Genomic DNA, 56,332 nt, shown 5'->3' with positions numbered 1-56,332 from the left:
TGGTGTTCAGAATACACAAGGGCTGATGGCCAAAAAAATGCTGTAAGTTACGCCGCTACACCACGCCAGGCGGTGCAGGGTGCCGAGCTGGTGTTTTGCTGTGTGGGCAACGACGACGACCTGCGCAGTGTGGTGTTGGGCCCAGACGGTGCGTTTGCCGGCATGCAAGCCGGTGCGGTGCTGGTGGACCACACCACCGCCTCGGCCAATGTGGCGCGTGAGTTGTATGCCCGCGCCAAAGAACTGGGTCTGAACTTTGTTGATGCGCCGGTTTCCGGTGGCCAGGCCGGTGCCCAGAACGGTGTGCTCACCGTGATGTGTGGTGGTGACAAGGCAGCGTTTGAGGCCGCCCAGCCGGTGGCGATGGCTTTCTCCAGAGCCTTCACCTATCTGGGTGACAGCGGCGCGGGCCAACTCGCCAAAATGGTCAACCAGATTTGTATTGCCGGGCTGGTGCAAGGCCTGGCCGAGGCGGTGGCTTTTGGTGACAAGGCCGGGCTCGACATGAACCAAGTGCTCGACGTGATTGGCAAGGGCGCCGCACAAAGCTGGCAACTCGACAACCGTGGCAAAACCATGGTGGCCGATCAGTTTGACTTTGGTTTTGCGGTGGACTGGATGCGCAAGGACTTAGGTCTGGTGCTCGACGAAGCCCGGCGCAACGGCGCCAAGTTGCCGGTGACCGCGCTGGTGGACCAGTTTTACGCCGATGTGCAGGCCATGGGTGGGCGTCGCTGGGACACCTCCAGCCTGATCAAGCGTTTGAAATAGGTTCCCCCCTGAGCCGCGCCTGGCGGCGCGTCATCCCCCAAAGGGGGACAACACCTGCGGCCCGGCAGAGCCGGTTCCGCGGTGTTACTGGCTTGGGCTGTGGCTGTCGGAGCCGATCAGGCCACTCGCCGTTTATTTGGCCGTTGACTTGGACTCGGGTGCGGGTTGTGGCAACAGGTTTCGCAACTCGTCTTCACTGATGATCTCGAACACCCGCACCACTTTTTGCACACCACTGGTCGAGCGCGCGATGTCGGTGGCGCGGTCTGCTTCACGCTGGGTGACGCGGCCCATCAGGTACACCGTGCCGCGCTCCGTCACCACCTTGTAGGCATTGGCAAACAGGTCTTTGGCATCCACAAAACCGGCCTTGACCCGGCCGGTGACTAGCACATCGGAGGAGCGCTGCGTCAGCGTGGAGGTCCCTAACACAACCAGCTCGTTGACCACAGATTGCACGTTGTCCACCCGGGCCACCACCTGTTCCACCAACTGGCGGTCTTGCGCTGAGGGCACTTCACCGGTCAGCAACACACGCCGGTTGTAGCTGGTGGCATTCACATGCACGCGATCACCCAGGTTGTCTCGGATGCGGCTGGCGGCGCGCAGCTCAATGCCTTCGTCCTCCAGTTGGGCGCCCGAGGTGCGCCGATCGGTGGCCACAAAGCCGGTCATCACCGCGCCGCCCATGATCACCGGGAAACAGGCTGTCAAGCCCGTGCTCAGGCCAATGGCAAGCGCCATGACGCTGACAAGTCGTCGTGAGGGGTAGTTCATAAGGGGTTTTCTGTATCGCCGAGTAACAGCTCATCCACCGCGTCACATAGGCAGTGCAGCGTCAGCAGGTGAACCTCCTGGACACGTGCCGTGCGTTCGTGCGGCACACAAATATGCACATCGGTGTCGCGTAAAGCACGGTTGAGCTTGCCGCCACCACGACCACTCAGGCCAATCACCACCATGTCGCGCTCGTGGGCGGCTTCCACCGCCTTGAGCACATTCTCCGAATTGCCGCTGGTGGTGATGGCAATCAGCACATCACCGGCCTGGCCCAGGGCACGCACCTGGCGTGAGAAAACGACGTCGAAGCCATAGTCGTTGCCGACGGCCGTCAGGATCGAGCTGTCGGTGGTCAGGGCGATGGCGGCCAGTTCGGGGCGTTCGCGCTCAAAACGGCCGACAAACTCGGCGGCGAAGTGCTGCGCGTCGGCGGCCGAGCCACCGTTGCCACAGGCCAGCACCTTGCCCCCGCTGGTGACACAGGCCAGCAAGGCTTGCACCGCGTTGGCAATGGGTTGACTCAAAACCGGCGCGGCCTGGTATTTCAGGTCGGCACTTTCGATGAAATGTTGTTGGATTCGTTGCTCTAGCATGGGTGGCATGATACCCGGACCGGACTGAATCACGCCTTAAAACCTTGGCAAAAACGGGTTATCACAAAGTCTTACACCCGCCGTCCTGTCTAGGCCGCGTCAAACGCGCCCTGAATCCACACCACCTCGCCCGATTGCACCGTCACCACATCAAAACGGCAGGGTGGCAGGCGTGCTAGTCGCATCAGGTAGTGGCGTGCCGCCAGCACAATCCGGCCTTGTTTGACCGCGCTGACACTGGCGGCGGCACCGCCATGGCTGGCACTGCGGCGCTGGCGCACCTCGACAAACACGCAGGTGCCGTCGGGCGCACGCATGATCAGGTCGATCTCGCCGCCACCGCGTCCCGGGGTTCGATAATTGCGCTGTAACAGCACCAAGCCAGCGCGCTGCAAATGCTGCAGCGCCAGCGCCTCGGCGGCGTCGCCCGCCTGCTTGGTGGTGCGGGGTTTGAGCTGCCCTTTTGTCGAAAGAAGTCCCATGTTGAATTCTCCCCCCTTGTCCCGGCTAAGCAGCACCTTTGTCAACGCTCTGCAGGCAGCGCGTGACGCCGCCGCTGGCCAGAATTATCTGCCTGGTGCCTTGTATGTGGTGGCCACACCGATTGGCAACCTGGCCGACGTCACCTTGCGCGCCTTGCACCTTCTGCAACTGGCCGACGTGGTGGCCTGTGAGGACACGCGCCACACCCAGGCGCTGCTGCGCGCCTATGGCATCGACAAAACGCCGGCGCAACTGCTGGCGGTGCATCAGCACAACGAGGCGCAAGCGGTGCAAACGGTGCTGGAGCGGTTGCAGCAGGGCCAGCGGGTGGCCTATGTCAGCGACGCAGGTACCCCTGCCATCAGCGATCCTGGCGCCAGGCTGGTGGCCGGGGTGCGTGAGGCGGGTCTCTGTGTGGTGCCGCTGCCCGGCGCCAGCAGTGTGATCACGCTGCTGAGTGCGGCCGGTGTGTTGGCCGACAGCAGCGGGCACAGCGGTTTTGTGTTCGCCGGTTTTTTGCCCGCCAAAGCCACGGAACGCACGACCGCTGTGCTGGCGCTGTCGGCGGAATCACGTGCGGTGGTGCTGCTGGAGGCGCCACACCGCATCGAGGCCCTGGCCATTGCCCTGGCCGTGCTGGGTGAACGGCCACTGACCGTGGGGCGTGAGTTGACCAAACAGTTTGAAGAAATTGCCACGCTGCCGGCCAGCCAGTTCCCGGGCTGGCTCAGCGCCGATGCCAATCACACACGGGGTGAATTTGCGCTGGTCTTGCATCCGGCAGCCGCGACGGCCAGCGCCGGGCCGGACACCCGTGTGTTGCAACTGCTGCTGGCCGAGTTGCCGCTGAAAACCGCCGTGAAACTGGCGGCCGAGATCACCGGCGAGCCGCGCAACGCCTTGTACGAGCTGGCGTTGACGCTCAAGGCCGGTTGAACAAAGCTGCGCTGTGTGTCAGCCCGCCCGGGCGCGTGAGTACAAGGGCAAGACCTTGGGCAGGTTGGCCTCGATGTCAGCGATGCGGGTTGTGCCCGCCGGGTGGGTCGACAACCATTGGGGTGGTGCGCCCTTGTTGGCCACGGCCATTTTTTGCCACAGGCTGACACCGGCGCGCGGGTCAAAACCAGAGCGCGCGGCCAGCTCCATGCCGACCAGATCGGCCTCGGATTCGTCGCTGCGGCTGAACTGCAGTGTGAGCAGCTGGGCGCCGTAGTTGGTCACCGTCTGCCCGAGTTCGCCCAGGCCCAGAACCTGGCTGAGCAAGGTGGCACCAATGCCGGTGGCGGCGTTTTTGCCCATGCGTTCACGTGCGTGTTCACGCAGCGCATGTGCGATTTCATGACCCATGACCATGGCCGCCTCGTCGTCGCTGAGTTTGAGCTGGTCCAGGATGCCGGTGTAGAACGCGATCTTGCCGCCTGGCATACAAAACGCGTTGATTTGTTTGCTGCCAATCAGGTTGACCTCCCAGCGCCAGTTGGCAGCGCGCGGGTTCCAGCCGAGGGCGTGGGGGATGATCTTCTGGGCCATGGTGCGCAGGCGGCGCAGCTGGGGGTTGTCCTTGCCCGCCAGAGCATTCTGCGCGGCGGCTTGTTGCAGCATCTGCGCGTACTGCTGGGCGGCCGATTTTTCGATGGTTTCGGCAGGCACCAGCTTGGTGAACACCGAGTTGCGGCCCACATCCACCCCTTCGGCTTGCGCCAGCTGCAGCCCTGCGCCCGGCACAGCCAGTGTCAGGGCGGCACCTTGCAGCAGCAATCGCCGCTGCGCGCAAAAGTAGCAGCTGTGGTGGTTATTCATGGTTGATTTGTCCTGTCAACTGACATGGCCCTTCTGTAGAGTGAGGCCCTCAGATTCGTGATTTTGTCTGTGCAATTGTGGCTCAAGGCGCGAAAATTCAAGCCACATAAAAACCATTTGCGCCCAAGGCCTAGGAGACATTTGATGACCGCCCCCCTGTTTGTTGCGTCGATTGACGCCTGTGTGGATCACATCCTGGATGCCGTTGCCGGGCCGATTGTGTTGGGCATCCCGTTGGGGGTGGGCAAACCCAACCCGCTGGTCAATGCGCTGTACCAGCGCATCAAGGCCAACCCGGCGCGCCAGTTGCGCATCATCACGGCCTTGTCACTGGAGAAGCCGGTCGGTCACAGTGAGCTGGAGAAGAACTTTCTGCAACCCCTGGTCGAACGGGTGTTTGGTGACTACCCGGACCTGGACTACGTCAAGGACCTGCGCGCCAACCAGCTGCCCCCCAACATCGAGGTGCAGGAATTTTTCATGAAAACCGGCGACTACCTTGGCAACGTGGCGGCGCAGATGGGCCATATTTCCACCAATTACACCTTTGCTGCGCGTGACATGGCGGTGCAGGGCATGAATGTGGTGGCGCAAGCGGTGGCGGCCAAGGGGGAGGGTGAAGGTTTGCGCCTGAGCCTCTCAAGCAACCCCGATATCACCCAGGCGGTGGTTGAGAGTGTGCGCGCCAGCGGACAACCGGTCATCACGGTCGGTGTCATCAACCACAAGACGCCCTTCATGCCCAATGGCGCCGAGATCAGTCCCGATTTTTTTGATGTGGTGGTGACCGACCCGGCGGGCACCCACGATGTGTTTGCGCCGCCCAACAACAAGGTCAGCCCCGCCGACTACGCCATCGGCCTGCATGCCTCTAGTTTGGTGCAGGACGGTGGCACCTTGCAGATTGGCATTGGTTCCCTCGGGGATGCGATTGGCCAGTCGTTGATCGTGCGGGACCGCCATGGGCCGGAGTACCGGCGCATTCTGGCGTCGATCTGCCCGGGCGGGCTGGCCGGACGGGAACTTGGGCGTTTTGACATCGGGCTGTATGGCTGCTCGGAGATGCTGGTCAACGCCTTTTTGCGCCTGATCGAGGCCGGCATCATTCGCCGCGAGGTGTATGACGATGCGGTGTTGCAACAGCTGCTCAACAGCGGTGAGATCCCGGACAACTGCGTCACGCCTCACATGCTGCAGGCCTTGCTGGATGCCGGGCGCATCCGCTCCCCACTCTCCGAGGAGGACCTGGACTTCCTCAAACACTATGGCATCCTGCGTGCCGAGGTGGTGCTGCATGGCCAGCAGCTGCGCTGTGGCAGCCACCAGTGCAGCAACCAGATCCGCGAGCCGGCCAGCTTTGCGCAGGTGAGCCAGCACATGTTGGGCACCCACCTGCTCCATGGGATGTACATGACCGGCGGGTTTTTCCTGGGGCCACGCGACTTCTACGAGCGCCTGCGCACCATGGCGCCGCAAGACCTGGCCAAGATCGACATGACGCGCATCGACTTCATCAACCAGCTCTATGGCAACGATGCGCTCAAACGTGCCCAGCGGCGCAAGGCCAGTTTCATGAACACCACCATGGTGGTGACCCTGCTGGGCGCGGCGGCCAGTGACACGCTGGAGTCGGGCCAGGTGGTCAGCGGGGTCGGCGGGCAATACAACTTTGTGGCGATGTCCCACGCGCTGGCGGACGCGCGCCTGATCATGATGTTGCGCGCCACCCATGACAACAAACATGGTCTCAAAAGCAGCATCGTCTGGAACTATGGCAGCGTCACCATTCCGCGGCATTTGCGTGATGTGGTGATCACCGAATACGGCATTGCTGAGTTGCGGGGGCAGTCGGATGGTGAGGTGGTCAAACGCCTGATTGCGATTGCCGATTCACGCTTCCAGGACGAGCTGGTCAAACAAGCCAAGGCGCACGGCAAACTCGAAGCCAACTATGAAGTCCCCGAGTGTTACCGCCACAACCTGCCCGAGGTGATCGCCGCCAAGATCAAACCCTGGTCTGAGGCCGGGCTGCTGCCCGACTTCCCCTTTGGCACCGACCTGACCGAAGACGAGTTGCACATGGTGCGGGCTTTGAAGAAGATGAAACACGCCAGCCACCATCCGGCCGAACTGGTCACGATGGCGGTCAAAAGTCTGTGGGAGGGCAAAGAGGCGCCGCCCGCTTATCTGGCGCGCCTGGGGCTGGACGAGGTGCACAGCTTCAAGGACCGCGTGATGCGCCGCCTGTTTGCCAATAACCTGTGATGTTTGTCAAAAAAAATAGCTTTTGGCCCTTGTTTTATAAGGGCTAGAGGCCAATAACGCTTATAAACCTCAGGCAGAGCAACAGGCCGGGCATCTGCTGATGCCGCCCCGTGCCTATTTGATGCAGACCGAGCGCACCATCTTGAGGTCGGTCAGGCCCATCATGACTTTTTCCATACCGTCCATTTTCAGGGTGCGCATGCCGCCTTCCACCGCCGTGGCAAACACCTCGGCGACGCGGGCGCGCTCCTGGATCTGCTTCTTGATGCCGTCATCGGCAATCAGCAGCTCGTGCAGGCCAACACGGCCTTTGTAGCCGGTCTGGTTGCACTTGTCACAACCCACATGGCGGTAAAAGTGCAGCTGGCCGTTGTCGGCGTACAACTGTTTCCAGTTGTCGATCAGCTGCGTCAAGGCGCCCTCGTAGTCCTGCGCCCAGGCGGCCGAGTGGCGCAGCTCCTCGGCGTATTCCATCGCGAACAGGCGCAGCTCTTCGGCGTCGGGCACATAACTTTCCTTGCAGATACACAGCTTCTTGGCCAGCCGCTGCGCCAGGATGCCCAAGAGTGCATCGGCAAAGTTGAACGGGTCCATGCCCATGTCCAGCAGCCGGGTGATGGATTCGGGTGCCGAGTTGGTGTGCAGGGTGGAAAACACTAGGTGCCCGGTGAGTGAGGCCTCCACCCCCATGGCCACAGTTTCCTTGTCGCGCGACTCACCGACCATGATGATGTCGGGGTCGGCCCGCAAAAATGCCCGCATGATCAGCGCAAAGTCGATGCCGGCCTTGCGGTTGATCTGCACTTGGCGCAAGCCTTTCTGGGTGATTTCGACCGGGTCTTCGGCAGTCCAGATCTTGGTGTCGGGCTTGTTCAGGTGTTTGAGGATCGAGTGCAGCGTGGTGGTTTTGCCCGAACCGGTGGGGCCACACACATAAAACAGGCCGTAGGGTTTCTCAATCGTCTGGATCACCCGCGCCATGTTGTGGCTGGTCAGGCCCAGTTTGTCCAGCGGAATCGGTTCACCGGCTGCCAGAATCCGCATCACCACGTCTTCCACCCCACCGGCTGAGGGGATGGTGGCCACCCGCAGTTCGATGTCGAGCGGGCCGTATTTCTTGAACTTGATCTTGCCGTCCTGCGGCTTGCGGCGCTCGGAGATGTCGAGGTCACACATGATTTTCAGGCGTGTGACCATGGCCTGGCGGAAATGCGCCGGTACCTCGATGTAGGGCTGCAGCGAGCCGTCAATGCGAAAACGGATGCCGGTCTTGAACTTGCCCGGCATCGGCTCGATGTGGATGTCCGAGGCGCCCTGGTGGTGCGCGTCGATGATCACCTTGTTGACAAACTTGACCAGTTCGTTGTCGGCCGCAGCCGATTCCAGCGCGTCGCTGAGGCCACCGTCGTCGTCCATCGGGCCACTGTCCATGTCGGCCAGCATCTCGCTGATGCTGCCACCGGTGACCTCGATGCCAAAAATCTGTCCCAGGGTGTCACGAAACTCGGTGTGGGTGGTGACCCGGTAGGAAAAGCTGGTGATACGCGGAAACACCTGCTGCACGATGCGTGAACTGCGCACCGCCTCCGGGTCCAGGCACATGATGACCAGCCCAGTGGGTGAATCCTCCAGCGGAATCCAGCCCTGCTCTTCAATAAACTCGCGCTTGAGGGCGCCGTGCAAGGCTTCTGCACGGATGCGCCCTTCGGTCCAGGGCTCATAAGGCACGCCAAAAAATTTGGCCAAGGACGGTCCGATCTGCGCGGCGCGGACCTGGTACTGGCTCAACAGCAGGCTTTCTACCGTGAGCCCCTGGGCACGTGCGTCCTGCAGGCATTGCTGCAGTTCACTGGCGGTCATCACACCGTCAGAGACCAGCCCGTCGTATTTGGTCACCATGCGCCGTACACCTTCCTCGGTGCCATGGATGCGGTGGCGGATCGCCGTGGCCAGGGTTTTGCATAACTGCGAAATACCCTCTATCTCCAGATCACCAAAGGGTTTATTGCTCTTGTTATTGATGACCTGCAAGACGCCGTAGAGGGTCTCACCCTCCAGAATCGGCGCCACCATCATCTGCCGGGTGCGGTAGCCCGAGCGTTTGTCCACCTCTTTCAGGAACGACAAGGCCGGGTGGATGGTTTTGAGCGACTCATCGTCATACACATCGGGCAGGTTGACCAGCATGTGGCTGTAGGCTACGTACCCGGCAATACTCTGCGGGGAGATCGGTAGTTTCAGGTCGCGGCTGCTGTTGAGCCCGGTCTTGACCTTGGAGATGATGGCCGTGTTGTCCTCGTTGACCACATACAGGGTCAAGCGGTCGGCATCAAACAGCTTGCAGATGTCCTGGCTGGCTTCGAGCATGATCTGCTCGATGTTGTCGGTCTCGTGGATACGGGCCGTCACATGCTGAAGCTGCTTGTAAAAAAGTGCTTCAAACGTCATACCACTTCGATCGGCGTGGTGGATTTTGAGGCCAGTGTTCATGACGGTTTGATCTCAAACAGAGTGCAGGGTTCCAGGGCCGGTGGCCAACCCGTGTGCCGGGTCAACCGTCCCCATGGATCAGCTCTGGAGGAATTGCATTTCTGTGCCCGCCAGCAAGATCCGGTCACCATGTTTCAGCACAACCGGCTCTTCACCCACGGTGTTGCCATTGAGGGTCAGGCGATCTTGGCCTTCGACGTGGTGCACAAAATAGTTGTGTCGGCGTTGGGTGATGGCGGCCACCGACACCCCGGGTTTGCCCACCGTGGTAACCACTTTGGTCAGGGCCATCTCGCGCCCCGCAGCGGCACCGGTCAGCACCTTGATGGCACCTTTGAGCTCTGGAACCGCTGCCGTGGGGGCCACAGGCATTGGCGCAGGCGCTTGCGGCCTGTGCATCATGGTGCGTTCATAGGCATCGTCGGCCCCGGCAGCGTCAAACCGGATCTTGTATTTGCCCATTTCCATGACATCACCGTGCTGCAGGACTTGCCGCTTGACCGCCTTGCCGTTGATGTAGGTGCCGTTGGTACTGTGCAGGTCTTCGACGGCCACCTGATCGCCGGTTTTGATCAGCACCGCGTGTTCGCCGCTGACCGTCAGGTTCTCAATCACGACGTCGTTGTAGGGCCTGCGCCCAATGCTTGTCCGGTCCTTCGTCAGAGTGACTTCACTGTGGACGACGCCGTCCATCATCACCGTTATGTGGGACATGATTCTCTCCTGTACAACGCAGTATATGGGTTTGAACCGGGCACAGCACCTTCCTGGATCAGGGCTTGCCGAACAAGCGTGAGATTAAACCGGATTTTTCCGGCGCCTTGCCAGCCTGCGCCAACAAGACCGAAATGTTGTCGCGTCCGCCATTGAGGTTGGCGCGTGCCACCAGCTCGGTGGCCAGCAGCGTCAGGTTATTGTGGTTGTTCAGGGTGAGCAGGATGTCCTTGTCGGACAACATGTCGGTCAGACCATCGGTGCACATCACGTACAGATCGCCTTCCTGGACCGGGTGTTCGTGAATTTCGACCCGCACCACGTCTTCCACACCGAGCGCCCGGGTCAACAAATTTTTGCCGGGTGCATACGCGGCTTGCTCTTGTGTCAGATAACCCGCATCCACCTGTTCCTGCAGCATCGAGTGGTCTTTGGTGATCTGGGTCAGCACCCCGTCACGCAGGCGGTAACAACGTGAGTCACCCACATGCCCCAGAACCAGTTTCCCGCCATGAAAAACACCTGCCACCAGTGTGGTCCCCATGCCGATGTACTGCGGGTTGGCATTGGCCGCGTTCAGGATGGCCAAATTGGCCTCGTCAAAGCAGGTTTCAAGCATCCTGGCCACCTGCGACGGGCTGTGGTGCCTGTCTTCGGTCGACAACCAGCGCACCAACTCGGAGGTGACCAGCTGCACAGCCATGCTGCTGGCCACTTCGCCAGCGTTGTAGCCACCCATACCGTCTGCCAGTACCGCCACGCCCAGATCGGTGTCAAAGGCCAGGGCGTCCTCGTTGTTGGCCCTGACCAGGCCGGCGTCGGTCAGCGCGTGAAAACTGTAGTGCATCATGAATCGTCAATGTTCCTGTCCAGCCTGTCCTTGATTGGCGGTTCCTGAATGTGCGGCACGACCACCTTGGTGGCAGTGTGAAGGCCTAACGTCACATTTTGCCCTGAATGTGCGGTACACCTGCGGGCCATCCGGGCGCTGGCCCGCAGGGCTATAAAAAAAGCGTTCAAACCACCCGGGCTTGAACGCTTTGTCGAGCAGTTGCGGCGGCCACAGGTCGCCAGCACCCGCAACAGGTTTACAGCAAAGCTTTGAGCAATTTGGCCATTTCAGACGGGTTGCGTGTGACCTTGAAGCCACACTCTTCCATCACAGCCAGCTTGGCCTCGGCGGTGTCGGCACCACCTGAGATCAAGGCGCCAGCGTGGCCCATGCGTTTGCCAGCAGGTGCGGTGACACCGGCGATGAAGCCCACGATCGGTTTTTTCATGTTGAGCTTGCACCAGCGTGCGGCTTCAGCTTCGTCGGGGCCACCAATTTCACCGATCATGATCACCGCGTCGGTGTCCGGGTCGTCGTTGAAGGCCTTCATGATGTCGATGTGTTTCAGACCATTGATCGGGTCACCCCCAATACCGACCGCGCTGGATTGACCCAGGCCGATTTCGGTCAACTGTGCCACCGCTTCATAAGTCAGCGTGCCGGAGCGGCTGACCACACCGATGCGGCCCTTGCGGTGGATGTGACCGGGCATGATGCCGATCTTGATCTCGTCGGGCGTGATCAGACCCGGGCAATTCGGTCCGAGCAACAAAGTCTTTTTGCCGCCAGCAGCCTCTTTGGCCTTCATCTTGTTACGCACTTCGAGCATGTCACGCACCGGAATGCCTTCGGTGATACAGATCGCCAGGTCCAGATCGGCTTCCACAGCCTCCCAGATGGCGGCAGCGGCGCCTGCGGGCGGCACGTAGATCACTGACACGGTGGAGCCGGTTTCCTGGGCCGCTTCCTTGACGGAGGCGTAAATCGGGATGCCGAAGATGGATTCGCCGGCCTTTTTCGGGTTCACCCCGGCGGCAAAACAATGTTTGCCATTGGCGTATTCCTGGCACTTTTCGGTGTGGAACTGACCGGTCTTGCCGGTGATGCCCTGGGTGATGACCTTGGTGTCTTTATTGATGAGGATGGACATGGTGTTTCCTATTCAGTCTCAGGCTGCGGCTTTGACGGCAGCGACCACTTTCTGGGCCGCATCGGCCATGGTGTCGGCGCTGATGATCGGCAGGCCCGACTCGGCCAGCATCTTCTTGCCCATTTCTTCGTTGGTGCCTTTCATGCGCACCACCAGCGGTACCGACAGGTTGACCGCCTTGCAGGCGGTGATGATGCCGGTGGCGATGGTGTCGCACTTCATGATGCCGCCGAAGATGTTGACCAGAATGGCCTTGACCTTGGGGTTTTTGAGCATGATCTTGAAGGCTTCGGTGACCTTCTCGGGGGTGGCACCGCCGCCCACGTCGAGGAAGTTGGCGGGCTCTGCGCCAAACAGCTTGATCGTGTCCATGGTGGCCATGGCCAGACCGGCACCGTTGACCAGGCAACCGATGTCGCCGTCCAGGCTGATGTAGGCCAGGTCAAACTTGCTGGCTTCGACCTCGGCCGGGTCTTCTTCGTCCAGATCGCGGTAGGCCACAATTTCCGGGTGGCGGTACAGCGCGTTGGCGTCAAAGTTGAACTTGGCGTCAATGGCCTTGATGCCACCATTGCCTTCCAGAATCATCGGGTTGATTTCTACCAAGGATGCGTCGGTGTCCATGTAGACCTGATACACCTTTTGCAGCACATCCACCGCCTGCGCGACCGAGCCTGCGGGCACACCAATGGCGTTGGCCAGTTTGGTGGCCTGCTCGACCGTCAGGCCGGTGGCCGGGTCGACGATCTCGGTGACGATTTTCTCGGGCGTGCTGTGGGCCACCTCTTCGATGTCCATGCCACCTTCGCTGGAGACAATCATCGCCACGCGCTGGCTGGCGCGGTCGGTCACCGCCGAGACGTAATATTCTTTCTTGATGTCGGCGCCGTCTTCAATCAGCAGGCGACGCACTTTTTGACCTTCGGGGCCGGTCTGGTGTGTCACCAGCTGCATGCCCAGGATCTCACCGGCGAGTTTTTTCACATCGTCAATCGAGCGCGCCAGCTTCACGCCGCCGCCCTTGCCACGCCCACCGGCGTGGATCTGTGCCTTGACCACCCAAACCGGGCCGCCAAGTTTTTGTGCGGCTTCGACCGCTTCTTGAACAGTGAATGCTGCAATGCCGCGGGGCACTGGCACACCAGCTTGGCGCAAGATGTCCTTGCCTTGGTACTCGTGAATTTTCATGAGGTCTCTCTCGGGAACGGAAGTTGATAGTGCACCTGAAAGCCGTTTGTGGTCAACGGTTTACCGACGCTGGGTGATGCGTCGCGGACTGTATCATGATGAATTGATTCAATCTTTAGCCAGTCTTACAAGACCTGGCGTTTTTATTCACCATGCACAAAATCTTCATCGACGGCGAGGCCGGCACCACCGGACTGCAGATTCGCGAACGTTTGCAGCAGATGCCCGGCATTGAGCTGCTCAGCATCGCGCCCGAGTTGCGCAAGGACGCCGCCGCCAAACGTGCGCTGATGGCCGAAGTGGACTTGGTGGTACTGTGCCTGCACGACGAGGCTGCTATTGAATCTGTATCAATGATCGCAGATATTGAAAGGGCTACAGGCCAAGAAGGCCCTAAGGTCATCGACGCCTCCACCGCCCACCGCACCGCACCTGGCTGGGTTTACGGTTTTGCCGAACTGTGTGCTGGCCAGCGCGATGCCATCCAAGCCGCGCGGCGTGTGGCCAACCCGGGTTGTTACGCCACCGGCGCCATCGCCCTGATCCGTCCGCTGGTGGATGCCGGGCTGATCCCGGCGGACTTCCCGCTATGCCTGCCTGCTGTGAGTGGTTATTCGGGTGGCGGTCGCCCCATGATCGAAGCCTACGAACAGGGCAAAGCCCCGGCTTATGAGTTGTACGCGCTCGGCCTCAAACACAAACACATCCCGGAAATCCTGGCCAACACCGGCCTGACGCGCCGCCCGTTGTTTGTGCCCTCGGTCGGCAACTTCAAACAGGGCATGCTGGTGCAGATCCCCTTGCATCTGGACCTGTTGCCCGGCCAGCCCATTGTGGCCGACTTGCATGAGGCACTGGCTAAACATTACGCAGGCAGCGAATGGGTCAGCGTGGTGCCCACTGGCTCGGACAGCAAACTCGACGCGGTGGCACTCGACGGCAGCGATGCCATGGAGCTGCGCGTGTTTGGCAACCAGGATGGCAACGACAGCTTCCGCCACGCGCTGCTGGTGGCGCGGCTGGACAACCTGGGCAAAGGCGCCAGCGGCGCGGCAGTGCAAAACATGAAACTGATGCTGGGGCTCTGAAACGATGGCGGTCGAGCTGTCCAAAGAGACCCGCGCGACGGCGGTGGCCTCGATTGAGCGCTGGTTCACGGCCAACATGGACTTGCGCATTGGCAACATGCAGGCCGCTGAACTGCTCGACTTCTTTTTGAAGGAGCTGGCGCCGAGCGCTTACAACCAAGGGGTGGCTGACGCCCAGGCGCAGATGCTGGCCCGTGTCAACGAGCTCGACATCGATTGTCACGAGAGTGAGTTTGCCTACTGGAACGGTGGGCGACGACGCGGTACCTGACGCCCGGCCAGCGGCCCGTTACTCGTCGTCAGCTCCGGCGACCACCCGTCGGATGGTGTCGCCACCAAAACCGCGGCTCGCCAGAAAACGCATTTGTTTGGCCCGCTGATCGGCGTCTTGCGGGGCCTGACCAAACTTTTTTTGCCAAACATCGCGCGCACGTTCGAGCTCGGTGGCGCGCAAACCCTGAACAGCATCTGCCACCGCCTGCGGGTCGAGCCCCTTGGCTTGCAACTCCTGCTTGATGCGTGATGCGCCAAGTTTGCTGGCGCGGCGGTTCACCACCGACTCCAGCACCCGCTGTTCACTGATGAAACCCTTGGCCTGCAAGTCATCGAGCGCGGCGGCGAGGCTGCCGGGCTCTTCCTCAAACGGCGCCAACTTGCGCTCCAGCTCCAGCCGCGAGTGTTCACGGCCGCTAAGCAGGCGCAGAGCGCGCCCTTTGAGGGAGGGTGTGGCAAAGCCCATTCAGCAAATTACTATTAAAAATGAAGCTATATACCCTTATTGAATAAGGGCTATACCGCCTTTTTGCTGGCAGCCTTGGCTGCAGCATCGGCCGGCTCGGAGCCCGCCAGCAGCGGGATGCCCAGAGACGCGCGCACCTTGTTTTCAATTTCGCGGGCGAGGTCGGTGTTTTCTTTCAGGAACTCGCGTGCGTTGTCGCGGCCCTGGCCGATTTTTTCACCGTTGTAGGCGTACCAGGCGCCGGACTTGTCGAGGATGTTGGCGGTGACACCCATGTCGATGATTTCGCCCTCGCGGCTGATGCCCTGGCCAAACATGATGTCGAACTCGGCGGTCTTGAACGGTGGCGAGACCTTGTTTTTGACGACCTTGACCTTGGTTTCGTTGCCAATCGATTCCTCCCCCTTCTTGATCGTGCCGGTGCGACGGATGTCCAGCCGTACCGAGGCGTAGAACTTGAGCGCGTTGCCGCCGGTGGTGGTCTCAGGCGAGCCAAACATCACACCAATCTTCATACGGATCTGGTTGATGAAGATGACCATGCAGTTGGTTTTTTTGATGTGGGCGGTGAGTTTGCGCAGCGCCTGGCTCATCAACCGGGCTTGTAAGCCGGGCAGGCTGTCACCCATTTCGCCTTCCAACTCGGCCTTGGGGGTCAGGGCCGCCACCGAGTCGACCACGATCAGGTCGACCGCGCCGGAGCGCACCAGGCTGTCGACAATTTCGAGCGCTTGTTCACCGGTGTCGGGCTGGCTGATCAGCAGGTCTTGCAGATTGACACCGAGGTTCTGGGCGTACTGGATGTCGAGCGCGTGTTCAGCATCGACAAATGCACATTGGCCGCCAGTTTTTTGCATCTCGGCAATCACCTGCAGGGTCAGCGTGGTTTTGCCGGAAGACTCCGGGCCATAAATCTCCACAACACGACCACGCGGCAGACCACCTACACCGAGCGCAATGTCCAGCCCAAGTGAGCCGGTCGACACCACCTGGATGTCTTCGATCACTTCGCCTTCACCCAGGCGCATGATGGTGCCCTTGCCAAACTGTTTCTCGATCTGGGCCAGCGCCACCTGCAGGGCTTTGGCTTTTTCGGCGTTGGCGGGGGTGAGTGTTTTTGCGGGTGCGTCCATGGTGGTCTCCTGAGGTGTCAACAAGTGGGCGGATAGGAAAGCTTGCGCATCCTCTGTCAATAACTACAGGCTGGATGCTTGAACAGTAGTTTACAAGCACTGTTAAAAATAGAAAAGACAATTTATAGTCAATTTGGTTTACTATTTTGGACATGGACACCTCCCCTTCTGACACCGGCTGGCGCCAGGCGCATCTGGGCCACTGGCTGGCGCTGGCGTTGCAGCGTTTTGATGCCCGTGTGTTGCAGCTGATGGCGCGCAATGATCGGGTGCCGCTGGCGCTGTCCAACCTGGCGGCGCGCGGCAGTTTGACCGCCTCCCACATCCACATCACGCGGCATCTGGCGCTGCAGGGTTCGCGCCTGACCGAGCTGGCGCAGCGTGCTGGTGTCAGCAAACAGGCGATGGGCAAGCTGGTGGACCAGTGCGCTGCCTGGGGCCTGGTGCAGCGCCAGGACGACCCGCAGGACGCCCGTGCGCGCCGCGTGTTATTCACCCCGACCGGGCTGGCCTGGCTGCAGGCTTTTGAAGAAGCGGTGACCCAGGCCGAGGCCGAATTACGCGCCGCCGTCGGCTCGGAGGTGGCCACCGTGATTGCTATCGGACTGGAAGCATACGCGGCCTAAAATGGCCTGAAAAGAACGCGAGACAGCCCGTAACCCATAAGGCCCTAGCGGCCATCACGAGGAGACAGCCATGCGAATTTTGATTGCCGAGGACGACCAGGTGCTGGCAGACGGTTTGCTGCGTACCCTGCGCAGTTCGGGGGCCGCGGTGGACCACGTGGCCAGCGGCACCGAGGCCGATGCGGCACTGATGACCAACACCGAGTTTGACCTGCTGATCCTGGACCTGGGGCTGCCCAAAATGCACGGGCTGGAGGTGCTCAAAAAACTGCGTGCGCGCGGCTCCTCGTTGCCGGTGCTGATCCTGACCGCCGCTGACAGTGTGGAAGAACGGGTCAAAGGCCTGGACTACGGCGCCGACGACTACATGGCCAAACCCTTCAGCCTGCAGGAGCTCGAAGCCCGCGTGCGCGCCCTGAGCCGACGCGGCATGGGTGCCGCCAGCAGCACCATCAAACACGGCCCGCTGATTTACGACCAGGGCGGCCGGGTGGCCACCATTGACGGCGTGATGGTCGAGCTGTCGGCGCGGGAGCTGGGCCTGCTGGAGGTGCTGCTGCAGCGTGCCGGGCGCCTGGTCAGCAAGGACCAACTGGTCGAGCGCCTGTGTGAATGGGGCGAAGAGGTCAGCAACAACGCCATCGAGGTCTATATCCACCGCCTGCGCAAAAAGATCGAAAAAGGCCCGATCCGCATCGCCACCGTGCGCGGCCTGGGCTACTGCCTCGAAAAGATCCCCGGGTAGCCCACACTTCTTCGCCACACCGTGAACGTTTTTCAGCGCGAACAGCGTTCCCTGTTTGGCGAAATCCTGGACTGGATGCTCACGCCATTGTTGTTGCTGTGGCCGGTGAGTCTGGTATTGACCTGGCTGGTGGCGCAAAACATCGCGGGCAAGCCGTTTGACCGGGCGCTCGAGTACAACGCCCGCGCCATGGCGCAACTCATCACCATGCGTGGCAACAAGCCCGAATTTGTGCTGCCGCGTCCGGCGCGTGAACTGTTGCGCGCCGATGACTCCGACACCGTGTATTACCAGGTGATCGGGCCGCGCAGCGAGCTGCTCAGTGGTGAAGCTGATCTGCCTGCGCCCTCGGCCGAAGAGAAGGTGGTACCTGATGAAGTCCGCATCCGCGACGATGTGATCCAGGGTTTTGACATCAAGGTGGCCTACATCTGGGTCAAGCTGCCCACCCGCAACGGCGACCTGGCCTTGGTGCAGGTGGCCGAGACACTGGAAAAACGTTCGGTGCTGGCCACCGAAATTGTCAAAGGCGTGATGCTGCCGCAGTTTGTCATCCTGCCACTGGCGGTGTTGCTGGTTTGGCTGGCGCTGGTGCAGGCTATCCAGCCCCTCAACCAGCTCGAAGAGCGTATCCGCGCGCGCCGACCCGATGACCTGAGCCCGATCGATGCCCAGGCGGTGCCGCTGGAGGTGTCGCCCCTGGTGGATTCGGTCAACGACCTGCTGTTGCGCCTGACCGACTCGATTGCCACCCAGAAGCGCTTTCTGGCCGATGCCGCGCACCAGCTCAAAACCCCGCTGGCGGGGCTGCGTATGCAGGCCGACCTGGCCCAGCGTGAGGGCGCCAGCGCCGAGGACCTCAAACACTCTCTGCGCCAGATTGGCCGCGCCAGCATCCGTGCCACCCACAGCGTCAACCAGCTGCTGTCGCTGGCGCGGGCCGAGAGCAGCGGCTCGGCCATGCCACGCGCCCTTTGTGACCTGGCGGAGGTCTGTATGTCGGTGGTGCGCGATAGTGTGCCGCGGGCGCTGGAAAAACACATTGACCTGGGTTACGAGGGCACCCAACCCGGCACACCTGGCTGCACCATGTTGGGCAACGTCACCCTGCTCAAGGAGATGATCCGCAACCTGGTGGACAACGCCATCAACTACACCCCGTCCAGCCTGGCGTCACCGGGCATGATCACCGCAAGGGTCTTGACCGAGCCGGTGGGCCGTTTGCTGGTGTTGCAGGTGGAGGACTCTGGCCCGGGCATTCCGGAGTCAGAGCGTGAACTGATCTTCCAGCCGTTTTACCGCGCCTTGGGTACCGATGTGGATGGCTCGGGCCTGGGTCTGCCGATTGTTCTGGAGATTGCCCAAAAACACGGTGCCAAGGTCAGCCTTGAAGACACCTTGCCGGGCCACACACCGCCCGGCGCCCGTTTTGTGGTCACTTTCACCGCGACCCTGCCCGATGAGGTGCCACAGGCCTGAGGCCAGCTGTCAGGGCTGGGATGTGGCAGCGCCGGGTGCCGAAGCCGCAGCCTGTTCAGGCGCTGATGCGGGCTGTGGACAAAGCACCAGCGGTTTGCCGGGCAATGCGGCCTGCAGGCTGTCCAGCGCCGCCAGGTCGGCCGCGCTGATGCTGGGCAGGCGCAGGTGGTAGGTCACACTGGCCTGGCGCTCTTGTATCACCCGGGCCGAACGCACCCCGCGTTTGACCAGGTCTTGCAAACCGGTTTTGGCCGACTCTTCCGTGGAAAACACACCCAGCGAGAAGCCCGGTGACAGCGCTGTGTTGCTCAAGGCAAAAAACTTGACCTTCAACTCTGTCAGCTGCTCACGTTTTTTGGCCAGCTCCGTCGCCTGGTTGTAGGGGCCCATGTAGACCATCCAGCGTGCGGGCAGCCGACTCTCGTCCAGCACCCAGGCCCCAGGTGGCAATTTGGCCGTGAGCAGCGGGCGCAATGTGTCGACCTGAGCTTCATCCAGTTCACCACTTTGCCAGCAGCTGCTGGCCACTGGCTCGGCGGGCGTCAACGCAGGGGCGGGCTCTGGTGCGGATGCAGCGGTGTGTGCTGCGTCTGCCTTGTCCGTCAGCACCACAAGCGCCTCGGGGCGAATCTGTTGTGTCACGCGTTGCGGCTCGTGCTGCTGTGTCGTGCCCCAGCCGTAAGCAAGCAACCAGCCTTGCCCCCGGGCGAAAACACCCAGGTTCAGCAACACCAGCAGCAGAACCATCAGGCGCCACATAGCCGCTCCTAGTGACCGTTGGCAGGGTTTGCCGGGGCAGCGGCCCGCCGCACACTGACCTCGGCACTGGTCACACGCTGCAGACCCTGCCCGGTTTGCAACAGCAAGGCCCCCACCGGGTCCACCCCCATGGTCACACCTTGTTGGCCGTCGCTCAGGGTCACCGGCGTCTGCGCCAGCGCATCACGGGCATTAAAACGTGCCTGAAAGGCCGCAAAACCCTGTTGCTCAAACGCCCGCAGGGTCTCCACCAAGGGGGGCAGTATCTGGGCCAAGGCCTGCATCGCGCTGATGCCGGGCACCAGCTCGGCCAGCCCGGCGGGTTCGGTCGACAAGCCAGCCACCTCGGGGCGTTGGATATTGAGGCCGATGCCAATCACCACATAACGGCTGCCAGCCAAGGCCGCTTGCCGGGTGTTGGCGGTCTCGATCAGGATGCCTGCCAGCTTGCGGCCCTGCCACCACAGGTCATTGGGCCATTTCAGGCGGATCTCGGGGTGCAGGCTGTTGGCCAGGCTCCAGCCCACGGCCAGCGACAGGCCTGACCAGTCCTTGGGTGCCAACGACAGGCCCAGGGAAAACATCAATGTGCCCGGGCCAGCGCTGCCAGCCGCTCCCGGGCTGCTGTGCCAGGGGCGTGCCATGCGCCCGCGCCCGGCGGTCTGGTGTTCTGCAATCAGCAGCACCGGGTCTTCCACACCGGCGCGCAGTCGGCGCATCAGCTCGGCATTGGTGGAGTCGATCTCGGGCAACACCTCGACGCTGAAGCCGGGCAACTGGGGCTCCACAACTTGCCATAGGGCTTCGCTGGGCCAGAGCGTCAGGGCGGGTAGTGTCATGGGGTGGCGCTACTTGCGCTTGCGTTTGGGTGCCAGCAGGGTGCCACGGCAGTTTTTGGCGCCACACCAGCACGGGTACTCGGCCTTGAGTTTGGGCGTGTAACGCTCGTCGATGATCAGGCCGTAGTCGTAGTGCAGCTCTTCACCAGCGGCGATATTGCGCAGCGCCTTGATGAAAATGCGGCCCTTGTCTTCGTCGGCCTCGCAGTTGCCGTCGCAAGAGTGGTTGATCCAGCGTGACGAGTTGCCGTTGACCCCGCCGTCGATCACCCGGGTTTCATTCACATGAAAATAAAAGGTGTGGTTCGGGTTGGTCGGGTCGTGCGGGTGGCGCGCCTGGGCTTCTTCCCAGGTGATGATCTCGCCCACATACTCGATGATGGTTTCACCCTCGGCGATGTCCTGCAGTGCATAAACACCCCGGCCATGGATGCCGGAGCGGCGCACCTGGATGCGGCGGGAGGTAGCGGGTGATTTTTTCGACACGGTTAAAAAATTTGGTATCGTGAACTCGTATGGGTGCGCGTGTGCGCCCGCGAGGAACAGGGATTGTATTCAGATGACTATCGCAGAAAACACTAAAACAGCAGTGGCAGGCAAAACACTGGTCATTGCAGAAAAGCCCTCGGTGGCACAAGACATCGTGCGTGCACTCACGCCGGTGGCGGGCAAGTTCGAGAAACACGACGAGCATTTCGAAAACGACAGTTATGTGGTCTCCAGCGCGGTGGGCCACCTGGTCGAAATCCAGGCGCCCGAGGCCTACGACGTCAAACGCGGCAAATGGAGTTTTGCCCATCTGCCGGTGATCCCGCCGCACTTCGAACTCAAACCGGTTGACAAGACCAAGACCCGCCTCAACGCAGTGGTCAAACTGGCCAAACGCAAGGACGTGGGCCAACTCATCAACGCCTGTGACGCGGGCCGCGAGGGGGAGCTGATCTTCCGCCTGATCGAACAATACGCCGGTGGCGCCAAACCGCTGGGCAAACCGGTCAGCCGGCTGTGGCTACAGTCGATGACACCCCAAGCCATCCGCGACGGCTTCAACGCCCTGCGCAGCGACAAACAGATGCAACCCCTGGCCGACGCCGCCCGCTGCCGCTCCGAGGCCGACTGGCTGGTCGGCATCAACGGCACCCGCGCCATGACCGCGTTCAACTCGCGCGACGGTGGCTTTTTCTTGACCACCGTGGGCCGGGTGCAAACCCCGACGCTGTCGGTGGTGGTGGAGCGCGAAGAACTGATCCGTGGTTTTGTCTCGCGCGACTACTGGGAAATCCATGCGTCATTTGCCGCCCAGGCTGGCAGCTACCCGGCCAAGTGGTTCAACCCGGCCTGGAAAAAGGATGCTGAAGACGCCGAGAAAAAGGCCGACCGTGTCTGGAGCCAGCAAGAAGCTCAAGCCATTGCCGACGCAGTGCGTGGCCAACACGCCACCGTCACCGAAGAAAGCAAACCCACCACCCAAGCCAGCCCGCTGCTATTTGATTTGACCAGCTTGCAACGCGAGGCCAATGGCAAGTTCGGCTTCAGCGCCAAGACCACGCTGTCGATTGCGCAAAGCCTCTACGAGCGCCACAAGGCCCTGACCTACCCGCGTACCGATTCACGCGCCTTGCCTGAAGACTATGTGCCGGTGGTCAAACAGACCTTTGAGATGCTGGCCAACTCCGGCATGCGCCACCTGGCGCCGCACGCGCTCACCGCGCTGAACAACAACTACATCCGGCCCTCCAAGCGCATCTTCGACAACAGCAAGGTGAGTGATCACTTTGCCATCATCCCCACATTACAAGCGCCCAGCGGGCTATCAGAAGCAGAGCAAAAGCTGTATGACCTGGTGGTCAAACGGTTCATGGCGGTGTTTTTTCCGAGTGCCGAATACCAGGTCACCACCCGCATCTCCAAGGCGCTGGAGCACCACTTCAAGACCGAAGGCAAGGTGCTGGTCAAACCGGGCTGGCTGGCCATCTACGGCAAGGAAGCCGCCGACGAAGTGGCTGATGCCAAGGACGGCGACAAAGGCCAGAGCCTGGTGCCGGTCGCCCCCGGCGAAAAGGTCAAAACGGAGTCTGTCGACCCCAAGGGCTTAAAAACCCGGCCACCGGCTCGCTACTCAGAAGCCACCTTGCTCGGCGCCATGGAAGGCGCCGGAAAAACCGTGGAAGACGACGAACTGCGCGAAGCCATGCAGGAAAAAGGCCTGGGCACACCCGCCACCCGCGCCAGCATCATTGAAGGTTTGATCTCCGAGAAATACATGCTGCGTGAAGGGCGCGAGCTGATCCCCACCGCTAAAGCCTTCCAGTTGATGACCCTGCTGCGTGGCCTGGGTGTGGAAGAACTCTCCAAGGCCGAACTCACCGGCGAGTGGGAATACAAACTCAGCCAGATGGAGCAAGGCAAGCTGAGCCGCGCCGCCTTCATGGCCGAGATTGCCGCGATGACCGAACACATCGTCAAAAAGGCCAAGGAATACGACCGCGACACCGTGCCTGGCAACTACGCCACGCTGAGCTCACCCTGCCCCAACTGCGGCGGTGTGGTCAAAGAAAACTACCGCCGTTATGCCTGCACCGGCGCGGACGGCCACAGCGAAGGCTGCGGCTTCTCGTTTGGCAAAACCCCGGCTGGCCGCACCTTCGAGCTGGCCGAAGTCGAGCAATTTTTGCGCGACAAAAAGATTGGCCCGCTCGACGGCTTCCGCTCCAAGGCCGGTTGGCCGTTCACCGCCGAGATGGTCATCAAGTTTGACGAAGAGGCCAAGAACTACAAGCTTGAATTCGACTTTGGCGACGACAAAAAGGGAGAGGAAACCGGCGAGCTGGTCGACTTTGGTGAACAAACCAGCCTGGGTGCGTGCCCAAAATGTGGCGCGGCAGTGTTTGAACACGGCAAAAACTATGTGTGTGAAAAGTCTGTGCCCACCGACGCGCAACCCACACCAAGCTGCGATTTCAAAACCGGCCAGATCATCCTGCAGCAGCCGATTGAGCGCGAGCAGATGAGCAAGTTGCTGGCCACCGGCAAAACCGATCTGCTCGACAAGTTTGTCAGCATGCGCACCCGGCGCAACTTCAAGGCCATGCTGGTCTGGGACGCCACCGCTGACAAGGTCAACTTCGAGTTTGCACCCAGCAAGTTCCCGCCGCGTAAAACCGCTGCGGCACCGCTGACACGCGCCGCAGTTGATAGCAAAAAAGCAGCTTCTAGCCCAGGTGGAACGAGGGCTACAGGTGCAAAAGCCACTAAACCTGCTGCCAAGAAGACGACCGCCAAAACCCCGCGCAAGGCACCCGCTGCTGGTGCGGGCTCCACCCCCAGCGCGGCTTTGGCTGCGGTGATTGGTGCCGAACCGATTGCGCGTGCCCAGGTCATCAAAAAACTGTGGGACTACATCAAGGCTAACAAGCTGCAAGACGCCACCAACAAACGCGCCATCAATGCCGACGCCAAGCTACTCGCGGTGTTTGGCCAGCCGCAGGTCAGCATGTTTGAACTGGCGGGCATTGTGGGCAAACACCTGGGTTAAAGAGTCGCATCAGTATTGGGTGTGGTGCCTGACAAGCGCCACACTGCCTTTGGCCCCTTGCATGACTGCAGTTTTAGCACCACACCCAACGGTCACCACAACTTTCCACTATCAACTTTAGAGCAGACGAGTTGCTCGGCCTGGAATGCAGATGCTGCAGCAACTCTTGCCAATCCATCAAGTTACCCACAAAGAGACTGACTCATGAAAAACACGAACCCCACGGCTCTGCAGCGACTGATGCGCCTGAGCCTCATTGTCCAGATCACGATCGGCCTGGTCCTGGGCATCGCTCTGGCCCTGATCGCGCCCGGCGCGACCCCATCCGTCGCGATACTGGGAGACCTCTTCATCTCCAGCCTGAAGGCCGTCGCGCCAGTCCTGGTGTTCATCCTGGTGATGGCCGCCATCTCCAGTCACGAACATGGTCAGCCGACCCATATTCGCCCGATCTTGATGTTGTATGTTGTTGGCACGCTGGCCGCTGCTGCGGTGGCGGTCATCGCCAGCTTCAGCTTTCCAACCACGCTGGTCCTGAGCGCGCCGCCGGCCGCTGGCACACCACCGAGTGGCATCGTGGTCGTGCTCAAGAACCTGTTGCTGAGCATATTTACCAGTCCGGTCAAAGCCCTGCTGGAAGGCAACTTCATCGGCATCCTGGCGTGGGCGGTCGCCCTTGGCATGGCGCTGCGCCACGCCAGTGCTGCCACGCGGACGATGCTCAACGACCTGGCCGACGCGGTGACCGGCATCGTGCAGACGGTCATCCGTTTTGCGCCGTTGGGTATCTTTGGCCTTGTCGCTGGCACGCTGGGCGAATCGGGTTTTGGTGCCTTGCTGGGCTACGCGCATCTGCTGCTGGTCATCGTCGGTTGCATGCTTTTTGTTGCGCTGGTGGTGAACCCGATGATCGTGTTCTGGAAGATTCGCAGCAATCCTTATCCCCTGGTTTTCACCTGCCTGCGTGAGAGTGGCGTGACCGCCTTCTTCACCCGCAGCTCGGCAGCCAATATCCCGATTAACCTCGCACTGTGCAAGCGTTTGGGCCTGCACGAGGACACCTATTCGATCACCATTCCGCTGGGCGCCACGATCAACATGGCTGGGGCAGCCATCACGATCTCGGTGATGGCCCTGGCCGCCGCGCACACACTGGGCATTCATGTCGATGTACCGACCGCGCTGCTGCTGTGCGTCGTGTCCTCGTTCGCCGCTGCCGGCGTGTCAGGGGTGGCGGGCGGCTCGCTTCTGCTGATCCCGATGGCCACGTCGCTATTCGGCATTTCAAACGATGTGGCCATGCAAGTGGTGGCGATCGGCTTTGTCATCAGCGTGATACAGGACTCGACCGAGACCGCCCTGAACTCCTCCACCGATGTGCTGCTGACCGCTGCCGGCTGTGCCGCTGAAACGGGCGAACCGTTGAAACTGGCGAGCACAAGTCAATAGCACGGTTGAGTTGCTGTGCGGAGAGCGCTTTATCGGGCGACGTCCGGGCGGGCGTCAGCGCAAGACCGTCGAGATCATGGCGTAGCGGTCCTTGCCGAGTTCTACGTGCACCTTCATGCGTTGACTGTCGATGTCGGTGACTTCAATATGATCACTTCATTGGCACGCAATCCGGTGCCGTAGGCAAGCGTCACGATCGCCGTACAGCGCTGCCCGACCTCCACAACCTGCCCCTTACTGATCCAACCACTCACAAATCGGCTGCCACTGCGCTAGGTCACGCGCGACACGCTCGGGGTCCAGGTCAAACACGGTCAGGCCACGGGCGGCGAGTTGCACGTAGTTCTGGGTGTTGCGCACATAACCCAGTACCGGCAGGCCGGTGGACTCGACAAAAGTGCGCAATTGCTCAGCGGCGCGGGTGCGTTCATCCACCCGCATGCCTACGATGCCGATCTGTGTTTTGGCGGCTTGGGCGCTTTGCGCCAGCTCGTCCAGGAAATCTTTGGTGGCAAAGATGTCAAACACACTGGCTTGCAGCGGCACTACCACCTTGTGCGCCAGTTTCAGCACCTCCTTGAGGCGTTTGCCGTGTAGCCCGGCCGGGGTGTCCAGCACCACATGGGTCGTGCCTTTGGGCGGTTTGGCGATGTCGTCGCGGTCCACTTCCCAGCTGGTGATGGGCCGGGCGCTGTCGGGTCGCAAGGACAGCCAGAGTTTGCTCGACAACTGCCGGTCGGCGTCGCCCAGCATCACCGACTGGCCACGCGAGGCAAAGTAGCCCGCGATCTGGGTTGAGAGTGTGGATTTGCCCACACCCCCCTTGGGGTTGGCCACAACAATCACTGGCATAGATGCTCCTGGTTAAATAGCTACTAGCCCTTTATATAAAAGGGCTAGAGGCCAAAAATGCTTTGAAACCTTGGCGTTTACTCGTCTTCGCCACCCAGCAGGCCACCGAGCAGACCACCACCCAGCAAGGTGCCGCCCAAGGCCGCACCACCGAGCACCGAACCCTGCTCTGACGAGCGCCCACCCGCAGCCGGGGCCGAGGCGATGATGCGGTTGGCTAGGCGTGACAGCGGCAGCGACTGCAGCCAGATCTTGCCCGGGCCGCGCAAGGTGGCAAAAAACAGGCCTTCGCCGCCAAACAGCGCCGATTTGATCTTGCCCACGTACTGGATGTCAAAGTCCACCGACGGCTGGTAGGCCACCACACAGCCGGTGTCCACCCGCAGGGTTTCGCCTGGGGCCAAGGTGCGCTCCATCAACGTGCCACCGGCGTGGATGAAGGCTAGGCCGTCGCCGTCGAGCTTTTGCATGATGAAGCCTTCACCCCCGAACAAGCCCACGCCCAGCTTCTGCTGGAAGGCAATGCCCAGCGACACACCCTTGGCGGCGCACAAAAACGAGTCTTTCTGGCACAACAAGGTGCCACCCAGTGCACTTAAGTCGATCGGCACAATCTTGCCGGGGTAGGGTGCGGCAAAGGCCACGCGCTGTTTGCTGGAGGCGGTGTTCTGGAACACGGTGGTGAACAGGCTCTCACCGGTCAGCAGGCGCTTGCCCGCGCCCATCAGCTTGCCAAACAGGCCACCTTGCTGGGCGCCGTCGCCAAACACGGTGTCCATCTGGATACCGGCCTGCATGTACATCATGACACCGGCCTCACCCACGGCCGCTTCACCGGGGTCGAGTTCAACCTCGACGTATTGCATTTCGTTGCCAAAAATCTCGTAGTCCACCACATCCATCGCCATTTTTCACTCCTTGAAACAGCAGCGCCACCCGGCCTGCCCGGGCGCAACGATAGCAAGATTTTTTGACAGCGCCACCCCATCTGGCGCATGGGTAAGAATGACCTCGCGCAGACACCAAAATGTCATTAAAGTGTCGTATTCTGGCGTGCTGGCACAGGATGTGCATGCCACCTGGCCTGAGTTTCACCCATCAACCCAAAGGACTCATCCATGAAAATCCGCTACACGTTTGTTGCTGCTGCTGTGATCGCGCTGGGCTGCGCTGGCCTGGCCCAAGCCCAGGAGAAAACCCTGCGTTTGCTGACCTGGGCCGACTACGCGCCCGCGGATGTGGTGGCTCAGTTTGAGAAGGAAACCGGCTACAAGGTCGAACTGACCCTGTCCAACAACGAAGAGATGATCTCCAAGCTGCGGGCCACCGGTGGCGCCGGGTTTGACCTGGCTCAGCCCTCGCAAGACCGCATTGCTGGCCCACAAACTGAATTCGGCATCTACAAACCGATGGACCTGAGCAAGCTCAAGACCGAGCTGTTCATCCCCAGCATGTTGGATGCCACCAAGATCAACACCACGGTGGCTGGCAAGGTGTATGGCCTGCCGCACATCTGGGGCACCGACGGCCTGGTGGTCAACACCAAACTGGCCAAGATGGAGAACTACACCGACCTGTGCAAGGCCGAGTTCAAGGGCAAGGTGGCCTACCGACTGAAACGCCCAACCCTGCTGGCTTTTGCCTTTGCCTCGGGCAAAGACCCGTTTGCGCTGTACAGCAACCCCAAGGCCTACACCGAACTGATGGACGAAGTTGGCAAGACCCTGATCGCCTGCAAGCCCAACGTCAAGTTCTACTGGGACAACAAGGACCAGCTGCTCAATGGCATGCGCGCTGGTGAAATTGTCGGCGCCATGATGTGGGACACGGGCGGCTGGAAGCTCAACAACGAAAAGCCTGAAATCCAGTTCCTCGCACCCAAGTCTGGTGCACTGGGCTGGATCGACACCTTTGCGATTCCCGCCAAAGGCAAGAACGACGCTGCCGCCTACGCCTGGATCAACTTCAACATGCGCCCCGAAATCGCTGCCAAGGTGGCTGGCTCGGCGGGCAACTTCACCGCCTCCAAGGGTGCAGACCAGTTGATGGATGCCAAGCTCAAGGCCCAGTTTGCGACCAGCTTCCCCGAAGCCGCGCTCAAGAACATCAAGTGGTACCCGGCTGTGCCCGCTGGCATTGAGGACATCGAAGGCAAGGTGCTGGATCGCATCAAGGCCGCCAACTGAAGTTGACTCTGCGGGCCACGCCCGCACACCCTGCCAGGCCGGACATCCCCGGTGTGGCAGGGTGCTATTTGGATCTGGATGTGCGTTGGACCTGTCTTGACACCTTCCCCTCTACACGCCAACCCGGCTGCCGCGCAGCCTGACCTGCAAGCCACCCGTGTCGCCAAGCACTACGGTGCCTTCCGTGCGGTGGACGACTTGTCCTTCTCGGTGGCGCGCGGCAGTTTCTTCTCGATCCTGGGCCCCTCGGGCTGCGGCAAAACCACGCTGCTGCGCATGATTGCCGGGTTTCTGAGCCCCGACTCGGGCGAGATCCTGATCGGCGGCAAGCCCATGAACGGTGTGCCGCCTAACAAACGCCCGGTGAACATGGTGTTCCAGCACCTGGCGCTGTTCCCGATGATGACAGTGGGTGACAACGTGGGTTATGGCCTGGCACGCCGGGGTGTGGCCAAGGACGAAATCAAACGCCGGGTAGGCGACATGCTGGCGCGGGTCAGCCTGCCCGGTGCGCAGAACAAACGGGTCGACCAGCTCTCGGGCGGGCAGAAACAGCGTGTGGCCATTGCCCGCAGCTTGGTGCTGGAGCCGACGCTGCTGCTGCTCGACGAGCCGCTCGGCGCGCTGGACCTGAAGCTGCGCGAGCACATGAAGATCGAGCTCAAGCAGTTACAAGCCGCGTTTGGCACCACCTTTGTCTACATCACCCATGACCAGTCCGAGGCGCTGGTGCTGAGTGACCATGTGGCGGTGATGAACCACGGTCGTTTTGAGCAGGTGGGCACGCCGCAACAGCTGTATTACGAGCCACAGACGCCGTTTGTGGCGGGTTTTGTGGGTGCCAACAACCGCCTGGCTGGCCGCGCCACCGAGGTAAATGGCAACATGGTCACGGTCACCAGCGCGCATGGTCTGGTGATGCCAGCACGTGCCATTGGCCAGATCAATCGGGGTGATGCGGTCGAGGCCTTTGTGCGGCCCGAAGTCGCCCGCCTGGCGCGCCAGGCGGCGGTGCTGACGGATGTGGGTTTGCCGTGTTTCAGTGCACGGGTCGACAGCTTGTTATTTGACGGTGCCAACTCGGCGGTGTTGCTCACCGAAGCGCAGTCAGGCACCGAGTTTCGTATTGCCTTGCCACAAACCGGTGAGTTCGCCGACCTGGCGGTGGGTGAAACCGTGTTTTTTGGCTTTGACCCACAGCGTGCGGTGTGTTTTGCTGCCAGTACCACGGCCAACGACCATGTCTTCAGCTAACACCCCCAACCAGTCGCGCCATGTGGCGCGGCTGATGCTGATGCTATTGCTGGCTCCGGCCTTGTTGTGGCTGCTTGGGCTGATTGTGTTGCCGCATGTGGAGCTGGGTATTTTGTCGATGCGCGCACGTGTGGCGCCACGGGTGTACGAGCCCAGCCTGGCGCAGTTCCGCACCTTTTTTGAAGAGCCGCTGTACTGGCATACCTTCATGCGCACCGCGCTGATGTCGATTGTGGCCACTGCCCTCACGCTGCTGATGGCGTTCCCGATTGCCTGGACGATTGCCAAGTTGGTGCGGGGCCACGCCAAATCGATGTTATTTGTGATGTGCCTGATCCCGTTCTGGGTGAGTGAAACCGTGCGTACCCTGGGCTGGATGATTCTGCTGCGCGAGTCGGGCGTGTTGCCCGCGCTGCTGGTCTGGCTGGGTGTGACACCAGCGCCGGTGGAGCTGCTCTACCACGACGCCACCATTCTGGTCGGACTGGTCTACACCTCGATGCTGTTCATGGTGATCCCGCTGATCAGCGCGCTGGAAAGCCTCGACGACTCGCTGATTGAAGCGGCCTACGATCTGGGTGGCAACGGCTGGTCGATCCTGCGCCAGATCGTCATCCCGCACGCGGCGCCCGGCATTGTGGCGGGTTGTATCGTGGTGTTTATGCTGACGCTGGGCAATTACCTGACGCCCACGCTTTTGGGTGGCAAAAACTCGCAGTGGTTCACCGAGCAGATCTACACCCAGTTCATCACCCGCTTCAACTGGGAGCAGGGTGCGGCGTTTGGTTTCTTGCTGCTGGCCCTGAGCACCGCCATCGTCTGGGTTGGTCTCAAGCTCAGCGGTCAGAAATTTGGTGAAGTGATGCAACGCTCATGATCAGCTTGAATGCTTCAAACTTAATAGCTACTAGCCCTCTGTATCCGAGGGCTAGAGGCCAATTTTGCTTAAAACCCTTTGGAGGTGCCGCGTGATTGCCTCCCTGCCCCGCCCGCTGTGGTTACGCGCCAGCACCGTGGTGTATGGCTTGGCCTTTTTTGCGTTTTTGTTCCTGCCCTTGGTGGTGGTGGCGGTGTTTGCTTTTAACGACGCACCTTACCCAGCGCCACCCTGGCGTGGTTTCACGCTGGATTGGTTTGTAGGCCACACCGGGCGCACCGGCCTGTTTGCTGACGCGGCTTTGCTGGGCAGCCTGTGGACCAGTGTGGTGGTGGCTTGCTGGGTCACGATCCTGTCGGTGCTGGTTGGCACCGCCAACGCGTTTTTGATTGAGCGCACCCAGTTCCGTGGCAAACAGGCTTTGAGCCTGCTGATGCTGGCGCCGCTGGTGATACCGGGGGTGATTCTGGGTATCTCGATCCTGGCCTTTGCCAGCCGCATTGCCAATCTGGCCGACGACCTATGGGGCCTGGAGTTGGAGTTTCTGCGCCCCGGCCTGCCGCTGGTGGTGCTGGGCCAGTTCTCCTACATTGTGTCGATTGCCACGCTGACCATCACCGCGCGCCTCAAGCGATTTGATGTCACCCTGGAAGAAGCGGCCTACAACCTGGGTGCGTCGCGCCTGGCGGTGTTGTGGACCATCACCCTGCCGTACCTGAAACCCGCGCTGATCGGCTCGGCGGCGATCTCGTTCTTGATGAGTTTCGAGAACTTCAACACCACGCTGATGCTGGTCGGCTCCGACTCACCACTGACCGTGATGATGTATGGCCGCATGCGTGAAGGCGCCACGCCGGTGCTTAACGCGGTGAGTTTGCTGCTGATGGTGGCCTCCGCCGTCCTGGCCTTGACCATGATGCGGGGCAACAAACCCGGCACCTCCAACAACACCCACTGACGGGCATCAAGCGCGGTTCAGGCCGCTTTGTCCAGCTGGGTAACCGGCGGGTGTGAGAGCAGCCATGGCAGGTTACTTTTGGGTGCTGCGCCTGTGTTTCTGGTCGTATTGAACGGGCACACCGTGTGTGCTGCTGTGGCCTCAAGCGCTGGCTTGGCCGCAGAACCGCTGTCCATCCAGTCCAGCCACTCCGCCTGCCAGTTGGGGGTGTGGATGGGTTCTTGGCTGTTGGTCGTCTCTGGCCAGGTGTCGACCTCGCTGTCGTCTGCCGACACGCCCAAAGGCTGATGGGCTGCCTCCAGCCAGTCGGCCATCCAGGTCGGGGTGTCCAGCGCCTGCTGGCGCTTCAGGATCTCTGGCCATTCCAGCCAGGCATGTTCAGCCGCCACTGGGGTGAGCATGGGTTTCAAATTCACAAATGCGTTCATGACGAACTCCTGGCAAAGGGCGAAGTTGCCTTGTCTGAACAGGTCAAGCACAAGGACAACGGGTTGTATGGGTCAGCCGTCAGCACCACGCAAGGAACGGCTGGTAAGGGAAAACGATGGCCGAATGTAGTGCTGTTGCTGCACCGCAGCAAACTATCATTTATGATGCTTACCCTTAGTTTTATTTAGCCTGCCGCCCGCCGGCTCGGCCTCCACCGTGGTTTACCGACTCCCCGCCCTGTCCACCTTCCGCACCTTCGAGGCAGCGGTGCGCCACCTCAGCTTTGCCAAGGCTGCAGCCGAGTTGAACGTCACCCCGGCGGCGGTCAGCCAGCAGATCAAAAAGCTGGAGTCTTACCTGGGTGTGGCATTGTTCCAGCGCGGCCCCAACGCCCTGACGCTGACCGACGACGCCCAGGCCATGTACCCCAAGATCCGCGCCGGGCTGGACCAGTTTGCCGCCGGGGTGGAACTCACCCAACACCATGCGCAGCGTACGCTGCATGTGACGGCGCCACCTGCTTTTGCGGCGCGTTGGCTGATTCCCCGGCTGGGCCGGTTTTCTGCGGCCCACCCCGAGGTGCTGGTGCGCATCACCAGCCTGATTGGCAACATCGACGAACCCGACGCGGTGCTGGCCCAGTCCGGTCAGTTGATCGACCCACGCAGCGAAACCAGCGAGGTGGCGATCCGGTTTGGCAACGGGCGCTACCCGGCCTACCAGGTCGAACACCTGTTCACTCCGGACTTTGTGGTGGCTTGCCGCCCCAGCCTGTCTGTGGGTGAGCTGGCGCTGCAGCAGCCACAGGACCTGAGCCGGCATGTGTTGATCCACGACGACTCGACCCGTGAGGTGGTCTCCATGCCGAGTTGGCAAAGCTGGCTGCAGAAGGCCGGTGTCAGCGGTGTGGATGTGGCGCGTGGCCTGCGGTTTTCAAACGCCATCCTCACGCTCGAAGCCGCTTTGGACGGCCAGGGTGTGGCGTTGGTCCAGCAACAGCTGATCGAGGCCGACGTGGCCAGCGCCCGGCTGGTGATCCCGTTTGCCACCAGTTTGCCCTCGTATTACGCCTACCACCTGGTGTCTGCCAAAACCGCCATCACCCAGCCGGTGGTGCTGGCCTTTCAGCAGTGGCTTCGGCAAGAAATTGACCAGGGCCAGACTTAACGCCTTTAGTGCCTGGTTTGCCGCCGGTTCGCAGTAAAGTGCAGCCATGACCATTCAAACCCTGACCGAATCCCAGCAGCAGGCCCTGCTGTCTGCCGCCCGCGCTGCCCAGCGCCAGGCCTATGCGCCGTATTCCCGCTATCCAGTAGGCGCTGCGGTGCTCGACGACCTGGGGCGCATCCACGCCGGCTGCAATGTCGAAAACGCCGCCTACCCCGAAGGTGTGTGCGCCGAAGCCTCGGCCCTGAGCGCGATGGTGCTGGCGGGCAGCACCCGCGCCCGCGCCGTGCTGGTGGTCGGCAACGGTGGCAAAAACCATAGCGCCTGGACCACACCCTGCGGTGGCTGCAGGCAGAAATTGCGTGAGTTTGGTGCACCAGACCTGCCGATCCTGTGCGCCAACGACGAAACCACCGGCCCAAGCTACACCCTGGTTCAGTTGCTGCCAGAAGGTTTTGGACCCGATCACTTAGGAGCCCAAGCATGAACGCGCTTGCCACCATTCAGGCCCGCGCCGGGCAATTACAACCCCGCATCGCGGTGGTGCTGGGTTCAGGCTGGGGCGGGCTCACCGAACACATCACAGACGCCGTCCAGATCCCCTACAGCGAGCTCGAAGGTTTCCCGCAGCCCACCGTGGCAGGCCATAGCGCCATGTTGTGGCTGGGCAAGATTGGCAGTCAGGCGGTGGCCGTGATGAGCGGGCGCAAACACGGCTATGAAACTGGCGCGGTCGACGGCATGGCGCTGCCGCTGCAAGTGCTCCAGGCGCTGGGTTGCCACACCCTGGTGCAAACCAATGCCGCAGGCAGCCTGCGGCTGGACATGCCACCCCAAAGCCTGATGCTGGTCAGCGACCACCTGAACCTGCCGCAGCGCTCACCCCTGGTCGGACTCACCGGCAACCAGCGTTTTGTGAATATGGTGGATGCTTATGATCCTGAGCTAAAACTGCATTCAGCCCTCGTCGCCAAAGGGCAAGGCGCTACACTTTTTGAAGGTGTCTACGCCTGGCTGCTGGGCCCGCAGTTTGAAACCCCGGCCGAGATCCGTATGGCCAAATTACTCGGTGCCGATGCGGTTGGCATGAGCACCGTGCCCGAGACCATCCTGGCGCGTTACCTGGGCCTGCGTGTGCTGGCGCTGTCCTTCATCACCAACTACGGCGCGGGCTTGTCCACAGAACAGCTGAGCCACGCCCACACCCTGGAGCAGGCGAAAGAAGGCAGTGCCAAAGCCAGCCGTTTGCTGGCCGACATCATTGCCGCCTTGCCGTGAGTATCCCGTTTATGAGCCCCTCCATCCGTCGACCCCAGGTCTGTGTGTTGGGTAGCGCCGAGCCCGGCTCTGCCGCTTATGAACTCGCGGCCCAGGCCGGCGCGCTGCTGGCGCAACTGGGCATCACTCTGGTCAGTGGTTGTGGCAGCCCGGCGACCCGGGTGGCGGCTGAGCGGGCGATTGGCGCGGGTGGCCTGGTGCTCAGCATCGTGCCGCCGGACCAGATGCCTGCGCCCGACTGGCCTGCCACTGTGGTTATCCCGTGTGGCATGGGGGACGCGCGCAACCTGCTGATGGCGCTGGCGGGTGATGCCTGCATTGTGATTGGCGGGCGCGCTGGCACCATCTCGGAAGTCTGCCTGGCCTGGTTGCACAAGCGGCCTTTGCTGCCGCTGGTGGGCTGTGGGGGTTGGTCCAACGACTTGCCGAGCAACCCGCCAGACGAGCGGCAGAACGCACCGATCCTGCCCTGGGGCTCGATGGCTGAGCTGGAGGCCCAGTTACGCGAATTGGGCCTGGTGCCAACCTAGTTTCAGGGCGCCAGCACCCGAATCTGCAGCAGACGCTGGCTGTTGGCTGCAGCCTGGCTGCTGTACACCCCGGCTTGTGAGGCACTGCCGCTGATGGCCACGGTGACCCATTGGCCCAGCGGTGCATTCACCGTGGTGACCAGTTGGCTTTTACTCTGGTCGGGCAGCTCGGCACCGGTGCGGTGGCCAACACGGGTCGACTGCACGTCTATCTCCAGGCGCACCGGCTGTTTGCCACCAAGCCAATGTGGCTGCACCTGCAGGCTCTGGCCCGCTTCCAGCCACACCAGACCATTCGTTACGCCACCACCCGTGTTGGACGCCGACACGCCCGACGCCGCCATCGAAGCGCTTTGCACCGATACCGACTGCACCCACTGCATCGGCATGGACTTGGACACATTGAAGCTGGCTTTTTCGCCATTGCGCACGCTGACCGTTTGTGCCGTCATCAGCGCCTCACGCGTTGTGGTGCTGGCCGAGTAGCCCCCTTCATTGCCAGCCTCCACCTGCCGCACATCCACAATCAGGTTGCGCTGGGGCAGTTGTGCATAAGCCGGCAGGGCCAGCAGGCAGGCTAGGCCAAGCCCAGTGATGCAGTTACGTCTGGTGTGGTTCATGTGATGTGTGTACTGTTTGTCTGGCGGGCTCAGCTGCCCGCCACATCCACCACCACGCGCCCGCGCACCTGACCCTGCAGCAGTTCAGCAGCGACATCGATGGCCTGGTCCAGTCTGATCTCACGTGTCATGGCTTCCAGCTTGCTCACATCCAGGTCACGAGCCAGGCGCTCCCAGGCTTGCAGGCGCACAGCCAGCGGCGCCATCACGCTGTCAATGCCATAGAGCGTGATACCGCGCAGGATGAACGGCGCCACCGTGGCCGGGAAGTCCATGCCACCGGCCAGCCCGCAGGCCGCCACGGCGCCGTTGTATTGGGTGGTGGCGCAGGCATTGGCCAGGGTGTGGCTGCCCACGGTGTCGATCACGCCTGCCCAGCGTTCCTTGCCGATGGCTTTGCCCGGCGCCGACAGCTCGGCACGGTCCATGACTTGGGTTGCGCCCAGTGCCTTGAGGTAGTCAGACTCGGCCAAACGTCCGGTAGATGCCACGACGGTGTAGCCCAGTTTGGCCAGCAGGGCGATGGCCACACTGCCCACTCCCCCGTTGGCACCGGTGACCAGAATCTCACCGTCAGCGGGTTTGATGTCATGACGCTCCAGCGCCAACACACACAACATCGCGGTGTAACCGGCGGTGCCAATGGCCATGGCCTGGCGCTCGGTGAAGGCGGCGGGCAAAGGCACCAACCAGTCACCCTTGACCCGCGCCACCTGGGCCAGACCACCACAATGGGTTTCACCCACACCCCAGCCGTTGAGTACCACCTTGTCACCCACTTTCCAGGCAGCATGGCTGCTGTGGGTGACGGTGCCAGCGAAGTCGATGCCCGGAACCATCGGGAAACGACGCACCACGGGCGACTTGCCGGTGATGGCCAGGCCATCTTTGTAATTGAGGGTGGACCAGGCCACCTGCACCTGGACATCTCCGTCAGGTAACACTGAGTCGTCGATAGTTTGAAGCTGAGCCAAATAGCCCGCCTCGACTTTGGTGATGAGAATGCCTTTGAACATGCTGTTGTTTCCTTGGTGCTTGGTACGGCGCTATTGTGCAGGTTGATGGCTGGGGGGATGTACATCAGCGTTACCAGCTGTTGTCGCTACCGGGATCGTGGATGGAAGGGCTCTATATCGACAGTCCTTTGAACCGCAAGTCATCGAAGCCCCTTATTTCAAGCGATTCTCGGGAACTTTTCTACTCCGATGTTGGGGCGACAATCGCCATGTTGAGGAGACAGGGCTGAGCCTTTCTACATCACACTTCATGTCCAGCGTGTCGCTGGCGTCCAGAACATGAACCTACCTCGGACACTTGCAAGTCTGATCCAGGCCAGACTCACCAATCACACCCCACCGCTGTTTGTGGCGCTATGTGGTTGGGCGGATACAGGGAAGTCGACCGTAGCCAGTCATCTCTGCGGCGCGTTGGCTCAACTCAGTATTTCCTGCGACTCGATCTCAACGGACTCGTTCATGAAGGACCGAACAGAACGCAACGCGCTTGGAATTAGCGGTTACAACCCTAGATCGATCGACATCCGCGCCCTTGACTCCGCGATTCGGAAATTCACTGTGCGAGAACCGTTCTCGCTCCATCCATACGACAACAGGACGGGAACAAAGCACGTGAATCCAAGGGTTGTTGACCCCTGTGATGTCCTCGTCGTTGAGGGGATTCACTCGTTTCACCGTGACGTTGCCAACCGGATGCATCTGAAAGTCTTCCTCGACTCCGATGAGTCGACGTTGCGTCTCATGCGCTACCGCGCAAACATGCAGAAGAGGGGTATGAAACCCGCAGATGCGGAAACCAGGATTCAAGCTGAGTGGCAAGACTACTGTGCCATGGTCCGTCCATTAATATCTTCTGCGGACTTGGTGATTAACGTGGACCAACTATTCAACTATCGCTGGCTCGCAAACTCAGGAGACGCTGGCGCAGACCCCAACACAACTATCCATGTACCCCAGTGATGCCATCCCGTCACTCAAGGGGACGCAAGGCTACTTTGTGGCTTGCCGCACCTGAATGAAAACGCCAAAGCATCAAAATATAGGGCCTGGGTGACCGAGATCTGAAAATTTGGTTGTCGGCTGCGAGCCTAGATCCGATGCGTGTTTTCCGGCAGCACCTACATCACCCGCGACAAAAACGTCCCCAGTCGCCCATCCGCGGTGAGGATGTGTTTGGTTAACCATTGCTCCAGAAACAACACATGTTCCTCGGCGAAAGAGGCGCCTGGTTGGAGCAGCCGTCGTTGCAGCTCCTTGGCGCTCTGGATCAGTTCCTGGTGCTCGGCTTTGTGGTCTTCCGCTTCTGGATAACGGTGTTTGAGCATCAGGCGCTCTTCGTGGCTGAAATGCCAGACCGTGCAGTAAACCAGCTCGTCCAGGGTGGCCGCCAGGTACTCTTTGGATTCGCCGTCTGAAATGGCGTGGTTGAGGATGTTGAAGATGTGGATCAGCTTGTGGTGGTCTTCATCAATCTCGGTGACACCCACGCTGAGTATCTTGTCCCAAACGAGGTCTTTCACGATTCTTCTCCTGCGTCAAATACCAAGGCCTGACAGAGGGATTGGTTCGCGTGATGCCTGCTGTGTTTGCACATTTGTCACGGCGAGCAAACATTCTACGACCGGCATGGGCGCCGAACTCTTGCGGCGTCTGCCCCCTGCAAACGTATCATTCCCCACCATGATCAGCCCACAAACACCGCCCTGCTCCCCTGAGCTGCCCGCCAGCGCGCGCAAGGGTCGGTTGCTCCACGCGATGGCATCCAACCCGGCAGCCAGAGGCAAAGTGGGGTTCAAGCCCTCAGGCGGCATCCTTTCATCGCTGAGCTCTTGCCACAGGCTGGCAGCGGCTCATGCTGAACAAGCCTGAGAAAGGGCTGGCCATGTCGCATGCCATTCAAGTTATTGCGTCCCTGCCATCGTTTGGCAAGCGACTCAAGCGGTTGCGTCGCATCAAAGCCTTGAAGCAGGAAGCAGTAGCCGCCATGGCTGGGGTGAACCAAGCCACGGTGTCACGCTGGGAGCAGGGCAGCATCACGCCGTCAGAGCACACCATTCAGGCCTTGTTGCAGGCCTTGGCTCTGGCACCGGCACAGGATGCGGCCTTGCAGCGGCTGGTTCAGCATTGCGCTTTGCCCACGCACTTGATTACCGATGTCGACCACCGGTTGCTGGCGGCGTCCCCATCCCGTCAGCAAGTGTGGGGTGTTCCCGAAACCGATCTGCTGCATACCTCGCTCTGGCAATTTGCCACCGAGGACATCGCACAGGCAGAGCAGCAGCTCGGGCCGAATGGCTGGTGGGAGCAGGAGGCCCCCGCACCGGTGGTGGTGCATGTGCGTACCGCGCAGACCGTGGGCCTGCAGATCCACCGCAGCGTCATGGTCTGGGAGCGCGTTTGGCTGGCCAATGGTTTGCCTGGGCGCCTCTGCACCACCGTGCAGAGTGACGCATAACTTATGCGTTGACGCACCCGTGACGCAACGCGAACATTGGCGCATGCCCAACTCGAAGACCGATTCCGCCCCCGCTGCCTCATCAGCCACCCATTGGCCCAGGGTCATCACCTTGTGGTTATGTGGCGTGCTGGCAGCGATGCAGTTCTCCAAAATTTCCTTTGCCTTTCAGACCCTGCAGGCCACTTACGCCACCACGGCCACAGCCATGGGCTGGATTTTGTCGACAGTGGGCACGGTGGGCCTGGTCTTGGGGGTCACCGTCGGGCTGTGCGCCCCTGCCATCGGCTATCGACGACTCTTGCTGCTGGGCATGGGGCTGGGTGCAGTACTGGCCTTGTTGCAAGCGCTGATGCCACCGTTTCCCTTGTTGTGGCTGACGCGCTTGTTCGAGGGCTTTTCCCAGTTGGCGGTGGTGGTGGCCGCCCCAGTGCTGATCATTCGCCAAAGTGCACGGCGCCACCATTCACTGGTCATGGGGCTATGGAGCACTTTTGTGTCAGTGGCATTTGCGTTGACTGCTGCGGGCGGTGGCTGGGTGTTGGCGCACTTTCAGTTGAGCGGCCTTTTTGGGGTGCATGCTGCCGGGCTGGCGATGATGTTTGTGCTGGTCCTGATCATGTTGCCGAAAGACGCCTTACAGGATCAGCCTTGGCCAACCCTGGCCGCCTTGCCGAGGCTGCACCTGCGCCTTTATCAACACTGGGTCACGGCCTTACCAGGCCTGTGTTTTTTTTGTTACACCAGCACCGCCATTGCCTTGCTGACTTTTGTGCCCCAGTACGCCGGGGCTGATCGTGCATGGGTGGCGATCATCTTGCCTTTTGCCGCTATCAGCGGGACCTTTTCTGCGGGTTGGTTGGCGCAACCTCTGGTCACGCCAAGGCGGCTTGTGCTGGGGGCTTTCACAGCGATGGCATTGGTCGGTCTGGCTTTGGGTTTCTGTCTGATTTCAGGGCTCAGCATGGCGCCGGTTGCGGTGTTGCTGACCTACACCGTGGGTCTGGCAGGCGGCTCATCCTTTGCCTTGATTCCTTACCTGAGCCATGAACCCACCGTGCAGGCGCGCGCCAATGGCGCCGTGGCACAGATGGGCAATCTGGGCTCCACGCTGGGACCGCCTCTGTTTGCCCTGGTGATCTCAACCTTCGGTGGGCCGGGCATGGTGCTGCCCGTGGTGTGTTTTGCGTTGCTGGGCTGTGGTCTGATGCTGATGAGCCGTGGGGCGACAAGTGCGCCGCTTTGACGGTTTGGTGCACACTGCTGCCGGGTCGAAAGCAGTGGCTGTTCTGGTCGCGCACATGGTGGGGCTTGTCAGTCGATCAATTGCCCGCCATCGTGAAATGGGTACGGCCCGTCAATGTGGCCGCTGGCCACCAGGTGGCGGGGTTGGAGACCACCAGCACCAAACCGTCCACATTGCTGGCAAAAAGCTGCTGCACCGCCTGCTCTTCCTGTCCCAGCTGGTAGTTGGTGGTCATGGGCAGGATGGCGTAACCCGCTTCGCTGGCCGCTTGGGCGATGCCGTCCAGGCATTCGGCAAACACCGGGTTCAACAGCGTTGGCAACACCACACCAATTACCCGGCTGCGCTGGGTGCGCAGGCTGCGGGCGCTGCCGTTGGGCAGGTAACCCATGGCTTGCGCCATCTGAAGCACATGGGCGCGCGTGTCAGCATTCACCTTGTCAGGCAGGGTGGCCTCCCGTGGCAGGTCAAACGTATCATTCCCACCATGAACACAACGCCAACACCCCCCTGGTTACTTGACCTGCCCGCCAGCGCCCGCCTGACCCTGGCCTGCCTGGACCTCACCAGCCTCAACGACAGCGACACCGAAGCCGACATCACCTACCTCTGCCAACGCGCCCAAGGGCCGATGGGCCCGGTGGCCGCCGTGTGTGTCTGGCCGCGATTCGCCGCTTTTGCCCGCGCGCAGTTGCCAGCCCACATTGGTGTGGCAGCGGTGGCCAACTTTCCGCATGGCCACACCGATGTGGACGCTGCGGTGCAAGACACGCTGCAGATCGTGCAGGCCGGTGCGCAAGAGGTGGATGTGGTTCTGCCCTACCGCGCGCTCATTGCTGGGGATGAGGAAGCGGTCACCCGGCTGCTGACGGCGGTACGCCAGGCCTGCCCGGGCCTGGTGCTCAAAGTCATTCTGGAAACCGGTGAGCTTAAAACCCCGGCGCTGATCGAACGTGCCTGCCAGCTGGCCCTGGCCGCTGGCGCCGACTTCCTGAAAACCAGCACCGGAAAAACTGCGACCCACGCCACACCTGAGGCGGCGCAAATCATGTTGAACGCGATTGCAGCCAGCCCTGCTGCCAGAGATACAGTGGGTTTTAAGCCCTCAGGCGGCATCCGAACGGTGCAAGACGCTATTGTTTACGAAGCATTGACGCAGCAGATTCTGGGCGCCGAGGCTTTGACGCCGAAGCGTTTTCGCATTGGCGCCAGCAGCATCTTTGGCCACATCGAATCGGTGCTGAACCCCACGGCCACACCCGCCGCCGTGCCCAGCAGCGGCTACTGAGTTGTTCAACCCCACCAGGAGACCCACCATGCACTTGCCCTGCGCCACACTGTTCTTCCGTGTTCCTTGTGCCCTCGCTCTGGTCATGGGTCTGGCGGCTGGCCCCGCCAGTGCGCAAAGAGCGCCGTTCATGTTGTCCAGCCCGGACCTGGCCATGGGCACCTTTGACAACACCTTTGTGCTGAATGGTTTTGGCTGCAAGGGGGGCAATGCGTCGCCCGCGCTCGAATGGCAGAACGTGCCGCCGGGCACCAAGTCGTTGGCGCTGCAGGTGTTTGACCCCGACGCGCCCACCGGCGCGGGCTTTTGGCACTGGACGGTCTACAACCTGCCACCCACCTTGACCTCTCTGCCCCAGGGCGCAGGCAATGCCGCAGCCAAGCTGCCTGCCCCGGCCTATGGTGGTGCTACCGACTACCTGGACACCGGCGCCACTGGTGGCAATGGCAACTACGGTGGCCCCTGCCCGCCCGTGGCCGACAAACCGCACCGCTACATCTTCACCCTCTACGCGCTGGCGGTGGAGGATCTGGCCAAAGCCGGTGGCATCCCCAAGACCGGCAGCCCCTCGCTGTATTCCTTTGTTCTGAACAAAGGTCTGGGTGCCTTGCTGCTCGACAAAGCCAGCTTCACCGCCACCTACGGTCGCTAAACACCCACACCCACAGGAAAACCCATGCTTGCCCAGGAAATCATCCGTATCAAACGCGACGGCCACACGCTGGCGCGTCCCCACATTGACAGCTTTGTGAAGGGCCTGGTTGATGGCTCTTGGAGCGAAGGCCAGGCCGCCGCGCTGGCCATGGCCATGTTCCTCAAAGGCATGGCCCGTGACGAGACCGTGGCGCTGACCCAGGCCATGACCCACTCGGGTCTGGTGATGGACTGGTCCAGCGCCAAGCTCAACGGCCCGATCCTGGACAAACATTCCAGTGGTGGTGTGGGTGACAAGATCAGCCTGATGCTAGCCCCCCTGGTGGCGGCCTGCGGCGGGGTGGTGCCGATGATCTCGGGCCGCGGCCTGGGCCACACCGGCGGCACCCTCGACAAACTGGGCAGCATCCCGGGCTACAACGCGACACCTGATGTGACCACGCTGCACCACGCCTTGCAGGCCGCTGGCTGCGCCATCATTGGCCAGACCGCAGATTTGGCCCCGGCAGACCGGCGGCTCTACGCCATCCGCGATGTGACCGCCACGGTGGAATCGGTGCCGCTCATCACTGCCAGCATCCTGTCCAAAAAACTCGCCGCCGGACTGCAGGGCCTGGTGATGGACGTGAAGGTGGGCAACGGCGCCTTTGCCGACTCGCTCGACATGGCCAGCACCCTGGCCGAGTCGCTGGTGCAGGTGGCTGGCGGCGCCGGTTTGCCCACGCGTGCCTGGATCACCGACATGAACCAGGTGCTGGGCCACACTGCGGGCAATGCGCTCGAAGTGCTTGAAGCCGTGGCCTTCCTCAAGGGCCAGGCGACAGAACCGCGCCAGCTGGAAGTCACCCGGCGTCTGAGTGCCGAGTTGTTGCTGATGGGTGGCCTGGCCGTGGATGAGGCCGAAGCGCTACGAAAAATAGACCATGCTTTGCAGAGTGGGCGAGGGCTGGAGCAGTTTTCTCGTATGGTGGCCGCACTCGGTGGCCCGGCCGACTTTGTGGACCGCCCGACCCACTACCTGGCCAGCGCCCCGGTCACGCTGGCCGTGCCCGCGCCGCGCAGCGGTTTTGTCACCAGCATGGCCACACGCGACATCGGCCTGGCTGTGGTGGAACTTGGCGGCGGCAGGCGCTTGGCCAGCGACACGGTCGACCCACGCGTCGGCTTCACGGACTTTGCCCAAATTGGTCAAGCCGCGCAGGCGGGTGAACCGCTGGCGCTGGTGCATGCGGCTGATGTGGCTTCTGCCGAGCGTGCACGCGCTTCCTTGCTGAGCCTGATTCACATCGGCGACACGGCGCCGGAGCTGGCGCCGGTGCTGGTCAAATACATCACGGTTTGATGCTAAAAATGGCTTGTAGCCCTTTATTTATAAGGGCTGGCAGCTACAAAAAAAGTAATTAGACGCGGTGCCGCTCTTGCCGCGCCGCCAGCGTGCGTGCTGCCTTGGCCGGGGCAGGCGGTTGGCGGGGCAGCAGGCCTTGCAAGGCCTGCGGGTTGGCGCGGGCGCCGCTGCTGAGGTAGTCGGCCAGCAAGGCCTGGCGCACGGACTCGGGCGGCAGGCTCTGGCTCAGGTAAGCAAACAGTGTGTCCACCAGCAACTCGGGCGTCAGCTTGTGGGTGCTGCCCAGGCGCTGCCATAACCAATCTGACAGCAGCCAGAACCGCCAGAACGGCGACGTTTGCGCGGCAGTCTTTTCTGTTTCAGTGCCACCCAAGGCCCCAATCACATCGGCGGGCGGTGTTTGCAACAGCAAAACCAGCGTTCGGGCAAAACGCCCGGAGTTGACCAACAGGTCCCAGTAGCGCACCAGGCGGGTGAAGCGCTGCACCGTGTCCGCATCGACCACGCCGGTGTGTGACACGGTGTAGGGCGGCTCGGGGTCATAGACCATGCCATGCACGTCGCTGTGCCGCGCCACCGGTGCACCACGCAGGCGTTTGAGCACACCGAGCTGGATCTCGTGCGGGCCAATGGCCAGCAGCCGATCGAACCCCTCGGCAAAACTGTGCAGCGTTTCGCCCGGCAGGCCAAAGATCAGGTCGGCGTGCAGGTGCGCGTGGCTGTGGGTCAGCAGCCAGCGCAGGTTGGCTTCAGACGCCGCGTTGTCCTGGCGGCGCGAGATGGTGTGTTGCACCTCGGCGTTGAAACTCTGCACACCCACTTCAAGCTGCAACACGCCCAGTGGAAACTGCCGCAGCATGGCTTTGAGCCGCTCGGGCAGGTGGTCGGGGATCACCTCAAAGTGCAAAAACAGCTGCTCGTTGGCCGAGGCACCTGCGGCGGGCAGGTGATCCAGAAAAAACTGCAGGATACGTACCGAGTGCTCAATCTTCAGGTTGAAGGTGCGGTCGACAAACTTGAAGTTGCGCGCACCGCGTTGGTATAGCACCTCCAGCGCTGCCAGCACCCGGCCCAGTTCAAACGCCCAGGCGGTTTTGTCGAGTGAACTCAGGCAAAACTCGCACTCTGTGGTTATGTAGAATTTTACTGTTCATGTATATGTGTTTATCTATACACCACGGGGCCTTTCGGCCTTTTTTTCAAATTTGACTGTTCATGAACAAATAATATTTTTGGATGCCAGCGTTTTTGAGTGCTCTTTGGTGGAGCTTGGTCCAAGTCGCTCCAACGAATGCACGCATTCAGCACTGATACCAATGATCCAGCGTCAGACTGGGGGTGTCTGAGATGACCCAGCTTCCCGCATATCCATCGCTAACCTGAGGTTCCTCCCTCGTCATGCGTCGAGCGGGTTGGATGGAGGGTTTTCTTGACGGCGCCATCGGCATTTTTTCATTTGTGACAGTAGCCGTTCGACTCAAACTCTTGGCTCTTCATACAAGTACTTCTGAAACCCCGCAAACATGTCCCGAATCTGCGTGGTACCACCCAAGTCCATCACGGCATCAGAAATCGCGTTGTTGTACTTGAGCCGCAGCAACGGGGTCAGCTTGTCGGAGTCCAACTCATCCACGCCTTGGGTCACGTACTGGGCCAGCACGAAGTCCAGAAACGCCAGTTGGCGGTCGTTGAAGTGCTGGTGAGTTTCGGCTCTGGCATGGTCAGCGCGGTGCTCACGGGTCTCTGGTGCAGCGGCAAACGCCACATAGGCCAGCACGTCAAACAGGTCGCTGTTTTCAGCTTCGATGGCTTTCTGCATCTCGATCAGGGGTTCCCGGCTGAAGCCTTTTTCAGCCAAGCCTTCCAGCAGTTTGCGGCGGGTATCGGGTGAACTCCACAGGGTGCGCAATTCGTCTTCGTCCTTGAAGAAATCGGGCAACGCGCCATACAGGCTTTCCAGAAATTGCGCGGCTGACATCGGGGTGCCGTCTGCGCTCCAGAAGGTGGTGGCGGTCATGCTCTGGATTTGGCGAACCTTGCCATCGGCCAGCTTGATTTCGAGCTTGACGGGTCGTGGCGGTGGTTCCGGCATTGGGCCGGGGCCGGGTGGTTTGGGTTCTGGCGTGCCGCTACCACCCCCGCCACCTGGAGGTTCCGGTTCCTCTGGCTCGCCATCCCAAGCCGGATCGCTGAAGTGATGGTGCGCACGCACAAAGTCATAGATGGTGAAGTAGTCCTTGCCATCAAACAGGCGGGTGCCACGGCCAATGATCTGTTTGAACTCGATCATCGAATTGATGGGCCGCAGCAGCACGATGTTGCGCACATTGCGGGCATCGACCCCGGTGGACAGCTTCTGCGAGGTGGTTAGGATGGTCGGGATGGTCTTTTCGTTGTCCTGGAAGTCACGCAATGCCTGTTCGCCACGTTCACCGTCATCGGCGGTGACGCGCACGCAATACATCGGGTCGGTGCTGGTTTTGTTCTGGTTGATCAGGTCACGCACCATCAGCGCATGGGCCTGGCTGGCACAGAAGACGATGGTCTTTTCACGCTGATCGATCGAACCCATCAGCAGTTTGACCCGGTAGGCCTCACGCTCGGGGATGACAATGATCTTGTTGAACTCACCCTCGACATAGCGCCTGCCTTGCTCCACCTCACCGGACACCACCGCGTCATCGGGGGTGTAGGTGTAGTCGTCAAGGGTGGTGGCGATCTGCTTGACCTTGAAAGGGGTCAGAAAACCGTCGTTGATGCCTTCCTTGAGCGAGTACACAAACACCGGGTCACCGAAATAGGCATAGGTGTTGGCATTGAGGGTGCGCTTAGGCGTGGCGGTCAGGCCCAGTTGCACGGCGGGTGCAAAGTAGTCCAAGATGGCCCGCCAATTGCCCTCGTCATTGGCACCGCCACGGTGGCACTCGTCAATCACGATGAAGTCAAAGAAGTCGGGTGGGTAGTCGCCAAAGTAAGGCGAGTCACCGGGGCCACTCATGAAGGTCTGGAAAATAGTGAAAAAGATGCTGCCGTTCTTGGGCACGCGCCCAGTGCGGCGGATTTCATCGGGGGCGATACGCATCAGTGAGCCGGGAGAGGTGTTCTCGAATGCCGAAAAGGCGTTGTAGGCCTGGTCCGCCAGGATGTTGCGGTCAGCCAGGAACAGCACACGCGGGCGACGGGTGGGCTCGGTGCCTGCTTGCCAGTCTTTGAGGTTCCAGCGGCTTTGAAACAGCTTCCAGGCCAACTGGAAGGCAATGAAGGTTTTGCCGGTGCCGGTGGCCAGGGTCAGCAGAATGCGGTCGCGTCCGGCGGCGATGGCTTCCAGCACGCGGGTGATGGCGATGTCCTGGTAATACCGCCCCTGCCATGTTCCGCCCTGGTCCTCAAACGGGATGGCGGCAAAGCGATCACGCCAAACGGCACTTGCTAGGTCAGCCTCGGCAAAGGTCAACGCCCATAGCTCATCCGGGGTGGGGTACTGCGCCAGGTCACCTTCGGTGCCAGTGGCCATGTCGATGCCGTAAATCTTCTGGCCGTTGGTGGCATAGGCAAACCGCACGGCCAGTTTGGCGGCGTAACTTTTGGTCTGGCCAACGCCCTCGGTATAGGGCTTGTCCCAGGCTTTAGCTTCGACGGTGGCCAGCTTGGTGTTGCGGTACACCAGCACATAGTCGGCAATCTCTGCCTTGGCCCGTTTGCCACCACCCAGAAGTCGGCCTTGGGTGATGCCATGCTCGCGCAAGATACGACTGCCATCCACCACGCCCCAGCCTGCTGCCTTGAGGGCGGGGTCGATGTGGTCGGCACGGGTCTCGGCTTCGTTAGATCGGCTTACCCTATCAGACGCCGTAGACCCACCATTTTCACCAGCGGTACTCCGGGAAAGCATCGGAAGTCTGAAAGGCGGGTTCTCTGAAAATGCGTCGGTCATCAATTCGAAACCAAGCTCAATTCCAGGCCTCGGCTTACCCATTTTTCTGCCATGCAAAATACAGTAATTGCTACCATCTAGCACCGAGGCATCACACCTAATACATTTCATTTTGGTACCTTCTGAATGCCTATTTTTATCGCAAGAAAACTGTTTCTAGCAATAGGAAAAAGACGCCACCGGCGGCCCATGCCAAAAGCTTCAGTGCACAAACTAGAAAATTACTTTTTCGATTCAAATCCTTACGAATTGATTCGCAACTCGATGCCCATCTATTGGTTGTGTTGTTAAGTAGATTCTCAAATCGATCGGATAAACGTTCGTGCGCTTGAGTACTTTTCAGAATGTCATCGACTTCATTCGATCCTTCGTGTCCAAGGTGCGGTGAAGCTGCGTCAACCACCCAGATCGCTCGAAGTGACTGCACAATTGCAATGACTAACAATGCAGCAACGATGAGTAATAACAAACGCTCAAATGTCGAGGCCGTCTTTGGAAGCTGCGTTGCATAGGCGAAAACTCCGGCTAGGAAGACCCCAGTCGCTGCGGATACTGGTTGAGCCTTAGCCTCGATCACTTTCCAGGCATCCCACAACTCGGCATGCTCCCGCACTATTGAGTCATAGGCAAAACGTCGAAAATCTATTCGATGAATTTCATTCGGCAATTTATTACTCCATTGCATTGAAGTTAAGCCCACGAAAATTAAGAGAGCGGTCCAAACCGTCACAACCAGCAGTCTTCAGACCTAAGTCAATGTGTTCAGCTCGCGTTTTGGCTTCGTTCATGGTCTGGATCGTCTTCGAGAATTCGACGGAAATTTTGGGCTAAGTACTTCTGAAACTGGGGTTTGACGTGTTCGGTCTTTTCTTTTGTGTTTTTTCCGTTGAACCAAATAGAACGCCTACCGGCGTTCTTCCCATCTTTGTTCTGGTGCGACTCTTCAATAAACTCTTTGGACGACATGATCCAAAGCTGATCCATTCGGTCGGAATAAAACACGAACCAGTAATTCTTGCGCAGTTCGTGCGTCATGGCGGCAAATAATGCAGCGTCGCCAAAAATAACACTCTTCGACCTGGCCTTAATCTGCACTTCCACAAAGCGTCCATCGGGTCGCTTGATCACCGCGTCGATTGCATCGTCATCGACCAGAGGCAGGTAAACATCCAGCCCCTCTTTGAGCATCAGACCGACAACATAAAACTCGATTCGTTTGCCGAATGCGGCGGAATGTCGGAATGGGATGCTCATTTTTATGTCCTAAAGCGCCCCGGAAAAGGCTTGGTGCAGCAGGGACTTTTTCAACTCATCGAGCGCAGTGAGCTTTTGCTTCTGCGTGCTTTCAAGTCGGTCACATTCCGACCGTAGGGAATCAAACCGATCAATGATCTCTGCTTGGACTTCGACCAAGGGTAGTCGAACCGGTAAATCGGAGATGATTCCCATGTTCAGCCCAGCCATGATCGAGCCTTTTGCCTGAGCGTTGAGATAGTCCCTTGCGGTGGGATCATAGAGAAAGTAGATGTGCAAGTACTCAGGTAGGCATTTTTTACGGTCTAAAGTGATGCAGCAAAGATGCTTCGTGTTGATAGCGATTGGTATGTCATCTGGCACGACGGCACATCGACCACAGGTGCCCATGATCGTGATGAGAACGTCACCAGGGAACACGCGGTATCGAGCCATCTGCTGATACTTTTCCTTGGAGATGAAGCGTCGCCTATCCCATCTGAACTCATTGGCGACGGCATTGTCAATTCCCAAGACGGCAATACCTTCATCAACGAACTCACTATGCAGCAACTGACTGCCAAATGGTCCTGTACGCATCGCCCCTTTGTGCGAGGCAATAAGGGCGTCGACTTGCTGGGTCGGCCATTGAGTGCGGCCAAGGCTCTCCGTGATAGCTTGAAACCCAAGGCTGACAAGGTCCCGCGCATTCTGCAGGTTCTTCACTGCATTGGCCTTGGCTGTGGCGATGCTGTCAAAGGCTTCGTCGAGGAGGGTGACGATGCGTTGCTGTTCGGGGAGTGGGGGCACCGGGATCGGATAAGCCTCGATAAAGTCTTTGGCGACACGCTTATGACCGACGGCACCAGTCATCCGCTCAGCACCTTCCGCTCTGAAGGATTCACGGGCAAGAAAGTAATAAAGCCATTCTTTATCAAGGGAAGCATCAGGGCGAAAAACAAGGTACTCGCTCGACCCGAATCCAATGCCATTTACGAGGTTGGCAGCGATGCCTAGCTTGCCGTTTTCGAAGCATGGGGTGATTTTGGCAAGGAGAACATCGCCGTCTGCGAAGTAGGTATAGCTGCCCGCCACCTCCGACAATGGCCTGGTTTGTGTTGGCACCAGTATTTTCTGATCAATGCCAAGTGCTTCCATTGGAACGAACGACACTAAGTCGTTGGCTGAAATCAGGCGACGTGCTTCGGCTTTAGGTGGTTTGATCTGACACACAGCTGCCAGTGGTTCCAATCGCCACCCCGCCTTCATACCCCTGCCTCCAACGATGCCAACTTCAGCGACTGCTGAGGGAAACTTAAGCCAAAAAGGTCTCTAGCCATGGTGTAACGAGCGCAAGCAGCTATGCATTCAAGAGCAATCACAGCAGCTCCCGAATCGTCGCCAGCACCTCAGCGCTCTCGGCATCCAGCGCGGCGATCTCATCCATGATGTCCTGCGGGCTGCGGTGCGTCACCACTTCGCCTCCGTTGGGGTTCTTGACCGACAGGTCAAAGGTGCTGGTGTTGACCGTGCTTATCTCCACCGACCAGCTCTGCGCCGTGTCGGCAAAGGTCTTTTGTGCCTTGATGAACGCGGCCAGATCGTCGTCGTTGAGCGGGTTGGTTTTGCCCATGTTGCGGCCCACATCGAGCTGGTAGAACCAGACCTGGCGGGTGGGTGCGCCTTTCTCAAAGAACAGCACCACGGTTTTGACACCGGCACCCTGAAAGGTGCCACCGGGGCAGTCCAGCACGGTGTGCAGGTTGCAGCTCTCCAGCAGTAGCTTGCGCAAACTGACGCTGGCGTTGTCGGTGTTGCTCAAAAAGGTGTTCTTGATGACGATGGCGGCCCGGCCACCGGCCCGCAGGGCCTTGATGAAGTGTTGCAGGAATAGAAACGCCGTCTCGCCGGTCTTGATGGGGAAGTTCTGCTGAACTTCCTTGCGTTCTTTTCCGCCAAAGGGGGGGTTGGCCAGGATCACGTCATAACGATCCTTGTCCTGGATGTCGGCGATGTTCTCGGCCAGGGTGTTGGCGTGGATGATGTTGGGGGCCTCAATGCCGTGCAGGATCATGTTCATGATCGCAATCACATAGGCCAGGCTCTTTTTCTCTTTGCCGTAGAAGGTGCGGGTTTGCAGCGTTTTCTGGTCGCTGGTGGTCAGGCCCGGCTGTCGTTGCAGATAGTCAAAGGCTTCGCAAAGGAAGCCCGCAGAGCCGCAGGCACCGTCGTAGATGCGGTCACCGATGGTGGGGGCAACCACCTGGATCATGGCGCGGATCAGCGGACGCGGGGTGTAGTACTCACCGCCGTTGCGCCCGGCATTGCCCATGTTCTTGATCTTGGCTTCATACAGGTGCGACAGCTCGTGCTTTTCAGTCTGGGACCGGAAGCGCAGTTCATCGACCAGCTCAATCACATCGCGCAGGTTGTAGCCGCTCTGGATGCGGTTCTTGATCTCACCGAAGACCTCACCAATCTTGTATTCAATGGTTTGCGGCCCACTGGCACGCTGTTTGAAACCGTGCAGATAAGGAAACAGCTTGTTGTTGACAAAATCGCGCAGATCGTCGCCGGTCAGTGCGGTGTTGTGATCCAGCTTGCCATCTGGCCCCTTGGGCGTGGCCCAGGACTCCCAGCGGTAGGGCTTGTCGATGATGAAGTGGTAGGTCTTGCCGTCCAGCTCGGCTTCCAGTGCCTTGTCAGCCTCCAGTGCGTCGAGGTATTTGAGGAACAGCAGCCAGGACGATTGCTCGGTGTAGTCCAGCTCGCTGGTGCAGCCTGCGTCTTTGTGCAGGATGTCGTCGATATTCTTGAAAGTCTGTTCAAACATTGTTCTGTCGTGTCCCTGTTGGCGAAAAATCGCTCACTGTAGGTTACTCGAATATTCTGGGATATCCTCTGATCCAAAGCAGAATCGGTCATCTGTCTGGCGGGTGATGGTGGCGGTGGCACCTTGTCATTGCTCAAGGGCGAATGGGTGCCGCACCAAGCACCTGGCAGGATGGAATTCGTGGTGTTAGGGTTGCTGGGTTGGTGCTGATTGCTCGGCAAGGATTTCGTGAATCTGCTTTTTTACGGTGCCCAACAGCGCTTGAGTTCCAGAAACGGTGTGATCGTGAACGTATGCAAGTGTCAACAACGTCAGTGGGTGAACGCCCAACACTTCAGCTAATTCATCGATTTTGGCTAGGGTGGGTTTTTTAAGACCTCGTTCCACGGAGCTGACATAGGTTCTGCTGGACACCACACCAAAATCCTCTTGGGTAACGCCCTTTGCCTTGCGAATCAAACGCATGGCTTGAGGGAATCCATTGGAATCAAACTTGAAATTGCTCATGGGCATGATTACCCATGAATGAATCCTATAGGACTACAATCTATAGGGCTCATTTTAAGCCCAGTACGGAAAAACTTTAGTGACCAGATTCAAATCAAACTTGACGCAAACGCTGCCAGTCGAGTTTTCTCACCAAATAGACAGACATGGCCAGGCACCATTTTCTGGCGTGGTTGATTAAGCAGGATCAAAAAATGGCCACCAGCAAGGCAACCAATGCCAACACGACCCAATGAAGCGCCCCAAAATTCGTGAACGCATCCGATCGATCGCCTTTGACCTTTTGGGGCAGCATCCACAGGGCTTGCGCTATTCGGACCTGTTGCGAAAGATCAAACAGGCTGATCCGGAACTGAATCCAAATACTGTCAACAACTGCATCTGGAATTTGGAAGTGGTTGAACCTGATCGGGTCTACAAGCCGGTAAAGGGGTTGTTTCGGCTTGTCGAATTCAAGGAAGCGGTTCCAGCAGAATTACCCGCAGAGGCACCCGTCAACACTCAGTCGAAGGTGCGGGAAGAGGTCTTTTATCCCCTGTTTGCGAATTGGCTAAAGAATGATCTTGAAGAGGTAACTCACGCCATCGCTCTTGGCGGCAACACATTCAGGGACCGATGGGGCACGCCGGACGTGATTGGAAAGGCTGAAAGTCGGCGCAGTGATGTCATCAAAGGCCCGACAAGTATCGTGTCTGCAGAGATTAAAAGTGATCTGTCAGGTCTGGTGACTGGATTCGGACAAGCTTGCGCCTACAAACTTTTCAGTCATAAAAGCTACCTTGTCATCCCCAGTCAGACGCCAGATGATGAACTTACCCGCCTTGACTCGCTGTGTCAAATTTTTGGCATTGGATTGGTGACATTTAATGCGAAGAGTGCGTCAGTTCCCGAGTTCAGGCTGATCGTTCGAGCTACGAAACATGAGCCAGACCTTTTTTATACAAATCGCTATGTTGCCCATGTTGAGAAAGAGCTTTTTTCTTAGAAGGAAAGATCACTTTCAAATTCCAACGACGGTTACTGTTGATTCAAAAGTTAGGTGGCGTAGACCTCGGGAACGATGATTTTGGCCAGTGAGCTGAACTACCGGTTAAAACCATAGCTGTCAGCGAGTTCGCCGACCTGCTTGCTCCAGAGCTGACATTGGCATCTACAGTCTGATGGTCGGCTATGTGGCGGCAATTTCGCTAAAGCAGGCACCTCCAATCGACCAGGAGCCGCTATTGGTGATCGGTGCTCGAAAGCAGTCGCCCAGCGAGTCGAATTCTCCATACCGGTCATTCGCGGTGAAAATTCCGCCGATGGCCGTGGACTGCTCTTCCGCAGCGAGAGCAGTCATTCAGTCCCGTCCCCAAAATGGGGATTCCCTCAGGCGGGTGGTACTTCGGGTCGCACCAGTGCCGGTTTGCCTGTCTCATCCACGCCATGCACGGCAAAGACACTCCTGGCGAGGTCGATTTCAACGGTTACGATGACCATGATTTCCCATCTCGGACAAGTTGATGAAAAGTTTGACCTCCCCATCGTGGCAATCAGTTGCCGTTAATCGCAAGCCCAACGGCTCGCGGCTCGCTTGGGACGGGGAAGTCCCTTTCATTCGTTAGGCACCAGAGGAGCCGCCCAGTGACCGACATTCACACCTTCAAGCCCGTATTGGCAGTCCACGCGACCGAGGACGCTGCGTTTAGCGAGTACTTTGGCACTACGCAGGCAGGCATCCGTATAGTGCCGGAGCCTTATGGCGACTCGGGCTCAAGCGTGAAGGCTGAGGCAGGCGACTTCGCCAAGTGGGTACGGAGTAAACACCCAGAAGTTCCAGTCCTCCTACCGGAGTCCGTCCCAAAGATTGTCCTCCACGGCGCAGAAGTCTGGCTTCCGCTCGTGTACCTGGCTGGTGACATATCTATGCAGGTGTTTCTCAATATGGCCGCAAGCTACTTGTATGACAACGCGAAGGGCTCCCTGAAGACTGATCAGCCCCGGATTCACATGTCGGTTGTCTATCAGGACAAGAAGCTCGGAAAGACAAAGAGGTTTGAGTTCTCGGGCGACGGGGAGGCATTGTCAAAGGCAATCAAGCGATTTGATCTGGACAACTTCTTCGATGCTGGTCCTTAAGTCGCCCGCAGGCCTCCAACTTCTGTCTGAGATACGAGACGGCGTTCGTAGCCACCTGCTGTCCATCGATGCTGAGGCGGGCGTTGAAGAATCAAACAGGATCAAGTTGCTACTCTCCAAGCTGGCTGACGCTCGTATAGCCCATGAGTCGTCGCCAGATGAGGTTCATGACGACATATTTGTGCTCGAAACATACGTCAAGCTTGTCGGCGAGTACGGCCTCTTGTGGAGACAGCTTGCTACCTCACAATTCTCGGAGTCTTGGAGCACTCTTCAGAACGCGTTTGGACTGATTCGGCTCATCAAACGCTTCTCGGGCATCAACGTATCGGCTATCGAAGACCAACTTTGCGCCCTCGAGACCGCCTATCCATACAACATCTTCTTCAGCATGGGAGCGGTCGTCGAGCGCTTCGAGTGCAGCATCTGCGGCAAGGACATTGACTCGTTTGACTGCAGTCACAGAAAGGGGGAGCTGTATCGCGGTCAAATGGCTCACGGCATAGCGCGAAACATCCTGCGACTCGACCACCTAGCAATAGTGGAACAGCCAGTTGACAAGCGGTGCACGGTCACCTACGCGAACGATGCACCTCAGTTTGAAGTCGTGCGCTACCTTGGTCGGCTACTGTCGAGCAGAAAACTGTTGGCTTCCAACTTCGGTGGAATAGCCTGGGGAAAGCGAGCGAGTCCAAAGCATCAGTCTCTCGGGCGGAATGACCCCTGCCACTGTGGGAGCGGTCTAAAGTATAAGAAATGCTGCATAGACAAGCCACCACCCCAACAAGATCATGCGCAGATACTTCCAACGCACTCAATACTTGAGCGCGTCGCTGCTGGTGCCTAACCCCTCGGTCGAGGCGAGGCCCAACGACAAGGCAGTCCCGCTTCACCTAGAACGTTGAACGTCTGCTGTCTGGATTTTTGAAAGTCGGCTTCCAGCCTTCAACAGTCGGCCGCCCGGAAAACTGGTCAACCTTGAGGCCTGTGACTCTTCAAGGCTGATTGCCGCCGTTCAAGATTTTTCCCCCTCGGGCAGGACCCGACCCAAAGCAGAATTTGGTTGGCTCGTACTCATTGCCTGGTAGCAGACATTCAGATCTTGTTTGCAGGGCGGGTACGATGAACAGCCGAAATGCAGCTGGCATTCACGTGGTGTTTTCGCGAGTCCAGTAGGCAGCGAATGCCTACCGCAACGAAAGGCCACTCCTTGGCGGCCCAACGGTCGTCCGGCACTTCTTCAAACACACCATAGACCCCACAAAAAAATAAAAACCCGACAAAGCTTGGCAAAAAAAGCAGTAGCCGACATCAATCTATTCACCTTTAGCCAATTCTGCTTTGCCCATTTCTAGCGCACCCGAAAGAAGGATCGCGTTGCGCAGTCTGGACGGCAAGGCAACCAGGAATGCAGCGAACAGTCCATGGCGCCAGTGGCCGTGAGATGCGACCGTGTGCCCCAAGTGAGATAGCGCGGCCTGTGCAGCCTGCTGCGGTGAAATGGTAATGGCGGCTGGCTCGGTTCCGGTTGCCATCGCAGTAGACATGACCGTAGGTTGGTACGACAGCACATCAAGTTGGTTTCGGTACTCGAAAGCAAGTGGAACGGACAGATGGTCAATAAATGACTTGCAAGCACCATAGAGCTGCGTTCCGGGCCAATAGAAGCGGCCGACGATGGAGCCAACATTCAGAAGCGCAGACAGACGCCCTGTGGACGCTGCGTGTCGAAGCAAAAATGGGAGCATCGTATGCGTCACGATGGCTGTAGTACTGACGTTCACGGCAAGCAGATGGCGTATGGAAGCGGCGGGAACATCCGCATATCGACGGTGGACCGTGGTTCCAACGCAGTTGATCAGCACAGACAAATCAAGCTTCTGCACGGCAGTGGCCAGGGGCTCATAGGTGTGAGGTGACGTGTCCGACAGATCAACGGACACTGTGCGCACTTGAACGCCAAGCGCCTGCAGCTCGTCCTTCAAACGGTCCAACTTTGACTGCGTGCGTGACACCAAGATCAGGTTGAAGCCATGGCGCGCAAGCTCCTGCGCAAACGCTTTGCCTAGACCATCGCTGGCACCCGTGATGAGC

54 protein-coding genes and 2 pseudogenes (1 of these 56 cut by a window edge) are annotated in these 56,332 nt (G+C 59.9%); 27 read left to right on the top strand and 29 right to left on the bottom strand.

Annotation, left to right across the window (positions count from 1 at the left end; translation table 11 throughout):
• Nucleotides 1-771: the 3' portion of an NAD(P)-dependent oxidoreductase gene (locus tag KKO72_RS16685; RefSeq protein ID WP_214941431.1), read on the top strand. Its footprint begins 147 nt before the window's first position; only the last 771 of its 918 coding nucleotides appear in the window; the start codon falls outside the window, past its left edge; it ends in the stop codon at nt 769-771.
• A 132-nt stretch (nt 772-903) separates the two neighbouring features.
• Here the strand turns inward: KKO72_RS16685 and KKO72_RS16680 are convergent, their stop codons facing one another.
• From KKO72_RS16680 to KKO72_RS16670, 3 genes are all read right to left on the bottom strand, one after another.
• A complete protein-coding gene (locus tag KKO72_RS16680; protein WP_214941428.1) occupies nt 904-1,548 on the bottom strand; it encodes a BON domain-containing protein in 645 nt (214 codons plus the stop codon).
• Entirely contained in the window at nt 1,545-2,144 is a 600-nt protein-coding gene (locus tag KKO72_RS16675; protein ID WP_214941425.1) for a phosphoheptose isomerase, read from the bottom strand. The genes KKO72_RS16680 and KKO72_RS16675 overlap by 4 nt, the downstream gene beginning before the upstream one ends.
• Nucleotides 2,145-2,233: 89 nt before the next feature.
• Nucleotides 2,234-2,626 carry a YraN family protein gene (locus KKO72_RS16670; RefSeq protein ID WP_214941421.1) on the bottom strand — a complete coding sequence of 131 codons (393 nt, stop codon included), beginning with the start codon at nt 2,624-2,626 and terminating at the stop codon, nt 2,234-2,236.
• Here KKO72_RS16670 and rsmI point away from each other — a divergent pair.
• Nucleotides 2,625-3,563, top strand: coding sequence for a 16S rRNA (cytidine(1402)-2'-O)-methyltransferase (gene rsmI, locus KKO72_RS16665; protein WP_214941420.1), 939 nt, complete (start codon nt 2,625-2,627; stop codon nt 3,561-3,563). The genes KKO72_RS16670 and rsmI overlap by 2 nt on opposite strands.
• 18 nt (nt 3,564-3,581) lie before the next feature.
• On the opposite strand, the gene KKO72_RS16660 is transcribed toward rsmI, so the two are convergent.
• The gene (locus tag KKO72_RS16660) at nt 3,582-4,427 is read right to left on the bottom strand and encodes a M48 family metallopeptidase (RefSeq protein ID WP_214941418.1); all 846 of its coding nucleotides are present in this window, start codon (nt 4,425-4,427) and stop codon (nt 3,582-3,584) included.
• 144 nt (nt 4,428-4,571) lie between these two features.
• Between KKO72_RS16660 and KKO72_RS16655 the strand changes: the two genes are divergently transcribed.
• Nucleotides 4,572-6,692, top strand: coding sequence for an acetyl-CoA hydrolase/transferase C-terminal domain-containing protein (locus tag KKO72_RS16655; RefSeq protein WP_214941416.1), 2,121 nt, complete (start codon nt 4,572-4,574; stop codon nt 6,690-6,692).
• A gap of 114 nt (nt 6,693-6,806) precedes the next feature.
• On the opposite strand, the gene KKO72_RS16650 is transcribed toward KKO72_RS16655, so the two are convergent.
• The 5 genes from KKO72_RS16650 to sucC form a co-directional block, all read right to left on the bottom strand.
• Nucleotides 6,807-9,182 (bottom strand): ATPase, T2SS/T4P/T4SS family, encoded by a 2,376-nt coding sequence (locus KKO72_RS16650; protein ID WP_214941415.1) that lies wholly within the window; start codon nt 9,180-9,182, stop codon nt 6,807-6,809.
• Nucleotides 9,183-9,260: 78 nt separating this feature from the next.
• Nucleotides 9,261-9,896 carry an FHA domain-containing protein gene (locus KKO72_RS16645; protein ID WP_214941413.1) on the bottom strand — a complete coding sequence of 212 codons (636 nt, stop codon included), beginning with the start codon at nt 9,894-9,896 and terminating at the stop codon, nt 9,261-9,263.
• A 58-nt stretch (nt 9,897-9,954) separates the two neighbouring features.
• Nucleotides 9,955-10,746, bottom strand: a complete 792-nt coding sequence (locus KKO72_RS16640) for a Stp1/IreP family PP2C-type Ser/Thr phosphatase (RefSeq protein ID WP_371736897.1) — start codon at nt 10,744-10,746, stop codon at nt 9,955-9,957.
• 238 nt (nt 10,747-10,984) lie between these two features.
• Nucleotides 10,985-11,878: a succinate--CoA ligase subunit alpha gene (gene sucD / locus KKO72_RS16635; protein WP_078364848.1), complete on the bottom strand. Its 894-nt coding sequence runs from the start codon at nt 11,876-11,878 to the stop codon at nt 10,985-10,987.
• An 18-nt stretch (nt 11,879-11,896) separates the two neighbouring features.
• Nucleotides 11,897-13,066 carry an ADP-forming succinate--CoA ligase subunit beta gene (sucC, locus tag KKO72_RS16630; RefSeq protein ID WP_078364847.1) on the bottom strand — a complete coding sequence of 390 codons (1,170 nt, stop codon included), beginning with the start codon at nt 13,064-13,066 and terminating at the stop codon, nt 11,897-11,899.
• Between the two features lie 152 nt (nt 13,067-13,218).
• On the opposite strand from sucC, the gene argC reads away from it, so the two are divergent.
• Both argC and KKO72_RS16620 read left to right on the top strand, forming a co-directional pair.
• Complete coding sequence (gene argC, locus KKO72_RS16625) at nt 13,219-14,154, top strand: N-acetyl-gamma-glutamyl-phosphate reductase (protein WP_214941409.1); 936 nt, start codon at nt 13,219-13,221, stop codon at nt 14,152-14,154.
• Between the two features lie 4 nt (nt 14,155-14,158).
• Nucleotides 14,159-14,425, top strand: coding sequence for a DUF2164 domain-containing protein (locus KKO72_RS16620; RefSeq protein ID WP_214941407.1), 267 nt, complete (start codon nt 14,159-14,161; stop codon nt 14,423-14,425).
• An 18-nt stretch (nt 14,426-14,443) separates the two neighbouring features.
• On the opposite strand, the gene recX is transcribed toward KKO72_RS16620, so the two are convergent.
• Together recX and recA are read right to left on the bottom strand one after the other, a co-directional pair.
• Nucleotides 14,444-14,893, bottom strand: coding sequence for a recombination regulator RecX (gene recX / locus KKO72_RS16615; RefSeq protein WP_214941403.1), 450 nt, complete (start codon nt 14,891-14,893; stop codon nt 14,444-14,446).
• 50 nt (nt 14,894-14,943) lie between these two features.
• A complete protein-coding gene (recA, locus tag KKO72_RS16610) occupies nt 14,944-16,026 on the bottom strand; it encodes a recombinase RecA (RefSeq protein ID WP_078364844.1) in 1,083 nt (360 codons plus the stop codon).
• 152 nt (nt 16,027-16,178) lie between these two features.
• Here recA and KKO72_RS16605 point away from each other — a divergent pair, with 152 nt between their 5' ends.
• The 3 genes from KKO72_RS16605 (at nt 16,179) to KKO72_RS16595 (ending at nt 18,876) form a co-directional block, all read left to right on the top strand.
• Complete coding sequence (locus KKO72_RS16605) at nt 16,179-16,652, top strand: MarR family winged helix-turn-helix transcriptional regulator (RefSeq protein WP_214941400.1); 474 nt, start codon at nt 16,179-16,181, stop codon at nt 16,650-16,652.
• A gap of 70 nt (nt 16,653-16,722) precedes the next feature.
• Nucleotides 16,723-17,397 (top strand): response regulator transcription factor, encoded by a 675-nt coding sequence (locus KKO72_RS16600; RefSeq protein WP_078364842.1) that lies wholly within the window; start codon nt 16,723-16,725, stop codon nt 17,395-17,397.
• A 21-nt stretch (nt 17,398-17,418) separates the two neighbouring features.
• Nucleotides 17,419-18,876, top strand: a complete 1,458-nt coding sequence (locus KKO72_RS16595) for a sensor histidine kinase (protein WP_214941397.1) — start codon at nt 17,419-17,421, stop codon at nt 18,874-18,876.
• A 9-nt stretch (nt 18,877-18,885) separates the two neighbouring features.
• Here KKO72_RS16595 and KKO72_RS16590 read toward each other — a convergent pair whose 3' ends face one another.
• The 3 genes and pseudogenes from KKO72_RS16590 to KKO72_RS16580 form a co-directional block, all read right to left on the bottom strand.
• Nucleotides 18,886-19,635: an SPOR domain-containing protein gene (locus KKO72_RS16590; RefSeq protein WP_214941394.1), complete on the bottom strand. Its 750-nt coding sequence runs from the start codon at nt 19,633-19,635 to the stop codon at nt 18,886-18,888.
• Between the two features lie 8 nt (nt 19,636-19,643).
• The gene (locus KKO72_RS16585; RefSeq protein ID WP_214941392.1) at nt 19,644-20,474 is read right to left on the bottom strand and encodes a biotin--[acetyl-CoA-carboxylase] ligase; all 831 of its coding nucleotides are present in this window, start codon (nt 20,472-20,474) and stop codon (nt 19,644-19,646) included.
• Nucleotides 20,475-20,495: 21 nt separating this feature from the next.
• A pseudogene (locus tag KKO72_RS16580) lies at nt 20,496-20,978 on the bottom strand (SET domain-containing protein); the annotation flags it as partial.
• Nucleotides 20,979-21,033: 55 nt separating this feature from the next.
• Here KKO72_RS16580 and KKO72_RS16575 point away from each other — a divergent pair.
• Entirely contained in the window at nt 21,034-24,009 is a 2,976-nt protein-coding gene (locus KKO72_RS16575; RefSeq protein ID WP_214941389.1) for a DNA topoisomerase III, read from the top strand.
• Nucleotides 24,010-24,249: 240 nt separating this feature from the next.
• Nucleotides 24,250-25,458, top strand: a complete 1,209-nt coding sequence (sstT, locus tag KKO72_RS16570; RefSeq protein WP_251140721.1) for a serine/threonine transporter SstT — start codon at nt 24,250-24,252, stop codon at nt 25,456-25,458.
• A 234-nt stretch (nt 25,459-25,692) separates the two neighbouring features.
• Here the strand turns inward: sstT and KKO72_RS16565 are convergent, their stop codons facing one another.
• Both KKO72_RS16565 and KKO72_RS16560 read right to left on the bottom strand, forming a co-directional pair.
• Nucleotides 25,693-26,310: a ParA family protein gene (locus KKO72_RS16565; RefSeq protein WP_214941382.1), complete on the bottom strand. Its 618-nt coding sequence runs from the start codon at nt 26,308-26,310 to the stop codon at nt 25,693-25,695.
• Nucleotides 26,311-26,387: 77 nt separating this feature from the next.
• Nucleotides 26,388-27,218 carry a TIGR00266 family protein gene (locus KKO72_RS16560; RefSeq protein ID WP_214941380.1) on the bottom strand — a complete coding sequence of 277 codons (831 nt, stop codon included), beginning with the start codon at nt 27,216-27,218 and terminating at the stop codon, nt 26,388-26,390.
• 210 nt (nt 27,219-27,428) lie between these two features.
• Here KKO72_RS16560 and KKO72_RS16555 point away from each other — a divergent pair, with 210 nt between their 5' ends.
• From KKO72_RS16555 to KKO72_RS16540, 4 genes are all read left to right on the top strand, one after another.
• Nucleotides 27,429-28,496, top strand: a complete 1,068-nt coding sequence (locus tag KKO72_RS16555) for an extracellular solute-binding protein (protein WP_214941378.1) — start codon at nt 27,429-27,431, stop codon at nt 28,494-28,496.
• Nucleotides 28,497-28,592: 96 nt separating this feature from the next.
• Nucleotides 28,593-29,750, top strand: coding sequence for an ABC transporter ATP-binding protein (locus KKO72_RS16550; RefSeq protein ID WP_251140720.1), 1,158 nt, complete (start codon nt 28,593-28,595; stop codon nt 29,748-29,750).
• Nucleotides 29,737-30,627, top strand: a complete 891-nt coding sequence (locus KKO72_RS16545) for an ABC transporter permease (RefSeq protein WP_214941372.1) — start codon at nt 29,737-29,739, stop codon at nt 30,625-30,627. The genes KKO72_RS16550 and KKO72_RS16545 overlap by 14 nt, the downstream gene beginning before the upstream one ends.
• 91 nt (nt 30,628-30,718) lie before the next feature.
• A complete protein-coding gene (locus KKO72_RS16540; protein ID WP_214941369.1) occupies nt 30,719-31,585 on the top strand; it encodes an ABC transporter permease in 867 nt (288 codons plus the stop codon).
• Nucleotides 31,586-31,602: 17 nt separating this feature from the next.
• Here KKO72_RS16540 and KKO72_RS16535 read toward each other — a convergent pair whose 3' ends face one another.
• Nucleotides 31,603-32,013 (bottom strand): hypothetical protein, encoded by a 411-nt coding sequence (locus tag KKO72_RS16535; RefSeq protein WP_214941365.1) that lies wholly within the window; start codon nt 32,011-32,013, stop codon nt 31,603-31,605.
• A 217-nt stretch (nt 32,014-32,230) separates the two neighbouring features.
• Here KKO72_RS16535 and KKO72_RS16530 point away from each other — a divergent pair, with 217 nt between their 5' ends.
• The 4 genes from KKO72_RS16530 to KKO72_RS16515 are packed head-to-tail and all read left to right on the top strand — an operon-like array spanning nt 32,231 to nt 34,989.
• Complete coding sequence (locus KKO72_RS16530; RefSeq protein ID WP_214941361.1) at nt 32,231-33,181, top strand: LysR substrate-binding domain-containing protein; 951 nt, start codon at nt 32,231-32,233, stop codon at nt 33,179-33,181.
• 46 nt (nt 33,182-33,227) lie between these two features.
• Nucleotides 33,228-33,668, top strand: coding sequence for a cytidine deaminase (gene cdd, locus KKO72_RS16525; protein WP_214941358.1), 441 nt, complete (start codon nt 33,228-33,230; stop codon nt 33,666-33,668).
• Entirely contained in the window at nt 33,665-34,459 is a 795-nt protein-coding gene (locus KKO72_RS16520) for a purine-nucleoside phosphorylase (RefSeq protein ID WP_214941354.1), read from the top strand. Before cdd ends, KKO72_RS16520 begins: the two co-directional genes overlap by 4 nt.
• A gap of 11 nt (nt 34,460-34,470) precedes the next feature.
• Entirely contained in the window at nt 34,471-34,989 is a 519-nt protein-coding gene (locus KKO72_RS16515) for a Rossmann fold nucleotide-binding protein (RefSeq protein WP_214941351.1), read from the top strand.
• A gap of 2 nt (nt 34,990-34,991) precedes the next feature.
• On the opposite strand, the gene KKO72_RS16510 is transcribed toward KKO72_RS16515, so the two are convergent.
• Both KKO72_RS16510 and KKO72_RS16505 read right to left on the bottom strand, forming a co-directional pair.
• Nucleotides 34,992-35,609, bottom strand: a complete 618-nt coding sequence (locus KKO72_RS16510; protein WP_214941348.1) for a type II and III secretion system protein — start codon at nt 35,607-35,609, stop codon at nt 34,992-34,994.
• Between the two features lie 29 nt (nt 35,610-35,638).
• On the bottom strand, nt 35,639-36,625 hold the full coding sequence (locus KKO72_RS16505) for an MDR family oxidoreductase (RefSeq protein WP_214941345.1): 987 nt from the start codon (nt 36,623-36,625) through the stop codon (nt 35,639-35,641).
• A 279-nt stretch (nt 36,626-36,904) separates the two neighbouring features.
• On the opposite strand from KKO72_RS16505, the gene KKO72_RS16500 reads away from it, so the two are divergent.
• Nucleotides 36,905-37,585, top strand: a complete 681-nt coding sequence (locus tag KKO72_RS16500) for a uridine kinase (protein ID WP_214941342.1) — start codon at nt 36,905-36,907, stop codon at nt 37,583-37,585.
• Nucleotides 37,586-37,743: 158 nt separating this feature from the next.
• On the opposite strand, the gene KKO72_RS16495 is transcribed toward KKO72_RS16500, so the two are convergent.
• Entirely contained in the window at nt 37,744-38,145 is a 402-nt protein-coding gene (locus tag KKO72_RS16495; RefSeq protein ID WP_214941339.1) for a bacteriohemerythrin, read from the bottom strand.
• 332 nt (nt 38,146-38,477) lie between these two features.
• On the opposite strand from KKO72_RS16495, the gene KKO72_RS16490 reads away from it, so the two are divergent.
• Together KKO72_RS16490 and KKO72_RS16485 are read left to right on the top strand one after the other, a co-directional pair.
• A complete protein-coding gene (locus tag KKO72_RS16490) occupies nt 38,478-39,080 on the top strand; it encodes a helix-turn-helix domain-containing protein (protein ID WP_214941335.1) in 603 nt (200 codons plus the stop codon).
• Between the two features lie 43 nt (nt 39,081-39,123).
• The gene (locus tag KKO72_RS16485) at nt 39,124-40,326 is read left to right on the top strand and encodes an MFS transporter (RefSeq protein WP_214941332.1); all 1,203 of its coding nucleotides are present in this window, start codon (nt 39,124-39,126) and stop codon (nt 40,324-40,326) included.
• A 136-nt stretch (nt 40,327-40,462) separates the two neighbouring features.
• On the opposite strand, the pseudogene KKO72_RS16480 reads toward KKO72_RS16485, so the two are convergent.
• Nucleotides 40,463-40,792, bottom strand: a pseudogene (locus KKO72_RS16480) (LacI family transcriptional regulator); the annotation flags it as partial.
• 21 nt (nt 40,793-40,813) lie between these two features.
• Between KKO72_RS16480 and deoC the strand changes: the two are divergent.
• From deoC to deoA, 3 genes are read left to right on the top strand one after another with little or no spacing between them, the layout of a single operon-like run.
• Nucleotides 40,814-41,614 (top strand): deoxyribose-phosphate aldolase, encoded by an 801-nt coding sequence (gene deoC, locus KKO72_RS16475; RefSeq protein WP_214941329.1) that lies wholly within the window; start codon nt 40,814-40,816, stop codon nt 41,612-41,614.
• A gap of 28 nt (nt 41,615-41,642) precedes the next feature.
• The gene (locus tag KKO72_RS16470) at nt 41,643-42,266 is read left to right on the top strand and encodes a YbhB/YbcL family Raf kinase inhibitor-like protein (protein WP_251140719.1); all 624 of its coding nucleotides are present in this window, start codon (nt 41,643-41,645) and stop codon (nt 42,264-42,266) included.
• A 24-nt stretch (nt 42,267-42,290) separates the two neighbouring features.
• A complete protein-coding gene (gene deoA / locus KKO72_RS16465) occupies nt 42,291-43,610 on the top strand; it encodes a thymidine phosphorylase (RefSeq protein WP_214941325.1) in 1,320 nt (439 codons plus the stop codon).
• Between the two features lie 58 nt (nt 43,611-43,668).
• Here deoA and KKO72_RS16460 read toward each other — a convergent pair whose 3' ends face one another.
• From KKO72_RS16460 to KKO72_RS16430, 7 genes are all read right to left on the bottom strand, one after another.
• Entirely contained in the window at nt 43,669-44,724 is a 1,056-nt protein-coding gene (locus KKO72_RS16460) for a hypothetical protein (protein ID WP_371736898.1), read from the bottom strand.
• Nucleotides 44,725-45,090: 366 nt separating this feature from the next.
• Nucleotides 45,091-47,505, bottom strand: a complete 2,415-nt coding sequence (hsdR, locus tag KKO72_RS16455; RefSeq protein ID WP_214941319.1) for an EcoAI/FtnUII family type I restriction enzme subunit R — start codon at nt 47,503-47,505, stop codon at nt 45,091-45,093.
• A 178-nt stretch (nt 47,506-47,683) separates the two neighbouring features.
• Nucleotides 47,684-48,277, bottom strand: coding sequence for a hypothetical protein (locus tag KKO72_RS16450; protein WP_214941315.1), 594 nt, complete (start codon nt 48,275-48,277; stop codon nt 47,684-47,686).
• Nucleotides 48,278-48,309: 32 nt separating this feature from the next.
• On the bottom strand, nt 48,310-48,801 hold the full coding sequence (locus KKO72_RS16445) for a hypothetical protein (RefSeq protein WP_214941313.1): 492 nt from the start codon (nt 48,799-48,801) through the stop codon (nt 48,310-48,312).
• A 9-nt stretch (nt 48,802-48,810) separates the two neighbouring features.
• Nucleotides 48,811-50,049 carry a restriction endonuclease subunit S gene (locus tag KKO72_RS16440; RefSeq protein ID WP_214941309.1) on the bottom strand — a complete coding sequence of 413 codons (1,239 nt, stop codon included), beginning with the start codon at nt 50,047-50,049 and terminating at the stop codon, nt 48,811-48,813.
• Between the two features lie 109 nt (nt 50,050-50,158).
• The gene (locus tag KKO72_RS16435; protein ID WP_214941306.1) at nt 50,159-51,613 is read right to left on the bottom strand and encodes an N-6 DNA methylase; all 1,455 of its coding nucleotides are present in this window, start codon (nt 51,611-51,613) and stop codon (nt 50,159-50,161) included.
• 186 nt (nt 51,614-51,799) lie between these two features.
• Nucleotides 51,800-52,120 (bottom strand): helix-turn-helix domain-containing protein, encoded by a 321-nt coding sequence (locus tag KKO72_RS16430; protein WP_214941303.1) that lies wholly within the window; start codon nt 52,118-52,120, stop codon nt 51,800-51,802.
• A gap of 232 nt (nt 52,121-52,352) precedes the next feature.
• Here KKO72_RS16430 and KKO72_RS16425 point away from each other — a divergent pair, with 232 nt between their 5' ends.
• The 3 genes from KKO72_RS16425 to KKO72_RS16415 all read left to right on the top strand — a co-directional run bounded on the left by KKO72_RS16425 (nt 52,353) and on the right by KKO72_RS16415 (nt 55,085).
• Nucleotides 52,353-53,105, top strand: coding sequence for a hypothetical protein (locus KKO72_RS16425; RefSeq protein ID WP_214941281.1), 753 nt, complete (start codon nt 52,353-52,355; stop codon nt 53,103-53,105).
• 638 nt (nt 53,106-53,743) lie between these two features.
• A complete protein-coding gene (locus tag KKO72_RS16420; protein ID WP_214941278.1) occupies nt 53,744-54,238 on the top strand; it encodes a hypothetical protein in 495 nt (164 codons plus the stop codon).
• Nucleotides 54,225-55,085: a YecA family protein gene (locus tag KKO72_RS16415; protein WP_214941275.1), complete on the top strand. Its 861-nt coding sequence runs from the start codon at nt 54,225-54,227 to the stop codon at nt 55,083-55,085. Before KKO72_RS16420 ends, KKO72_RS16415 begins: the two co-directional genes overlap by 14 nt.
• A 469-nt stretch (nt 55,086-55,554) precedes the next feature.
• On the opposite strand, the gene KKO72_RS16410 is transcribed toward KKO72_RS16415, so the two are convergent.
• Nucleotides 55,555-56,332: SDR family NAD(P)-dependent oxidoreductase (locus tag KKO72_RS16410; RefSeq protein ID WP_214941272.1), on the bottom strand; the 778-nt coding region annotated here is incomplete at its 5' end.

This window comes from Rhodoferax sp. U11-2br, from assembly GCF_018619435.1.
Lineage (GTDB): Bacteria > Pseudomonadota > Gammaproteobacteria > Burkholderiales > Burkholderiaceae_C > Rhodoferax.
This window is presented reverse-complemented; position numbering and strand designations above follow the sequence as displayed.

Coding starts and splice junctions, on each gene's coding strand:
- KKO72_RS16590 (WP_214941394.1), bottom strand. CDS start 19,635: ATGTGGCGCCTGATGGTTCTGCTGCTGGTGTTGCTGAACCTGGGTGTT.
- deoA (WP_214941325.1), top strand. CDS start 42,291: ATGCTTGCCCAGGAAATCATCCGTATCAAACGCGACGGCCACACGCTG.
- KKO72_RS16445 (WP_214941313.1), bottom strand. CDS start 48,801: ATGAGCATCCCATTCCGACATTCCGCCGCATTCGGCAAACGAATCGAG.
- KKO72_RS16560 (WP_214941380.1), bottom strand. CDS start 27,218: ATGGCGATGGATGTGGTGGACTACGAGATTTTTGGCAACGAAATGCAA.
- KKO72_RS16485 (WP_214941332.1), top strand. CDS start 39,124: ATGCCCAACTCGAAGACCGATTCCGCCCCCGCTGCCTCATCAGCCACC.
- sstT (WP_251140721.1), top strand. CDS start 24,250: ATGCGCCTGAGCCTCATTGTCCAGATCACGATCGGCCTGGTCCTGGGC.
- KKO72_RS16505 (WP_214941345.1), bottom strand. CDS start 36,625: ATGTTCAAAGGCATTCTCATCACCAAAGTCGAGGCGGGCTATTTGGCT.
- KKO72_RS16470 (WP_251140719.1), top strand. CDS start 41,643: ATGCACTTGCCCTGCGCCACACTGTTCTTCCGTGTTCCTTGTGCCCTC.
- deoC (WP_214941329.1), top strand. CDS start 40,814: ATGAACACAACGCCAACACCCCCCTGGTTACTTGACCTGCCCGCCAGC.
- hsdR (WP_214941319.1), bottom strand. CDS start 47,505: ATGCTTTCCCGGAGTACCGCTGGTGAAAATGGTGGGTCTACGGCGTCT.
- sucC (WP_078364847.1), bottom strand. CDS start 13,066: ATGAAAATTCACGAGTACCAAGGCAAGGACATCTTGCGCCAAGCTGGT.
- KKO72_RS16515 (WP_214941351.1), top strand. CDS start 34,471: ATGAGCCCCTCCATCCGTCGACCCCAGGTCTGTGTGTTGGGTAGCGCC.
- KKO72_RS16670 (WP_214941421.1), bottom strand. CDS start 2,626: ATGGGACTTCTTTCGACAAAAGGGCAGCTCAAACCCCGCACCACCAAG.
- KKO72_RS16650 (WP_214941415.1), bottom strand. CDS start 9,182: ATGAACACTGGCCTCAAAATCCACCACGCCGATCGAAGTGGTATGACG.
- KKO72_RS16545 (WP_214941372.1), top strand. CDS start 29,737: ATGTCTTCAGCTAACACCCCCAACCAGTCGCGCCATGTGGCGCGGCTG.
- KKO72_RS16555 (WP_214941378.1), top strand. CDS start 27,429: ATGAAAATCCGCTACACGTTTGTTGCTGCTGCTGTGATCGCGCTGGGC.
- KKO72_RS16565 (WP_214941382.1), bottom strand. CDS start 26,310: ATGCCAGTGATTGTTGTGGCCAACCCCAAGGGGGGTGTGGGCAAATCC.
- KKO72_RS16500 (WP_214941342.1), top strand. CDS start 36,905: ATGAACCTACCTCGGACACTTGCAAGTCTGATCCAGGCCAGACTCACC.
- rsmI (WP_214941420.1), top strand. CDS start 2,625: ATGTTGAATTCTCCCCCCTTGTCCCGGCTAAGCAGCACCTTTGTCAAC.
- KKO72_RS16575 (WP_214941389.1), top strand. CDS start 21,034: ATGACTATCGCAGAAAACACTAAAACAGCAGTGGCAGGCAAAACACTG.
- KKO72_RS16415 (WP_214941275.1), top strand. CDS start 54,225: ATGCTGGTCCTTAAGTCGCCCGCAGGCCTCCAACTTCTGTCTGAGATA.
- KKO72_RS16600 (WP_078364842.1), top strand. CDS start 16,723: ATGCGAATTTTGATTGCCGAGGACGACCAGGTGCTGGCAGACGGTTTG.
- KKO72_RS16435 (WP_214941306.1), bottom strand. CDS start 51,613: ATGTTTGAACAGACTTTCAAGAATATCGACGACATCCTGCACAAAGAC.
- KKO72_RS16425 (WP_214941281.1), top strand. CDS start 52,353: ATGAAGCGCCCCAAAATTCGTGAACGCATCCGATCGATCGCCTTTGAC.
- argC (WP_214941409.1), top strand. CDS start 13,219: ATGCACAAAATCTTCATCGACGGCGAGGCCGGCACCACCGGACTGCAG.
- KKO72_RS16520 (WP_214941354.1), top strand. CDS start 33,665: ATGAACGCGCTTGCCACCATTCAGGCCCGCGCCGGGCAATTACAACCC.
- KKO72_RS16490 (WP_214941335.1), top strand. CDS start 38,478: ATGCTGAACAAGCCTGAGAAAGGGCTGGCCATGTCGCATGCCATTCAA.
- KKO72_RS16440 (WP_214941309.1), bottom strand. CDS start 50,049: ATGAAGGCGGGGTGGCGATTGGAACCACTGGCAGCTGTGTGTCAGATC.
- KKO72_RS16655 (WP_214941416.1), top strand. CDS start 4,572: ATGACCGCCCCCCTGTTTGTTGCGTCGATTGACGCCTGTGTGGATCAC.
- KKO72_RS16535 (WP_214941365.1), bottom strand. CDS start 32,013: ATGAACGCATTTGTGAATTTGAAACCCATGCTCACCCCAGTGGCGGCT.
- recA (WP_078364844.1), bottom strand. CDS start 16,026: ATGGACGCACCCGCAAAAACACTCACCCCCGCCAACGCCGAAAAAGCC.
- KKO72_RS16605 (WP_214941400.1), top strand. CDS start 16,179: ATGGACACCTCCCCTTCTGACACCGGCTGGCGCCAGGCGCATCTGGGC.
- KKO72_RS16645 (WP_214941413.1), bottom strand. CDS start 9,896: ATGTCCCACATAACGGTGATGATGGACGGCGTCGTCCACAGTGAAGTC.
- KKO72_RS16510 (WP_214941348.1), bottom strand. CDS start 35,609: ATGAACCACACCAGACGTAACTGCATCACTGGGCTTGGCCTAGCCTGC.
- KKO72_RS16660 (WP_214941418.1), bottom strand. CDS start 4,427: ATGAATAACCACCACAGCTGCTACTTTTGCGCGCAGCGGCGATTGCTG.
- KKO72_RS16640 (WP_371736897.1), bottom strand. CDS start 10,746: ATGATGCACTACAGTTTTCACGCGCTGACCGACGCCGGCCTGGTCAGG.
- cdd (WP_214941358.1), top strand. CDS start 33,228: ATGACCATTCAAACCCTGACCGAATCCCAGCAGCAGGCCCTGCTGTCT.
- recX (WP_214941403.1), bottom strand. CDS start 14,893: ATGGGCTTTGCCACACCCTCCCTCAAAGGGCGCGCTCTGCGCCTGCTT.
- sucD (WP_078364848.1), bottom strand. CDS start 11,878: ATGTCCATCCTCATCAATAAAGACACCAAGGTCATCACCCAGGGCATC.
- KKO72_RS16585 (WP_214941392.1), bottom strand. CDS start 20,474: ATGACACTACCCGCCCTGACGCTCTGGCCCAGCGAAGCCCTATGGCAA.
- KKO72_RS16675 (WP_214941425.1), bottom strand. CDS start 2,144: ATGCTAGAGCAACGAATCCAACAACATTTCATCGAAAGTGCCGACCTG.
- KKO72_RS16620 (WP_214941407.1), top strand. CDS start 14,159: ATGGCGGTCGAGCTGTCCAAAGAGACCCGCGCGACGGCGGTGGCCTCG.
- KKO72_RS16680 (WP_214941428.1), bottom strand. CDS start 1,548: ATGAACTACCCCTCACGACGACTTGTCAGCGTCATGGCGCTTGCCATT.
- KKO72_RS16430 (WP_214941303.1), bottom strand. CDS start 52,120: ATGAGCAATTTCAAGTTTGATTCCAATGGATTCCCTCAAGCCATGCGT.